At 70.8% G+C, this 57,268-nt stretch carries 50 protein-coding genes and 2 pseudogenes (2 of these 52 cut by a window edge); 15 read left to right on the top strand and 37 right to left on the bottom strand.

Annotated elements, in window-relative coordinates; translation table 11 throughout:
* From ER308_RS15500 to ER308_RS15490, 3 genes are all read left to right on the top strand, one after another.
* Nucleotides 1–145, top strand: partial view of a hypothetical protein gene (locus ER308_RS15500; RefSeq protein WP_131155829.1) — the final stretch only. 191 nt of this gene lie to the left of the window's left edge; only the last 145 of its 336 coding nucleotides appear in the window; the start codon falls outside the window, past its left edge; its stop codon occupies nucleotides 143–145.
* Nucleotides 142–411 carry a hypothetical protein gene (locus tag ER308_RS15495; RefSeq protein WP_131155828.1) on the top strand — a complete coding sequence of 90 codons (270 nt, stop codon included), beginning with the start codon at nucleotides 142–144 and terminating at the stop codon, nucleotides 409–411. Before ER308_RS15500 ends, ER308_RS15495 begins: the two co-directional genes overlap by 4 nt.
* Nucleotides 412–488: 77 nt before the next feature.
* Nucleotides 489–1,106: an FkbM family methyltransferase gene (locus tag ER308_RS15490; protein ID WP_165492146.1), complete on the top strand. Its 618-nt coding sequence runs from the start codon at nucleotides 489–491 to the stop codon at nucleotides 1,104–1,106.
* On the opposite strand, the gene ER308_RS15485 is transcribed toward ER308_RS15490, so the two are convergent.
* The 6 genes from ER308_RS15485 to ER308_RS15460 form a co-directional block, all read right to left on the bottom strand.
* The gene (locus ER308_RS15485) at nucleotides 1,084–1,932 is read right to left on the bottom strand and encodes a glycosyltransferase (RefSeq protein ID WP_131155826.1); all 849 of its coding nucleotides are present in this window, start codon (nucleotides 1,930–1,932) and stop codon (nucleotides 1,084–1,086) included. The genes ER308_RS15490 and ER308_RS15485 overlap by 23 nt on opposite strands.
* Before the next feature lie 541 nt (nucleotides 1,933–2,473).
* Nucleotides 2,474–3,325, bottom strand: a complete 852-nt coding sequence (locus tag ER308_RS15480; protein ID WP_131155825.1) for a glycosyltransferase — start codon at nucleotides 3,323–3,325, stop codon at nucleotides 2,474–2,476.
* A gap of 226 nt (nucleotides 3,326–3,551) precedes the next feature.
* On the bottom strand, nucleotides 3,552–4,205 hold the full coding sequence (locus tag ER308_RS15475) for a class I SAM-dependent methyltransferase (protein ID WP_165492145.1): 654 nt from the start codon (nucleotides 4,203–4,205) through the stop codon (nucleotides 3,552–3,554).
* A gap of 297 nt (nucleotides 4,206–4,502) precedes the next feature.
* Nucleotides 4,503–4,844 carry a hypothetical protein gene (locus tag ER308_RS15470; protein WP_131155823.1) on the bottom strand — a complete coding sequence of 114 codons (342 nt, stop codon included), beginning with the start codon at nucleotides 4,842–4,844 and terminating at the stop codon, nucleotides 4,503–4,505.
* A 260-nt stretch (nucleotides 4,845–5,104) separates the two neighbouring features.
* Nucleotides 5,105–7,315, bottom strand: coding sequence for a glycosyltransferase (locus tag ER308_RS15465; RefSeq protein ID WP_131155822.1), 2,211 nt, complete (start codon nucleotides 7,313–7,315; stop codon nucleotides 5,105–5,107).
* A gap of 151 nt (nucleotides 7,316–7,466) precedes the next feature.
* On the bottom strand, nucleotides 7,467–8,441 hold the full coding sequence (locus ER308_RS15460) for a glycosyltransferase (RefSeq protein WP_165492144.1): 975 nt from the start codon (nucleotides 8,439–8,441) through the stop codon (nucleotides 7,467–7,469).
* A 420-nt stretch (nucleotides 8,442–8,861) separates the two neighbouring features.
* On the opposite strand from ER308_RS15460, the gene ER308_RS15455 reads away from it, so the two are divergent.
* The 3 genes from ER308_RS15455 (at nucleotide 8,862) to ER308_RS15445 (ending at nucleotide 12,705) form a co-directional block, all read left to right on the top strand.
* Nucleotides 8,862–9,821, top strand: coding sequence for an NAD-dependent epimerase/dehydratase family protein (locus ER308_RS15455; protein ID WP_131155820.1), 960 nt, complete (start codon nucleotides 8,862–8,864; stop codon nucleotides 9,819–9,821).
* Nucleotides 9,821–10,903, top strand: coding sequence for an MraY family glycosyltransferase (locus ER308_RS15450; RefSeq protein WP_131155819.1), 1,083 nt, complete (start codon nucleotides 9,821–9,823; stop codon nucleotides 10,901–10,903). The genes ER308_RS15455 and ER308_RS15450 overlap by 1 nt, the downstream gene beginning before the upstream one ends.
* Before the next feature lie 113 nt (nucleotides 10,904–11,016).
* The gene (locus tag ER308_RS15445; RefSeq protein ID WP_131155818.1) at nucleotides 11,017–12,705 is read left to right on the top strand and encodes a cell wall-binding repeat-containing protein; all 1,689 of its coding nucleotides are present in this window, start codon (nucleotides 11,017–11,019) and stop codon (nucleotides 12,703–12,705) included.
* Between the two features lie 465 nt (nucleotides 12,706–13,170).
* Here the strand turns inward: ER308_RS15445 and ER308_RS15440 are convergent, their stop codons facing one another.
* The 10 genes from ER308_RS15440 to ER308_RS15400 all read right to left on the bottom strand — a co-directional run bounded on the left by ER308_RS15440 (nucleotide 13,171) and on the right by ER308_RS15400 (nucleotide 26,771).
* Nucleotides 13,171–15,048, bottom strand: a complete 1,878-nt coding sequence (locus ER308_RS15440; protein ID WP_131155817.1) for a cell wall-binding repeat-containing protein — start codon at nucleotides 15,046–15,048, stop codon at nucleotides 13,171–13,173.
* A gap of 133 nt (nucleotides 15,049–15,181) precedes the next feature.
* Nucleotides 15,182–16,900: an O-antigen ligase family protein gene (locus tag ER308_RS15435; protein ID WP_131155816.1), complete on the bottom strand. Its 1,719-nt coding sequence runs from the start codon at nucleotides 16,898–16,900 to the stop codon at nucleotides 15,182–15,184.
* A 342-nt stretch (nucleotides 16,901–17,242) separates the two neighbouring features.
* The gene (locus tag ER308_RS15430) at nucleotides 17,243–17,881 is read right to left on the bottom strand and encodes a TetR/AcrR family transcriptional regulator (RefSeq protein WP_131155815.1); all 639 of its coding nucleotides are present in this window, start codon (nucleotides 17,879–17,881) and stop codon (nucleotides 17,243–17,245) included.
* 27 nt (nucleotides 17,882–17,908) lie between these two features.
* Nucleotides 17,909–21,400 (bottom strand): carboxypeptidase regulatory-like domain-containing protein, encoded by a 3,492-nt coding sequence (locus ER308_RS15425; RefSeq protein ID WP_131155814.1) that lies wholly within the window; start codon nucleotides 21,398–21,400, stop codon nucleotides 17,909–17,911.
* A gap of 15 nt (nucleotides 21,401–21,415) precedes the next feature.
* On the bottom strand, nucleotides 21,416–21,583 hold the full coding sequence (locus tag ER308_RS21760) for a hypothetical protein (protein WP_165492143.1): 168 nt from the start codon (nucleotides 21,581–21,583) through the stop codon (nucleotides 21,416–21,418).
* A 602-nt stretch (nucleotides 21,584–22,185) separates the two neighbouring features.
* The gene (locus tag ER308_RS15420; protein ID WP_131155813.1) at nucleotides 22,186–23,313 is read right to left on the bottom strand and encodes an ABC transporter substrate-binding protein; all 1,128 of its coding nucleotides are present in this window, start codon (nucleotides 23,311–23,313) and stop codon (nucleotides 22,186–22,188) included.
* Nucleotides 23,310–24,146, bottom strand: a complete 837-nt coding sequence (locus ER308_RS15415; RefSeq protein WP_131155812.1) for an ABC transporter ATP-binding protein — start codon at nucleotides 24,144–24,146, stop codon at nucleotides 23,310–23,312. The genes ER308_RS15420 and ER308_RS15415 overlap by 4 nt, the downstream gene beginning before the upstream one ends.
* Nucleotides 24,143–24,910, bottom strand: a complete 768-nt coding sequence (locus tag ER308_RS15410; RefSeq protein ID WP_131155811.1) for an ABC transporter permease — start codon at nucleotides 24,908–24,910, stop codon at nucleotides 24,143–24,145. Before ER308_RS15410 ends, ER308_RS15415 begins: the two co-directional genes overlap by 4 nt.
* Nucleotides 24,910–25,755, bottom strand: a complete 846-nt coding sequence (locus ER308_RS15405; protein WP_205745653.1) for an ABC transporter permease — start codon at nucleotides 25,753–25,755, stop codon at nucleotides 24,910–24,912. Before ER308_RS15405 ends, ER308_RS15410 begins: the two co-directional genes overlap by 1 nt.
* Complete coding sequence (locus tag ER308_RS15400; RefSeq protein ID WP_131155809.1) at nucleotides 25,755–26,771, bottom strand: amidohydrolase family protein; 1,017 nt, start codon at nucleotides 26,769–26,771, stop codon at nucleotides 25,755–25,757. The genes ER308_RS15405 and ER308_RS15400 overlap by 1 nt, the downstream gene beginning before the upstream one ends.
* Before the next feature lie 329 nt (nucleotides 26,772–27,100).
* Between ER308_RS15400 and ER308_RS15395 the strand changes: the two genes are divergently transcribed.
* The 4 genes and pseudogenes from ER308_RS15395 (at nucleotide 27,101) to ER308_RS15385 (ending at nucleotide 30,613) form a co-directional block, all read left to right on the top strand.
* Nucleotides 27,101–27,895 carry an IclR family transcriptional regulator gene (locus tag ER308_RS15395; RefSeq protein ID WP_165492142.1) on the top strand — a complete coding sequence of 265 codons (795 nt, stop codon included), beginning with the start codon at nucleotides 27,101–27,103 and terminating at the stop codon, nucleotides 27,893–27,895.
* Nucleotides 27,896–28,130: 235 nt separating this feature from the next.
* Nucleotides 28,131–28,229 (top strand): annotated as a pseudogene (locus tag ER308_RS23285) (hypothetical protein); the annotation flags it as partial.
* A gap of 21 nt (nucleotides 28,230–28,250) precedes the next feature.
* Nucleotides 28,251–28,625 carry a hypothetical protein gene (locus tag ER308_RS15390; protein WP_240731826.1) on the top strand — a complete coding sequence of 125 codons (375 nt, stop codon included), beginning with the start codon at nucleotides 28,251–28,253 and terminating at the stop codon, nucleotides 28,623–28,625.
* 245 nt (nucleotides 28,626–28,870) lie between these two features.
* Nucleotides 28,871–30,613, top strand: coding sequence for an IS1634 family transposase (locus tag ER308_RS15385; RefSeq protein WP_131155807.1), 1,743 nt, complete (start codon nucleotides 28,871–28,873; stop codon nucleotides 30,611–30,613).
* A 241-nt stretch (nucleotides 30,614–30,854) separates the two neighbouring features.
* Here ER308_RS15385 and ER308_RS15380 read toward each other — a convergent pair whose 3' ends face one another.
* The 19 genes from ER308_RS15380 to ER308_RS15290 form a co-directional block, all read right to left on the bottom strand.
* Nucleotides 30,855–31,850: an aldo/keto reductase gene (locus ER308_RS15380; RefSeq protein ID WP_131155806.1), complete on the bottom strand. Its 996-nt coding sequence runs from the start codon at nucleotides 31,848–31,850 to the stop codon at nucleotides 30,855–30,857.
* A 150-nt stretch (nucleotides 31,851–32,000) separates the two neighbouring features.
* Nucleotides 32,001–33,158 carry a class I SAM-dependent methyltransferase gene (locus tag ER308_RS15375; RefSeq protein WP_131155805.1) on the bottom strand — a complete coding sequence of 386 codons (1,158 nt, stop codon included), beginning with the start codon at nucleotides 33,156–33,158 and terminating at the stop codon, nucleotides 32,001–32,003.
* Nucleotides 33,159–33,226: 68 nt separating this feature from the next.
* Complete coding sequence (locus ER308_RS15370) at nucleotides 33,227–34,600, bottom strand: FAD-binding oxidoreductase (RefSeq protein ID WP_131155804.1); 1,374 nt, start codon at nucleotides 34,598–34,600, stop codon at nucleotides 33,227–33,229.
* 206 nt (nucleotides 34,601–34,806) lie between these two features.
* Entirely contained in the window at nucleotides 34,807–35,061 is a 255-nt protein-coding gene (locus ER308_RS15365) for a 4-oxalocrotonate tautomerase (protein WP_131155803.1), read from the bottom strand.
* A gap of 121 nt (nucleotides 35,062–35,182) precedes the next feature.
* Nucleotides 35,183–35,968 (bottom strand): creatininase family protein, encoded by a 786-nt coding sequence (locus ER308_RS15360; RefSeq protein ID WP_131155802.1) that lies wholly within the window; start codon nucleotides 35,966–35,968, stop codon nucleotides 35,183–35,185.
* A gap of 50 nt (nucleotides 35,969–36,018) precedes the next feature.
* A complete protein-coding gene (locus tag ER308_RS15355; protein WP_131155801.1) occupies nucleotides 36,019–36,489 on the bottom strand; it encodes a RidA family protein in 471 nt (156 codons plus the stop codon).
* A 64-nt stretch (nucleotides 36,490–36,553) separates the two neighbouring features.
* Nucleotides 36,554–37,726 (bottom strand): mandelate racemase/muconate lactonizing enzyme family protein, encoded by a 1,173-nt coding sequence (locus ER308_RS15350; protein WP_131155800.1) that lies wholly within the window; start codon nucleotides 37,724–37,726, stop codon nucleotides 36,554–36,556.
* Entirely contained in the window at nucleotides 37,723–39,384 is a 1,662-nt protein-coding gene (locus ER308_RS15345) for a thiamine pyrophosphate-dependent enzyme (protein ID WP_131155799.1), read from the bottom strand. The genes ER308_RS15350 and ER308_RS15345 overlap by 4 nt, the downstream gene beginning before the upstream one ends.
* Nucleotides 39,385–39,427: 43 nt before the next feature.
* Nucleotides 39,428–40,342 carry an NAD-dependent epimerase/dehydratase family protein gene (locus ER308_RS15340; RefSeq protein WP_131155798.1) on the bottom strand — a complete coding sequence of 305 codons (915 nt, stop codon included), beginning with the start codon at nucleotides 40,340–40,342 and terminating at the stop codon, nucleotides 39,428–39,430.
* Between the two features lie 54 nt (nucleotides 40,343–40,396).
* Nucleotides 40,397–41,203, bottom strand: a complete 807-nt coding sequence (locus ER308_RS15335) for an amidohydrolase family protein (RefSeq protein ID WP_205745652.1) — start codon at nucleotides 41,201–41,203, stop codon at nucleotides 40,397–40,399.
* An 11-nt stretch (nucleotides 41,204–41,214) separates the two neighbouring features.
* On the bottom strand, nucleotides 41,215–42,225 hold the full coding sequence (locus ER308_RS15330; protein WP_165492140.1) for an ABC transporter ATP-binding protein: 1,011 nt from the start codon (nucleotides 42,223–42,225) through the stop codon (nucleotides 41,215–41,217).
* Complete coding sequence (locus tag ER308_RS15325) at nucleotides 42,222–43,253, bottom strand: ABC transporter ATP-binding protein (RefSeq protein ID WP_205745651.1); 1,032 nt, start codon at nucleotides 43,251–43,253, stop codon at nucleotides 42,222–42,224. The genes ER308_RS15330 and ER308_RS15325 overlap by 4 nt, the downstream gene beginning before the upstream one ends.
* 46 nt (nucleotides 43,254–43,299) lie before the next feature.
* Nucleotides 43,300–44,187, bottom strand: a complete 888-nt coding sequence (locus tag ER308_RS15320; RefSeq protein WP_131155794.1) for an ABC transporter permease — start codon at nucleotides 44,185–44,187, stop codon at nucleotides 43,300–43,302.
* Complete coding sequence (locus tag ER308_RS15315; protein WP_131155793.1) at nucleotides 44,184–45,134, bottom strand: ABC transporter permease; 951 nt, start codon at nucleotides 45,132–45,134, stop codon at nucleotides 44,184–44,186. Before ER308_RS15315 ends, ER308_RS15320 begins: the two co-directional genes overlap by 4 nt.
* A gap of 51 nt (nucleotides 45,135–45,185) precedes the next feature.
* Entirely contained in the window at nucleotides 45,186–46,928 is a 1,743-nt protein-coding gene (locus ER308_RS15310; protein ID WP_131155792.1) for an ABC transporter substrate-binding protein, read from the bottom strand.
* Between the two features lie 150 nt (nucleotides 46,929–47,078).
* Nucleotides 47,079–47,765 (bottom strand): GntR family transcriptional regulator, encoded by a 687-nt coding sequence (locus ER308_RS15305; RefSeq protein ID WP_165492139.1) that lies wholly within the window; start codon nucleotides 47,763–47,765, stop codon nucleotides 47,079–47,081.
* A 107-nt stretch (nucleotides 47,766–47,872) separates the two neighbouring features.
* Nucleotides 47,873–48,304, bottom strand: coding sequence for a hypothetical protein (locus ER308_RS15300; RefSeq protein WP_131155790.1), 432 nt, complete (start codon nucleotides 48,302–48,304; stop codon nucleotides 47,873–47,875).
* A 65-nt stretch (nucleotides 48,305–48,369) separates the two neighbouring features.
* Nucleotides 48,370–50,037, bottom strand: a complete 1,668-nt coding sequence (locus tag ER308_RS22855) for a helix-turn-helix transcriptional regulator (RefSeq protein WP_131155789.1) — start codon at nucleotides 50,035–50,037, stop codon at nucleotides 48,370–48,372.
* 178 nt (nucleotides 50,038–50,215) lie between these two features.
* Nucleotides 50,216–51,793, bottom strand: a complete 1,578-nt coding sequence (locus tag ER308_RS15290) for a phosphodiester glycosidase family protein (RefSeq protein WP_165492138.1) — start codon at nucleotides 51,791–51,793, stop codon at nucleotides 50,216–50,218.
* A gap of 299 nt (nucleotides 51,794–52,092) precedes the next feature.
* Here ER308_RS15290 and ER308_RS15285 point away from each other — a divergent pair, with 299 nt between their 5' ends.
* Complete coding sequence (locus tag ER308_RS15285; protein ID WP_131155787.1) at nucleotides 52,093–52,590, top strand: hypothetical protein; 498 nt, start codon at nucleotides 52,093–52,095, stop codon at nucleotides 52,588–52,590.
* An 88-nt stretch (nucleotides 52,591–52,678) separates the two neighbouring features.
* Here the strand turns inward: ER308_RS15285 and ER308_RS21755 are convergent, their stop codons facing one another.
* Both ER308_RS21755 and ER308_RS15280 read right to left on the bottom strand, forming a co-directional pair.
* Complete coding sequence (locus tag ER308_RS21755) at nucleotides 52,679–52,831, bottom strand: hypothetical protein (RefSeq protein ID WP_165492137.1); 153 nt, start codon at nucleotides 52,829–52,831, stop codon at nucleotides 52,679–52,681.
* A gap of 716 nt (nucleotides 52,832–53,547) precedes the next feature.
* Nucleotides 53,548–54,375, bottom strand: a complete 828-nt coding sequence (locus ER308_RS15280; protein WP_165492136.1) for an SIMPL domain-containing protein — start codon at nucleotides 54,373–54,375, stop codon at nucleotides 53,548–53,550.
* A gap of 425 nt (nucleotides 54,376–54,800) precedes the next feature.
* Between ER308_RS15280 and ER308_RS15275 the strand changes: the two genes are divergently transcribed.
* The 4 genes and pseudogenes from ER308_RS15275 to ER308_RS15260 all read left to right on the top strand — a co-directional run.
* Entirely contained in the window at nucleotides 54,801–55,589 is a 789-nt protein-coding gene (locus ER308_RS15275; protein ID WP_131155785.1) for a class I SAM-dependent methyltransferase, read from the top strand.
* Nucleotides 55,586–56,179 (top strand): annotated as a pseudogene (locus tag ER308_RS22570) (sugar phosphate isomerase/epimerase family protein); the annotation flags it as partial. The gene ER308_RS15275 and the pseudogene ER308_RS22570, both read left to right, overlap by 4 nt.
* Nucleotides 56,173–56,913, top strand: a complete 741-nt coding sequence (locus tag ER308_RS22565) for an SDR family NAD(P)-dependent oxidoreductase (protein WP_240731825.1) — start codon at nucleotides 56,173–56,175, stop codon at nucleotides 56,911–56,913. The pseudogene ER308_RS22570 and the gene ER308_RS22565, both read left to right, overlap by 7 nt.
* 141 nt (nucleotides 56,914–57,054) lie before the next feature.
* On the top strand, nucleotides 57,055–57,268 hold the start of the coding sequence (locus ER308_RS15260; RefSeq protein WP_165492135.1) for an MFS transporter. It continues 1,103 nt past the right edge of the window; the window shows 214 of its 1,317 coding nt (coding positions 1–214); the start codon lies at nucleotides 57,055–57,057; its stop codon lies beyond the right edge, outside the window.

Raw genomic sequence — 57,268 nt, 5'->3', positions numbered from 1 at the left:
GGACGTGGTGCACGACAAGCTCACCGCGATGGGGTTCGCCGGCACGGATCGGACCACGCGTCGGGCGGTGGCTGCCGCGAAGAAGGCCTGCGGGTCGAGCATCGGACGGACCCCGAGCCCAAGGGCGGATCTGAGGCGACCGTGAAGATCGCCAAGGCCGATCTGGTGCCCACCACCGCCAACCTCCGCAACCGGTACGCCACGTCCGCCAAGCTGATCACGACTGCCGCGGCGTTCTGCGAGAAGGTCAACGCGCGCTCCCATCGCGAGACCGGCCGCTCGCCGGCCGACATGCACGCCGAGGAACGCGCCCGGCTGCACGCCATCCCCCAGGCCCCCTACGCCCTCGCACTCGGCCAGCAGCGGGTGGTGACCCGATCGTCGGTGATCTCGTTGGGCAACGGGCCTTAGCGGATTCCGGGTTACGATGCCCGGCAATGCCATTCAAAGCGATCGCCCGCCACCTCCCCGACCTGCCGATCTCGACGGTGTTCGACATCGGCGCCAACGTTGGCCAATCAGCGAAGGCATACCTGGACGCGTGGCCTACCGCATCTATCTGGTGTTTCGAGCCGGTCTCGTCCAGCTACGAGGCGCTCGTGCAGGGGGTCGGCGGTCACCCGCAAGTTCAAGTGGAGCGTCTCGCACTCGGTGAAGCCGAGAGCGACGCGGTCGCGATCGAGGCGAGACGCCAGGGCGTCCGAAACCGGGTCCTCGACGTGACCGGTGCAGGCAACTACCAGCGCAAGGTGCCGCGCGAACGCGTGGTGATGTGCACTGGTGACGCATACTGCGCAAAGCGCGGCATCCAGCACATCTCCTTCTGCAAGGTCGACACTGAGGGGCTCGACCTCGAGGTGCTGAGAGGGTTGGAACGCATGCTCTCAGCGAATCGCATCGATCTGGTCCAAGTAGAGGCCGGGATGAACGCCTCGAACTCAAGTCACGTCCCGTTCGAGGCGTTCCGACGACACCTGCACCCGCGGGGCTACCGATTGTTCAGCTTGCCCGGTCAAGCCGTGGGCATGTGGGGCGTCCCGGAGATGAGGCGAGCCAATCCCGTCTTCGTCTCCGAAACGGTGGTCAAGGCCCACACGCGATCGTGATGGGGAAGCGCTCGCGGACCTCGCTTGCCGCTATAGGCTCACCGCGGGAGTACTGTCTGCGGTGTTTCTCGAGCCCGCGCGTGTAGCTCTGCTCCTGAGCCCAGTGGATAGATCGGATCCACGCGCATTCACGACCATCGGTCACCAGTGGGATCCGCTCGTCCACGCGCCTGTGCGGACCCAACTGGAAGACGTGGCTGTACGGAGCATTGCCAGCAGCGGCGACGTAGGTGAGCCCGATGGAACTGTAGGGCCAGCGAGCGTGGCGAACCTCTTCGAAGCCGTTGCCGTGCTGGTCGAGCAATCCGGCCGCGCCACTGGGAAACGCCGCTGCGTATCCCGCCCACGCTGGGGTGAGATATGGGGCCAATTGGGCCATGAAGGTTCGGGCGAGCCCGTCATCGTCATCGATCCGCAACGTCGCGTATACGTCCCGGCCAGTCAGGGGCTCGATAGCCTCTGTCACAACCTTGCTGGGGTCCTGTGTGGGTGAGACCTCTCTGAGTTCGGCCCACCCCAGCGGGGCGAGAGCCGCGTGTAGGCGGTCCCGGTGTGACTCCGGCAGCTCGGTGGAGGTGAGCACCGTCAGTCGAAACCAGCTTGCACCTACCTCGACGGTCTGCTCCGCGATCGAGGGTAAGGTCACGTTCTCGAACAGGTGCGCGTGCACGGCGAGCCGTTGAGGATCGAAGAGGCGTTGACGGTAGGTCTCCAGGTCGCCATCCTGCCTAGCCCCGCTCCACCCACCCTCGTTGCGTGCACTCAGAATGCTGTACCGCACAAACGCATGAACGAAAGACGAAGCGGCCGGATTCGTAGTGTCCATAGGGGCGAGGGTGCCAGGTGGACGCCGCGACCGCTACTCGGTGGCGGTCCCCCGCGACCACCATCACTCGTAGATCACGCCCTCGCTGGTAAGCGTTGTTGGCGTCCGGCCAAACCGTGAGCCCTTGGTCGGGCACCACGATGTGGCTGTCTCGGGGGATGCGAACGCCGTCGCCGCTGCCGGTGAGGTCGCCGCCGCGCGCGTTGATGTGGCTGCCGTCCCACGCATCGGCAGCGTGCTCAGTTGCGCCCGTTACCGGTCGCGTCACACGCGTTGATCGTGGCGCCGGAGAAGGCGCGCGGCCCTGGCTGCAGTCGGTCGCGGCGCCACCGTCGAAGTTCACTGTAGCGCCGCGCTCTGCGCGGACAGCTTCGTCGTCGGCGTCGCTGCAAGTCAGCGTCGCGCGCCTCCACTCGTCCGCCGTGCCGCCACGCAACCGGAACCGGAACAAACTCACGAGACTTGTCCCTCCGTCGAGCGTGTCGCGCGTCTCCAACGGACTGCCACCATCAAACTCCCCCTAGCGAACGGCAGTGCCGCTCTAGAGGTCGATCGTGAGCGAGAACAAGTCCCGCACTTCCCCCGCTGACATCGCGTCGCCCTCATCGACCTTACGAACGTTCCTGTCGAGCCGCCCTAGGTGGCTCTGCTCTTGCGCCCAATGAATGGAACGTATCCAAGCGACGATGCGAGGCTCAGTTATAGTGGGCACGCGCTCGTCAACGCGTAGGTGGGGACCCAAGGTCAATACGTGATTGTTGCGTGCGGCCTTAGAGGCTCTGCTGATGTACGCCTGCCCAACCGAACTGTTGAACCACTGGGAATGGTGGCATCGTTCGTAGGTCTGACCGTCTTGGTCGAGAATCCCGCAGACCCCGCTGGGGAAGGACACGGCCATCCCGACGGTATTCTCATCCACGTGTTCGAGCAGGTAACGTGCCCACTGCCGCGCGATGCCGTCGTCGTCATCGACTCGTGCAGTGACGTACACGCCCGTGACACCGTTGGCTTCGACGCAGGCGGCGAGCGTCTTCTTATGTGACTCGTCGGGCGCCACCTCGACGACCTCGACCCAGTCGTAGGGCGTGACCGCTCGCAGGAGCCGGTCCTTGTGAACTGGCGGTAGCTCGGTGGACGTGAGCACGGTCAGCCGGAACCACGAGCTTTCAACGCCGATGTCTTGACCGGCGATCGAGGGGAGTGTGACGTTCTCGAAAAGGTGGCCGTGCTGGTCGAGGCGTTCCGGGTTGAAGAGACGGCGTCGGTAGGTGTCAATGTCGGGGTCGTGGCTCGCCCCTCCCCAGCCTCTCTTCTCATCGTTGAAGACGCTGTAGCGGACGACAACGTTGACGTATGGGTCGGCGTGACCCATGGGGTTCGCGCTCTTGAGCACGGCTGTCTCGGCCTCCCTGGGAGCTTGGTGGGGCTGCGCGTCGCGGGGAGGCTAGCGGATACCCTTCGAGACGAAGAGCCGGACTGGGGGGATCTCGATGCCCTCGCCCTGGCACTACGTCATCGCGACCTAAGTGACGCGGAAGTGGACTTGATCAACGAGGGTGCTTGCGACAACCCGGGCCGGGGGTTCACGCCGTTGGGTCCCGTCGCTCCAGTTCTCTTGCTCACCTCCGCCGCACGACGAGCAACCCCTTCTCGCTGCGAACGTGGTCCATGGCCAAGGGACCGCAGTCCGCCTCCCACAGCTCCCTGATCCTCGTCTCGTCCTCGCGGTCCGCGTCGTCGAGGAGCAACGTGCCGTCCAGCGCCCACTTATCGGCCAACATCGGCAGCGCCGGATACCGGGCAAGCTCACCCGTAGACCTAGGGGGACCGTCAACCAGAATCAGGTCGATGGACTCGATCCCTTCCACAGCTCGGGGGTCGTACCATTCGAAGCTCCGACCGCGGAGCCACTGGGGGGACAGCGGCGCATGGGCGACCTCAGCGACCTCGCCCAGCCCGAGGCGCTCGACTTCCTCACGGGTGCGCGCCGCGAAGGTGGGGTCATGCTCCAAGGCAATCACCCTGCCGTCCGAACCCACTTGGCGGAGCGCAAGCCCAATGAGAATTGTGGACGCGCCACTCCCGCACTCCACGACTATCTTCGGCTCTCCCTGGAGAATCTCGTCGACGAGGACCCACCCTGCATCGGGCGAGAGTGCGTACCTGCGCATTTGGGGTAGCGGGGCAGTGGGCTGCAACAACGTGTACAGCGCCATCAATGCCTCGAGCTGGTGGTAGTTGCGAAGCTCGCCGCGGCGCACGATGTCCCGCACCGAGCCTGCGCGAGCGTCGGATTCTCGGGCCTCAGCGAGAGCTGTCCTCGCGCCTGACGCCGCTGCCCGATTCATTCGCTGCTTCCATTCCCTGCGGTCTTCCGCCATGCTGGTTGCGAGCTCCCGTCGCTCCTTCCGCGCTCGCACATCCCGCTCGTGGGCCGCTCGCTCAGACCACCGCCACAGCAGACCACCGCCCACGATCAATGCCCCGAGCAGCACGATCTGTAGAAGACCAATGGTCACCAACCACGCAGTGCCGCTCATCGTGCAGAGCCTGACATCTGTCTCGCCTCCTCACATGAACACACTCTTTCGAGCAAGACAGATCCCAAGCTCGGCCAGGGCCTCGTCCTCCGGTTCCCCGGCAATCAGGAACGCACCCATCGCATGATCCGTGACGATCTCCTCGCAGCGGGCAGAAAGGTAGGCGTCCCAACCGTTCGCGTGTTTCACGACCGGCGATTCGGGATCGGCGTGGATGTGCTCTATCGCCAGCTGCGTGGCGCGAACCTGGCTCGACAGAGCGCCTAACGTGACGACGACGGGATGACGCACACCTTCCATGTACAGCAGAGTCCGGAGATCGGCGAACCGCCTCATCGATTCTGGCGAGTCTGGTCGCACGATGATCCCCACCGACGGATCCCGATGCTGTGCGCGCCACAGTGGATCGGACTGACGGTCTGCCCCGCCCGCGGACCCCCGTGGTCGCGGGCGAAGGCTTCCGACCTCCCACGTCTCCCGGGTACCGGTCGCATCCGCGAGACGGCGTGCCATCTCCCCGGCCTGACGCGGGATCCTCACACGCCAATGGATTGGGACGAGGTTTCGCACCCGTCGAGCAACCCACACAAGGCACGCGCTCCCCAGCGCCCTCAGCCTTCTCCCCAGGGCCATCACAGGGTCCTCACTGGCGTCTCGACTCGAGCGACGAGGTCTTCTGCGCCGCTTCCCCAGACCAGCTCCTGGCCTTTGGACGCGACCGCCTTTCGGGCTTGCGGATCCCCAACCTGATCCAGCGTGGAATGCACATCGGGATCCCCATACCAGTTCAGATTGAAGGCCGCGCCCACATCCTCGAGCGCCGCTGCACGACCCACTTGGTCATCCAGGTCGGTCCCCGGCACGGGGAGGAACATCGTCGGGAGACCAAAGCGCAGCAACTCGTGAGTCGTGTTGTACCCAGCCGCGGAGACCGCCGCATCGAACGCATTGAAGTAGCGACTGATGGGATACTCGGCCAGCCGAACGGGTTCCTCGACCTCGGCTCCCAAGGAACTTTCGGAACCGAGCGGGGAGGGGGTGGAGAACAATCGAGCACCGAGCCGTTCGCGGACCAGGTGCAGGAAGTCAGCGGACCCGAAGCCGCCCTCCTTCGTCTCCCAGGCACCGACAAGGACCAGGATCGCTAGTTCGTCCCCTTCGATTCCGAGGAGTTCGCGCGCCTCGACGCGACCGACCAACTCGTCGGGCTCCAAATAGGTAAAGGGCGCCAGCAGCTGCTTCCCATCGACTCTCGCAGCTCCACGGTCCGCCCAGTATGCGGCCTCGCCCGGCTGCAGAACGCGAGTGAAATCCCCCGCGTACTGGACCCATCTGCCACCCTCCCCCGGCTTCCACATACCCCGCCGCAGCCACGTGCTCTGGACGTTCGTCTTGCCCATCGCTTCACGCATCCCCCGGTACGGGGCCGTGCCATCGAAAACGAGCTCATCCGGCTCGAACGCATTCAATACACGCTCAACCCGGCGGTGCAGCAAACCGTGCCACTCGTCCACCTTCAGATGCGTAAACGGCTGCGACGGGACATACTCCCAGGGTATTCCGAGCAATTCGGCGAGGTCACAGCGACGAGACAGGCTCAGGAGGTACGGCTCGATCCGATCGATTCCTCGGCGGACCGTAGCGAGCACACGGGTGAGATGGCCCAGGCCGCCGCCGTTGCTCGTGACGAATAGTACTTTCCGGAGCGATTCGCGCCCTCCTCGCGTGGCGTCCGATTCCTCCATGGAATCCGCGGTACGGCTAACCTGCACCTCACTGACGGGCCCAGAGGTATCCGGGCATCCGAAGCCCAGTCGTTCGATGTGAACCCGGTAGTCGAAGCGGGCTCGCACTGCCTGAAATGCCGCCTCGACCTGGGCCGCGTACGCCTCCTCGTCGGAGAACAGTCGGTCCACCGTTGCTGGCACATCTCGGGGTTCAGCGTAGACCGCGGCCTCCCCGAACAACGGCGAGAAGTGGCCCGGAAGGACAGCGGGCACACCCACCGCCAGCGCTTCGAGAACGTTCCGGCCGAAGCTCTCGACCCATCCTGGGTGATGGAAGTAGACGAAGAAGTCGAGCCCGTGCAGGAACCGTCGTGGGTGCTCACCCCCGAATGGGAGCACGGACCAATTGGAGGGCAGCTCGCCGAGGAGCTCACGGGGGGCCTGAGCACCCCCCAGGACCCTCACCGCGTACTCAGAAGAGGACGGGTACGCGGCCAGCAGATCCTCAACACGGTCGGGCCACTTCGCCGAGTCGTTCCGGCTGTGGCGTCCGATGGTGACAGGCGGCGCGAGCTGCCAGCGTGGTCGCATCCACTCGTCGAGGTCGATGATGTTGTGCCAGTCCTCCGGTTCCAGCGTTCGCTGACCACTGACCTTGTTGAATTGTTCCCTTACGAGCGGACCGATTGGATACCAATCGACCGCCCCATAGGCGGACTCCAGCACCCTGTCGAGTTGGGTGGTATGCCAGTAGTATCCACGCAGCGTCTCGTCGCTCGGGGGTTGATTGATGATCATCGAGCTCCGGGAGGATTCGATCCTCGGAAGGTCAGTGACGGCCTTGTCGTAGAACGCACGGGGTTGCCGCAGGACGAGATGATGAGCACTTACCCCCTTCACCGGGGTTGCGATCAGCTCGCCCATCCCGCGCCGCACACAGTCCGCCACTCGGGGATTGAATCGCTTCGTGGAGCGAAGGTGGCTTGCATCCACTTGGACGAGACCGGTGGTGAGGCCGTTCTTCCACTGCGCTCGGAGCTCCTCGGCCAGGCTGGCGCCGGTGCCACCGCCGTAGCGAAAGTCGCTGACCATCACGACGTCGTAGTGCTTTGCCATCAACCACTCCGAAGCTCTGTGGGGCCACGGCGCCGGCTGTCACCCGTCCATCGCACCGTGGGCGGGCAGCCATCCCGACTCGCGACCAGCCCTGCGTAGCGGCGCAGGTTACCGCCGTGAGCCTGTACTGGCCGCCGTGGCCAATTCTGCTTCACCGGGCGTCTCTGGTGCCTGGCCGCCGCAGCAGGGGCTCGATCAGGGCGATCCGGTCAGCCCAGGTGTTGCCCTGCTCGATCCAGGCCCGCCCCGCGCGGCCCATCGCCTGTCGCTCCTCCGAGTCCGACACCAGCCGAGCCACCGCTTCTGCGATCCGGTCCGGGCGCCCCTCCGGGACCACTGCGCCACCGCCAGACTCCTCCACCGGTTCGCGCTGGCCCGGGATGTCGGTCACGACCACTGGCACGCCGGCCGCCAGTGCCTCGTACACCTTGATTGCCGACTGCCCGACGCGCCCGTGCGCGGCATGGGAGGTCTTGGGACTGACCGCGCACAGTGCCCCGGACAAGTGCTGTGGGACCATCGAATGCTCCACTGCTCCGAGGAAGCGAACGGGGCCTCGAGCGGTCGTGTCACGTACCTGATCGGCAAGAGGCCCGGCACCCATCACCAGCAGCTCCACGTTCGGTGGCCATTCCGCCCTTGCTGTGGCCGTGAGCAGATCCTCCACGCCCTGCCAGGGCCACAACGCCCCGGCATAGACGACCCGAAAGGGAGGACCGTCCAGCGGCCGTGGACAGAACGCGCCAGGGTCCGCGGCATTGGGCACCACGCGGGGCTCGGGCGCGCGAGGCTCGAATTGCCGGACCCATTGTGCGAGCTGCGAGGTCACGACCACCAAGGCGTCCAAGCCGGCAAGCACGCGCCGGAACCATCGACGCAGCGGGACCTCGAGCAGTCGCAGCGGAGGGTGGGCCTCGAGGTAGTCCTCCCAGGGTCCGTTCAGCTCGCCGACCACCCGCACCCGGCGCCGCCTCGCGGCGCGCACCGCAGGCAGTACGAGGGGGTGCAGGCGCACATACGCCACGTCGACCTCATCCAGAAGCCGGGCGTACTCGCGCTGGCATGAGAAGGCACCGAACAATCGGCCCACCCGGCTTCGGGTGCGCGCGGGCTGGGTTACGCTCACCGCCCACCCCGTATCACGTAGGCCATCAGCGACCGCACCCACGTGGGTCCGCGACGCCTGACCGGGTTCGGTGCGTTGCAGCGTCAGGATGGCGACACGCCTCGCTGTCCCGAGCCGGCGCTCGGAGGGGGCAGAACTCACTGATTCACTCCGAACCCACCCATCGTTGGCCGTCACGGGCCGAGCGCAGGCACCGCAACTGCGAGTAGCGCAGACAAGTCTACTCAGCCGCTCCCTCAGCCTCGCGCGCGACCTCGTCACGTTGCTGCGGCGCCCGGCGCTCGACCGCAGCGGCCTGATGCTGACACCCCCCTACCCGGGCCGCACCGTCACCGCACGACCACAAAGGACATAAGGGCCGCGTGACCCGGCGGATCAGCCGAGCCGCTGCCACACTTCGACCGCTAGGCTTGCGGGCTGATGCGATCACTCATTACCGGGGGAGCGGGCTTCATCGGCTCCCACCTCGCGGAGGCACTCGTCGCGCGCGGCGAGCAGGTCATCGTGCTCGACGACCTGTCGACCGGGCGCTACGACAACGTCGCACCGCTGCTAGAGCGCGGCGACGTGGAGTTCGCGCTCGGCTCGATCCTCAACGCGGACCTGGTCGACGACCTCGTGCGACGGGCCGACCGGGTGTTCCACCTCGCCGCAGCGGTGGGGGTTCAGCTGATCGTCGAGCAGCCGCTCGAGAGCCTCGCCACCAACCTCCGCGGGTCCGAGAACGTCCTCGAGAAGGCCCACAAGTACGACACGCCGACCCTGGTGACCTCGACCAGCGAGATCTACGGCAAGAACACCAGCGACGTGCTCGGCGAGGACGACGACCGCATCCTCGGCTCGCCGCTGAAGACGCGCTGGTCGTACAGCGAGGCCAAGGCCATCGAGGAGGTCCTCGCGCACACGTACTGGCGCCAGAAGGGCCTGCGGACCGTGGTCACGCGCCTGTTCAACACCGTGGGACCCCGCCAGACCGGCCACTACGGCATGGTGATCCCACGCTTCGTCAACCAGGCGCTGCGCGACGAACCGCTCACCGTGTACGGGGACGGGACGCAGACACGCTGCTTCACTCACGTCGCCGACGTCGTGCGCGCGCTCGTCGACCTCGCCGAGCACCCCGACGCGCCCGGCACGGTCTTCAACGTCGGCAGCCAGGATGAGACCTCGATCGCCGCTCTCGCCGAGCAGGTCATCGAGTTGTCGGACTCGAACAGCACGGTCCGGTACGTGCCCTATGACGAGGCCTACGAAGAGGGCTTCGAGGACATGGCGCGCCGAGTGCCCGACACGACCCGGCTGGAGAAGCTCACGGGCTTCGCGCCCACGATCGACCTCGACGGGATCATCCGCTCGGTCGTGGCCGACCAGCGCAGCTGATGCAACTCGGGGTCTGGGGCTTCGCGGGCGCCTTCCTGGGGGCGTTGGCGCTCTCCGCGGCCTTGACGCCCCTCGCACTGCGCGTCGCGCTGGCCCGCGGGGCGCTCGACGTCCCCGGCGAGCACAAGTCACACACCTCACCGGTCCCGTACTTCGGGGGCCTCGCGATCGCCGCCGCGTTCACGCTCGCGGTCGCGGTCGCGGCGGTCATCCGGCCACCGGTCAACGTCGAGGAGATCCTCGTCATCCTGGGCGTCGCACTCGCCCTGTCGGTGCTCGGCCTGCTCGACGACCTCCGCGGACTCGGACCGCTGGTGCGGCTGCTGGCGCAGACCGGCGCGGGGCTCGCGGTATGGGCCGTCGGGGCCGGGACCGTGTTCGCGCCGTGGCCGTGGCTGAACCTACTCATCACGGTCGTCTGGATCGTCGGCGTCACGAACGCGATCAACCTGCTCGACAACATGGACGGGCTGTCCGCGGGCATCGCCGGGATCGCGGCCGTCGCGTTCTTCGGGATCGCGGCGGTCAACGGGCAGTTCCTCGTGGCGGGGCTGGCCGCAGCGCTCGCCGGCTGCGCCTTCGGCTTCCTGCGCCACAACTTCCATCCGGCCAAGATCTACATGGGCGACGCCGGCAGCATGTTCCTGGGGTTCCTGCTCGCGGTCGTCGGGATCCGCCTGCGCCTGGTAGAGACCCCACAGGTGCTCTCGGTGTTCGTGCCCGTGCTCGTGCTCGGAGTGGCGATCCTCGACACGACCCTGGTGACCGTGGATCGCATCCGGTACGGCCACAACCCGCTGCGGGGAGGCCGTGACCACGTGAGCCACCGACTCATCGCGATCGGGCTGCCCGTGCGAGCCGCCGTGGCGCTGATCTACGCGGCGGGGATCAGCCTCGGCTGGCTCGCCGCCCTGTTGAGCCGCCTCGACCTCACGAGCGGGCTCATGCTCGTGGGTTTCGTGCTCGCAGCCGGGGTGTTCGCCTTCGCGTTGCTCGCCACCGTCCCGGTCTACGAGAACAGCCGGCAACGGCGCCGCATGATGCGGCTGGTCGACGAGAGCGACGACGGCGGAGCCGCCTGACGCGCACAGAGGCCGCAACCCCGGTTGCCGAGGACCGGACGTCCACGTGGAGGCCGGCCAGGGACCAGCATCCCCCCTCACCCACCACGAGTACGTGCCCTCGGTTTGCGATAGTGCCCCTACAGGGCGGTGCGCTGACGGCCCAGTCAACGCTCCGCAGCGAGTACACCTCGTTCGTCGCTTACCGAATCAACCAGGAGCAGGGCGACGGCTCGGGCACGTACTTCCGCGACACCCCGAGCGACGGCGGCCCCGTCACCCGTCGTGTGCTCGGCCAGGCCGAGGGCGGATGGTTCCTGCAAGACCTTGAAGGCGGCGCACTGGTGAGCAGTGCAGAGAGGGTAGCGATGCGTTCCCACCACGCCGGACTCACGGGACGACCCGAGCAGGGCTCGACGCGGGCGGGCCTCCTCGCGCTCGTGGTCGGGGCTCTCACTTTGCTCGGCCTCGCCCCGTCGAGCGTCGAGCTGGCGCGCACCGAGGGAGCTGATCGAGTAGCAACGGCCGTCTCGGTGTCGGAGTCGAACTGGTCGTCGGCCGACACGGTGCTGCTCGCCACGGCCTGGGACTATCCGGACGCGCTCGCGGCGGCAGTGCTGGCAGCAACCGAGGACGCACCCCTGCTGCTCGCCAACCGCGACGGGCTCCCCCAGGAGGTCGTCGCTGAGCTGCAGCGACTCGACAGCGAGGAGGTCCTGCTGCTCGGTGGGGAGGCCACACTGCCCGCGGCGGTGGAGGATGAGCTCGCCGCCCTCGGCCTCACGACCCGGCGGATCGCGGGTGCAGACCGCTTCGCGACCGCGGCGGAAGCTGCCCGGATGGCCGGGGCGCAAACCGGTGAGGCCGCGCTCGCGTCGGGCCGCGACTTCCCCGACGCCGTGTCCGCCGGGGCGCTCGCAGCGACACCAGAGCAGTTGCCCGTCCTGCTCACCGAGGAAGACTCGCTTCCCGCGGTCACCGAGGAGGCGCTGGTCGACCTCCAGGTGGAGCGCATCCACGTCGTTGGAGGCGAAGCCGTGGTCCACGAGGCGGTCGTCCGCGAGCTCGAGGGGCTCGACATCCTGGTCGAACGTCATGCGGGAGCCGGACGCTATGCGACCTCCGTAGCGGTCGCCGACGAGGCGTTGAGTCGCCACGACGACAGCGTGCCGCTCGTGCTCGCGACCGGCGAGGCATTTCCGGATGCGCTCGCAGCGGGGGCTCTGGCCGCCCGACGCGATGGCGTGCTTGTCCTCACCCCCCGGGACGGGAACGACGACGACCTCGAGGGGTTCCTCCGGGATCACGCGGGTCGCTGGGCAGGCGGCGAGGTCCTGGGCGGGGAGGCGGCGATCTCGGCTGGCGGCCTCGAACGACTCGCGGCCGCGGCCGCCGACGCGGAAACTCCGACGCCCGTTGCAGACCTCCTCGACGAGGGCGTGCCTGACGGGCTCAGCGCCGACGATCCCTTCGTTCAGTCGAACTTACCCCTTCCGGTCCCCTCGACGTACGAGGGGCGGGCCCCCTACCCGTACACCCCAGGTCCCGCGAGGCAGATCACGATTACGGCCAACGTGACGCAGCAGCAACTCGTGCAGTGGTGGGTGGCCCGATCCGGCGACGGGGTCGAGGAGTGGCGAATCTGCGACACGTCCGAGCCCAACTGCAACTGGACGTGGCCCGAGGTGTCCGCCCCGGACGACCACGCCAAGATCTCCGCGTTCAACTGTGATGAGACCGGGGAGTTCTGCACGGGCCGGGGCATGATCATCTCTCCCGAGTCTGCCGAGGGCATCCACGTCGCTTTCCGGTCCGCGGGTTAATCACCGCCCCGCACCTGCGTCGTGCGTGTCGTGCAGCTCACCGGCGCGACCGGCCCGAGTGCTGCACTCCCACACCGTCAAAGACGGGTCTGCTCGCCCACTCCCCCGGGTGTGCCCGAGCCGTGTCCCGCGCGTGCACACCTTCCCGCGCCCACGCCCGGCAGCGTCTCGGCCTCGCCCCCGAAGCACAGCTCGCCGGTCTACCGGTGGTGGCCACACCGGTGGGAGGCATGCCCGACCTGGTCCACGAGGCGGACGGCCTGCTGCGCGAGGAGGGTGCGCCGTTCCACGAAGCCGTGGGCACGCTGCTCGACGAGCCGACCGTTGCGCCGCGCTCGGACAAGGCGCCACGACGAACGGCCACCGCTACAGCATCGAGGCGATGGTCGAGTCCCACCGCCGACTGTACGCACCGCTCGCTGGGCCCTGACGGGAGTCGGGTATCGTCGCGCAGCGCGCTGCGGGTCAGCGGACGACGTCGCTGAGGTCGAAGTCGTGGTCGGCGTCACGGAGGATTCGGGCGTTGCCGAACACGACGCTGTCACTGCGATCCGTGTCGTCGATTCCCTCGACCTCGATCCGAAGACGCAGGGCGTCCGTGAGATCCACATCAAGATCGACGGTCTCACCCAGACGCACCCGATCGCGGAATCGCTCGTTGCCATCGGTACTGACGATCACCCGGAACTCGGCGTCGCTCGTGCTGTCGTCCCGCACCCCCAACGTGGCCCGGAACCGCTCGTAGTCGCGAGCCAGGTCGTACTCGGCGAACCCGGGCGACCCTCGAGCAATACGCCACACCGACCGCTCGTACTCCAGCCCGTCGACCTGCGCCGACCCCTCGTCCCAACGACGCCCCCCACCCTGCACCGCCTCGTCATCGTCTAGCCAGAGCCGCTCTGGTCGATCGGTCGCTCGGACGAGCGGGGCGAGATCGACGTCGCGATCGGCGTCGCGGAGGATTCGGGCGTTGCCGAACACGACGCTGTCGCTGCGATCCGTGTCGTCGATTCCCTCGACCTCGATCCGAAGACGCAGGGCGTCCGTGAGATCCACATCAAGATCGACGGTCTCACCCAAACGCACCCGATCGCGGAACCGCTCGTTGCCGTCGGTACTGACGATCACCCGGAACTCGGCGTCGCTGGTGCTGTCGTCCCGCACCCCCAACGTGGCCCGGAACCGCTCGTAGTCGCGAGCCAGGTCGTACTCGGCGAACCCGGGCGACCCTCGAGCAATACGCCACACCGACCGCTCGTACTCCAGCCCGTCGACCTGCGCCGACCCCTCGTCCCACCGGCGCCCACCACCGTCGGTGGCCTCACGGTCCTCGAGGAACACGACGTCCTCGGCACGCAGTTCCGCGCTCTCGTCCAGCACGTCGTCGCCGACCGCCACGGTCCCGCCGAGGGCAAAGATCTCCATCGGCTGGATCGCCTCCACCGCGTCACGCACCGTCTGCGGGATCGCGCCGGTGGAGGGCACCAGCACCACGGGCCCGTCCGACAGAGCGCCAGCGGCGAGCGCATCGGCGAAGTCGTCGGCGCGTGCCAGATAGACCCGCTCGGCGGTGTCCGGGAAGGCCGCGCGCGCGATCAGGGCAGAGGTCTCGTAGCGGTCGGAACCGGCGAGGCGTGAGGTGCTGACCCCGCCCGCGGCCGAGGTCAACACGTCGTTGCCGACGACGGTGCTGCCGCCGAGCGCCACGACCTCGTCGGGGTTCATGTCGTTGATGGCGCCCGTCACGGCCGATGGCGCCGAACCGGAGCCGGGCACGAGCAGGATCGGCCCATCGCTCAACGAGCCGGCCGCCAGCGCGTCAGGGAAGCTGAACGCGTTCGCGAGGTACACCTTCTCGGCGCCGTTCGGATAGGCCGCCGCCGCGATCTCGGCCGCGGTCTCGAACCGGTCGGCTCCGGCGAGCCGGTCGGTCTCGCGCGGGCCAGCCGTCTGGTCGAGCACGGCGTCGCTCACCGCGCCCGTCCCACCGAGCGCCACCACCGAGTCGGGATCGAGCCGCTCGACCTCGTCGAGCACCGCCCCGGGCACCGAGGCGTCGCTGGGCACCAACAGGATCGGCCCGTCGTCGAGCGCACCTGCCGCCAACGCGTCGGCGAACCCGTAGGCCCGCGCGATGTACAGCCGGTCGGCGCCTTCGGGGAAGGCGTGCTGGCTGATCGCGATGGCGGTCTCGAACCGGTCGTCACCCGCCAGCCGATCCGTCCCGTCCGCCGCCTGCGCACTCGATGTCCACAGCAACGCAACGCCCAGCGCCGCGATGGCCGCCAGCACGATCCAAAGCACCCGTTGACGCGCGCTGCCCACTCCCGCCGTCGCTGACATGTCCCGCTCCCCGTCGTGATGATGGTCTCACGGGCAGGATGACGAACGGTCGGGGCGAGGGCGTGGTGGGTAGCCCGGGATATTCGGCGACCGGCTGGGGCTGCGCACGACTCCCGGCCTGCCACCAGGCCGCCTACTCGGCCTCCTCGCGGTACTCGTCGGCCTGGGGCTCGATCGCGCGGGCGTGCTCCCAGAGTTCGTCGGCCTCCGGGGCGTCGAGCCGGTCCGCCGTGCGGCCGGCGTTCGCGGCCGCGGGCCAGTCGCGGGGGTCGGCGCTAATGGCGTCGCGGAAGCGGTCGAGCGCGCCCTGCTCGTTGCCCATCCCCAGCTCGGCCTGCGCCGCGATGATCCAGTAATCGGGTCGGCCCGGCACGACCGAGGTCGCGCCGTTGATGGCCTCCCGCGCACCGGGGACGTCGCCCGCCTCCACGCGCGCGGAGGCCTCTCCCGCCAGGTGATCGGCCCACAAGGGGGCGAGGGCCGCGACGGTCAACACCGCCCCCAGGGCCACACCGAGGAGCTGGCTGACGCCCCGCCGCTGCTGCCACGCGCGCCCCCGCGCCGACGTCGGCTCCCGCGGCACGGCCCAACTCCCGACCGGTCCCGCGACGACGACGATGAGGCCCGCGAGCACCCAGTGCCACAGCGCGAGCGGGGGCACGTCGATCGAGACGACCGACTGGGCCTGGTAGGCGAGCCATGCCCCACCCAGACCGCCGAGCAACAGTCGTCGGTCGCCGCTGGCGCCCAGCACGCCGCGTGCCAGCACGAACGCCACGGCGATCACAAAGGCCGCGTAGGCGAGGCCGAGCAGGATCCCGCCCTGGGCGAGCATCTCCAGCGGCACCGAGTGCGCCGCGTCGTTGGTGAGGTCGAGGCCGTGCTCCTCGGCGGCGCCCTCCGGCCGGTAGGTGCGGTAGTACGACGGGTACATCGCGAAGCCCTGCCCGAGCACGGAAGCGTCGCGCAGCATCCCGAGCGCGGCCTCCCAGTAGAACAGCCGCGGGCCGATGGCCGCCTGCGTCGCGAGGAACGATGCCGGCCCAACGCCGGCCAGACCGGCCACGATCGCCACGACCCCGACGGCACCGAGGGCGATCACGCCGCCCGCGGCCGCACGCGCACGAGCCCCGCCTCGATCGACCAGCCACACCACGAGCAGCAGGCCCAGCCCACCCCCCGCCGCAATGGGCCCCTGCACCGAGCCGGTCCACGCCGCGACCGCGAAGGCCGCGACCGCCAGCACGCCGGCCCCGACCCGGACCCTCGATGCCAGCTCGGCCCGCAGGGCGGTGTAGGCCGCCAGCGGGACCGCGATGCCGAGCAGCGCGGAGACGAAGTTGGGGTTGCCCAGCGTGGCGACCTGCGGGAAGTCGGTGCGCCATCCGAGCGGGTCGACGCCGATGCCTTGCAACGCGGCGTAGGCGGTGACGACCCCGGCCGCCGCCAACATGGCGTGGATCACGCGACGGACCCCGACGACGTCGAGCAGGGGCGGGGTCGCCAAGAGCACGATCAGGAGAGCGAGGTACAGGAGCAGGCCCGAACCCCGGTCGACGGGGCCCCACAGGACCGGCCACGTTCCCTCACTGCGGGTGGCGGTAACCAGCATCACCACGAACAGGAGCACCGCGGTGATGGTCACCGGGCTCGAGGGCACCGCGACCTGGCGCGCCCGCACCATGGCGGCCACCGTCATCCCCAGCAGCACGGCACCACCCACGAGGACCGCGACGACCTTGGGGGTGATGATCGGCTGCAACGCGCCGCGGGCGAACACGAGCGGCACGAGGGCAGTGAACGCGGCGAGCACCCAGGAGGTCGCCGTGCGAAGGGAGGCATCGACGGGCACGGCGCCGCAGCATACCGGGACTGTCCGACGGTCGCTCCTTGCGGACACTTGATAGACCAAGTGTCCGCAACAGGGAGAGGCGCGGACAGATCCGACGCCCGTCTCCGCCGACACACCTCGCTCGACATGCGCAGCCCCGCCCGCTACGAACACGAGGAGGTCAACGACGAACCCACCCTGGCACTGTTCACCCAACCCTGAACGTGTCCACGGGAGCGGGGAAGGTTCACCCCGCCCCGACCCAGGAACCGCCGCGCTTCCCCGGCAGCCCGAACGCGCCGACGCGACGGGCGCGGCAAGCCGTGCGGACCGGCGCGCGACCGCCTCACCCGCGGGGCGCCCTCACCCACCCGGCACGACGAGCCGGTGCACGTGCCGCCGCGTGGTCGCGACCGGGTCGATCGCCTCGGGCTCGACCAGCCAGTGGGCGACCGCGCCCTCGATCACCGCAAACAGGTCGGCGGCCTCGGTGGGCACGTCGAGGTCGGCGCGCAGCTCGCCGTCCGCCACCCCAGCGGCGATCGAGGCCCCCAGCGCTTCACGGATCGCTGTTCGTCGGTCGCGGGCCCAATCGTGGGCGGGGTGCTCGGGCGTGGTGGCCTCCTGGGCGACCCCGATCGACAGGCGCGCCAGCGCCGGCCGCTCGACGTAGCGCTCGACGACCGCGACGACCGCGTCCAGTGCCGCGGTGCCGGTCGGCGCGGCGGCGCCGGTCTCGGCCTCCATCAGCCGCTGTGCCTCCGCGTCGGCGTGCTCCAGCGCGGCCAGCAGCAGCGTCGGCTTGTTGCGGAAGTGGTGCAGCACCGTGGGTGGCTTCGTGCCGGCCCGAACGGCAACGCCCTGCACGCTCGCCGCGTGCCAGCCGCGCTCGGCGAGCTCGTCGATCGCCGCCTCGAGGATCTGCCCGCGGCGACGGTCCCCCGCGGCCCGATCACGGGCGTGGTGGGGGTAGGGCCGCTGCTCCTTCGGCGTGGCGCCCATGCGGCAGGCTCCGATCCGGGTCTCGCGCTACCGGGCGTGGTCAGCGGCGGTGAGCCGCTCGCGGGCCTCGCGCGGGTCGGTCCGGCGAAAGTAGGCCCAGAACGCCAGCGACGCCAACCCGAACAGCAGGTACGCGCTGACCGCGACCCCCAGCGACCGCGCGGCCGACAACGTCCCGAACACCGGGTTGGCCGCGATCGACAGGAACGCGAGCAGCGCCGCCGCGTACAACCCCGCCCACGCGCCGCGGTGCCAGGCGAACAGCCGCTCGCCGAAGGTGTAGGTCAGGGGGATGAACGCGAGCACGAGGCTGGTGAGCATCCCGATCGAGATCGCGGTCAGCGCCTCGGCCAGCAGCGCGGCGGCGAACCCGCCGGCCTGCGCAGCGGTCTGCGCGGGGTCGAGCAGCAGCCACGCGACCACCCCCACGCCGAGCATGAACACCCCCTGGACGAGGGTGATCCGCCCGAGCTGGCGCACCGCGAGCTCGCGGTGGAACACCGCGCTCGCGACGAACCCGTAGAGGAACCCCGGCGACAGGTCGACCGCGCGGGACACCAGCACGATCGCCACGACGAGCGCCAACGAGGCCGGCCGGAACCGCAGCCGCCCGGGCACCCCCGCCCGGCCGGCGAGCAGCAACGCGATCCCGCTCACCGCGTACGTGGTCACCACGAGCCCGATCGCCTGTGCCCCCATGAGCCGCAGCGACCCCGCGCCGACCCCGAACGCGGGGTCCAGCGCGCTCGCCGCGACCGCCACCGCGAGGGTGAACAGCGTCCCGCCCACGAGCCGGGCGTGCGGCACCCGCGTCGCGAGCGCCTCCAACCCGGCCTGCGCTCGCTGCCGCGCCCGCCCGGCCCGCGCGAGGATGCGGTCGTAGTTCTCCCGCAGCGTCGCATTCGCGAGCTCGGCCGGCAGGATCAGCAGCAACGTCAGCAGGCCCGCAAGCAGCGCGTTCGTCGTCGCCCGGTCGGTGCGCAGCGGCCCGTCGCCGAACGTGGGCACGTGCGCGCCGAAGTTGCCGACCGTCCGCCAGTCGAGCCGGTCGACGTCGACCCGCTCGCCGGCGGCGGGCTGCTCCACCGTCGCTGGCGCGTCGGCGGCGCCTGGTACCTCGGACGGGCCGTCGGGGGCGCGGTCGGACGGTGGCTCGGCGCGGGCGACGCTGCGCTCGCGCTCGTCGCGCGGCTGGGTCTCGTCGCCGGCGTCCCCGCCGTCGTCTGCCTCGCCCTCGGACGCCGGGAGGTCGTCGTCCTCGCCAGTGGGTTCGGTCCCGCCAGCGCTGTCCGCACTGCCCTCGCCGCCAGTGGCCCCGGCAGCCGTCGGGGCCGGGTCCGACGCCGCCCCCGCGCCGGTGGCCGGCCCTGCGGGCTCACCGGTGCCGGAGGGCGCCGCGCCGTCCCCCGCCGGCGTCCCCTCGGTGTCGGTGGGCGGCTGCGCGGACGGCGCGTCCGGGGCGTCCGGGGCGTCCTCGTCGCCCGGCTCGTCCCCCGGTGCGTCGTTCTCGTCGCCCGGGGGCTCCTCCTCGGGGGGCTCGTCGGTCTCCAGCGCCACCGCGGGGGCGGCCTCTGCGTCGCCGACCGCGATGGGGAGCGTCTCGCGGTGCGTGGCGAAGTCGTCGGCGGTGACCGCAAGGTCGTAGGCGCCCGGCGCCACCGCGCCGAAGTCCGCGATCCCGTCGGGGTCGGTCGTGCGCTCGGCGGTGTCGGTGACGAGCGGTCGCAGCGCGGCCGGCGCGAGGCCGGCCGGGCGCGCGGTGACCGTCGCGCCCTCCACCGGGTCGCCGTCCGCATCGGCGACCGCGACCTGCAGCGGCACGTCGCTTGGCTCGAGGGCGAGCTCGACGGTGGCCGCCCCGGCCGGCTCGAGCTCCACGGCCTCCTCGGCCGGCGCGTAGCCGTCGGCGGTGACCGCGAGGGTCGCCTCGCCCGCCGCGACCTCGTCGAACGTGGCCTCCCCGGTCGGGTCGGTGTGCGTCTGGGCGGTCTGCTCGCCGTCCGCGTCGCGCAGCGCGATCGCGGCGTCCCTGACCGGATCGCCGCCCGGGTCGACGACGGTCACGGCCACCGATCCCGGCTCGGGCTCCGGCTCCGGCTCGGGCTCCGGCTCCGGCTCCGGCTCCGGCTCCGGCTCGGGCTCCGGATCGGGCTCCGGCTCCGGATCGGGCTCCGGGTCAGGCTCGGGCTCCGGGTCGGACGGGTCGTCCTCGGCCGCCCCAAGCGCAATGGTCAGGGCGTCATCGGTGGTCAGAGGACGAAAGTCGAGCTGGACGGTGCGCTCCTGCTCGGCCGGCTCGTGGTCAGGGTGGTCGGCCGCGACGGTGAGCGCGAGGTCGCCGCTCCCGCCGAGGGGGTGCGCCACACCGCCGAGGGCGAGGCCGTCGGCACCGGTGGGCACCAGGTCGACCTCGACCGCGCCGCCGCTGTCAGGGTCGAGCGTCAGCTCGGCCTCCGCACCGGCCAGTGGAGCGCCCTCGTCGTCGCGGACCTCGACGGCGACGACGGTGAACGGATCGTCGGCGGGAAGGTCGAGCACGCTGGCGTCCCCGTCCCCACTGATGCGCGCGTGGGCGGCCGCGGCGTCGAGCAGCGGCGGAGGCCCGGCGTCGGGGCTGGCGAGCAGCCCGTCGAGCGCGGGGGTCGCGGTCCCGGCGAGGTCGTCGAGGGCCGGCGGCGCCATCCAGTCGAGGGGGTTCGGCGCGACGGTGAGGCCCGCGACGTCGTCGGGCGCGGCGAGGAGCGCGACGTCGATCGCGTCCACGGTGCTCGCGGTGGGCAGCAGCGCCTGCGCCGTCAGCGGGCGGGCGGGGCGGGCGGCAAGTCGGTCCGCGTCGGCGGCGGGCGCCGCCTGCGGGAGCAGCGCGTCGGCGACGAGCGCGACCCGGCCGATCGGTCCGGGTCGGTCGCCGGGATCCTGCGCGGTCCCGTTGAAGCGGTGCAGCGCCCAGCGCCCGTCGCCGTCGACCTCGCCCTCCGCGGCGTGGGACAGGTCGGCGAGGCCGTCGTCGACCTGCTGGGCGGTGGCGTCGTAGCCGCGGACCTCGGCCGCGGCGAGGTCGTCGGGCTCGCCGTCGAGGTCGCCGGCGAGGTCGGGCTGCACCGCGACCTCGATCGGCTCGTCGGACGACAGGCCCCCCACCTCGCGCTGCGCGGTCGCGCCGTCGCCGTGCTGGGTGTGCGCGTGGACGGCAACCGTCTCCGCCGCGACGTCGCTGAGCTCGAGCAAGGCCTCGCCGTCGGTGTCGACGCTTGCTTCGGCGACGACCGCGCCGCCCGCCGCAACGGCCCACACGGTGCCGGCGTTCACGTCGGTCACCGCCGCGTCGGTGACGACCTCGACCGGCACGGGGGAGGCGGGCGCGTCCAACGTGTCGAAGCCGCCCTCGTCGGCCGCAGCGGTCGTGGCAGTGGTGCTCGCCACCCATCCAACCACCGCCGCGACGAGCACGGCGAGCAGCAGCACCCGTGGCCTCCCACCACCCGCGGCGCCCCAATCCCGCCGATCCGCGCCCGCCATCAGGACACCCGCATGCTACGGGACCTCGTCCGCGGGCAAGGCGCGGGCGAGGTCGACCCCGGAGGCGTTCACAGCGTACGTCGCGGCGGTGACCAGGAGCAGCGCTGCGGCACCACACGCAGCGAGCAGGGCAAGGCGCCGCGGCATCGGGGAGGAGGTGGCGACGGAGGGGCGTGTCGGCATGGGCGCAAACCTCCTCTACTGAACTCGCTATACCTAGGTGACCCCGTCGACGCGCCCGGCCTCCGCTGAAGGGCCGGTCTACTAGTAACCAGTTCAGCATACACGCTGAGCGGATCGTCCTCGCCGGTGGGGCGTCCTCGTCCCCGTCGGCGACGAGTCGCACATCGCACGGATGCCGCCGCACCGACTCGCGCGTCGGGTGGCGTCCCCCTGCGAGCGATCCTCGCGCACCGCGTCGCGCACCGACGCGCCCAGCAGCCACAGGCTCAGCGGCACGACGAGCACCAGCACCGCGGGCGCGACCCACCGCCTCGTCCGCTTAGCGAGGCGAGCTGGCGATAGCGACCTCGGAATACCACGATCGAGCAGTGAGACATCGTCGAGCCGTGGTCCCAGCGAGCTGAGCCCTCGAGGTGGCGAAGCTCGCGCGAGCGGCTGCTGCTGCCGCCGGGGCGCGCGGTCGTCTTCGGCCGCTCGCCGGGCTGGTAGATGGTGACCGCATGCCCGCGGTCGACCAGACGGTTGGCCAGCTCGACATAGTCAGTTCGAGTTCGGGTTCTGCCTGGGATCCTCGACTGGTCCCGCGGACACGACGGCGGAGGCTACGGCTGGTAGATCACCTCGTCGGTGGGCGGAGCCTCGTCGAAGAGGTCGAACTCGACCATGTACTCGCTGAGCAGCTCCGCCGACTCGGTGTCGACGGGCCCGCCCCAGGCGGGCAGGTTGGCGCCGTCAGCAACCTCGGGGTCGAGGTCGGCGAGCTCGACGAGCGCGTCACGAAACTCCTCGGGGTTCTCCTCGACGTACTCGCCGCCGGCGCTGACCCCGGCGATGAAGCTGTCGATCACCTCCGGGTTCTCCTCGATGTACTCGTCGGAGGAGAAGTACGACCCGATGGCGAGGCCTGGCTCGGTTTCGGCGTACGGGGCGATGATCTCGCGCATGCCCTGGTCCCAGCCGATCGATTGGAACGGCTCGATGACGTGGACCGCGTCGATCTCGCCGTCGAGGGCCGCCGGCACCATGTCCGGGAATCCCATCTCGACGAACTCGATGTCCGAGTGCTCGACGTCGTTGCGCTCCAGCGCAGCACGGATGGTGACCTCGGCGATGTTCGCGAGCGTGTTGACCGCCACGGAGCGGCCCTCGAGGTCGGTGGGCTCCTCGATGTCGCTGTCCTCGGGGACCAGGATGTGGGAGAAGTCCTCGTCGGGCTCCTCCGTGGCGAAGGTGCCGGCGCTGACCATCTGCATCGGCAGCCCCTCCGCCCGGGCCAGGTACACCGAGATCACGTTGGACCCGGCGATTTCGAACTCGCCGGACTCGACGCCGGGGATGTTCGCCGCTCCCCCGGGATTCGGCTCGACGGTAACGTCGAGCCCTTCGTCCTCCAGGAAGCCCTCGTCGACGGCGAACTGGAGGAACGTCGAGGGGATCCCCTGGATGTCGCCGACCGTGATGCTGGCGAGCTCACCCGAGCCGTCGGGAGCGTCGTCCTCCCCCGGGTCCTCCTCGTCCTCGGGGTCGTCCGCCTCGGGCTCTTCGTCCTCCTCGTCGTCGGGGTCCGCGGGCTCCTCCGCGTCGGGTTCCTCCTCCTCGGGGTCATCGGCCAGGTCGAGCGGTTCCTCTTCGTCCTCGCACGCGGCGACCAGCACGGCGAGCACCGTGGCGAGGGCGAGGATGGACGCGACCTTCCGGGGGCGGCTCGCGAACTTCCGAGAGCGGCTCATGGCTCGTTCCTCCCTGCAGGGGACGTCGGTTCGGCGGGTGGGGGCGCAACGTGCTCGCTCAACGACTTGATGGTGCGGGTGACCTCCGTGCGAAGACGGATGAACTCGGGGTGCTCCTTCGTCGCGATCTGGTCGCGCGGGCGCGGCAGCTCGACTCGCACCTCGCTGCGCACCTGCGTCGGGGGTTTGCCGAGCACGACCACCCGGTCGGCCAGATAGACGGCCTCGTCGATGTCGTGGGTCACGAACAGGGCGGTCATCCCGTACTCGGCGCAAACGCGCAGGACGAGGTCCTCGAGGTCCGCGCGGGTCTGCGCGTCGACCGAGGCGAACGGCTCGTCCATCAACAGCAGCTCGGGCTCGTAGGCGAGGGCGCGGGCCAGCGCCACCCGCTGCTGCATCCCTCCTGAGAGCTGCCAGGGGTAGGCCCGCGCGAAGTCGTCGAGCCCCACGACGCGCAGCGCCTCCTCGGCCAGTTCGGCCTGGCGAGGCTTGGGCACGCCCTTGTGCCGCAACGGGAAGGTCACGTTCTTGTCGACCTTCAGCCACGGCAGCAGGGAACGGCCGTAGTCCTGGAACACGAACCCCATGCCGGGCAGGGGCTTGCGCACGGGCTCGCCGCGGAAACGCACCGCTCCGGAGGTGGGCTCGAGGAGGCCGGCGAGGCACTTGAGCAGCGTCGTCTTGCCACAGCCCGATGGCCCGACGACGCAGAGGAACTCGCCCGGCTCGACCGCGAGCGAGACATCGCGGATCGCCTCCACGACCCGCTCACGGGTGCGGTACGACTTCGCCAGCTGCTCGACGTGCAGGATCGGCTCGTCGGAGGTCATCGTGCGTGCCCCTTCGCTCCTCGATGCCAGTGGAGGAGGCTGCGCTCGCTGCGGACGAACACGAAGTTCCCGACGTAGCCGATGATCCCGAGCAGCAGGATCCCCGCCCACATGTCCGAGATCGAGAACGTCCGCTGGGCTTGCAGGACGAACATACCGAGGCCGTCGCGGCTGGTGTACATCTCGCTGATGACCATCAGCACGATCGCGATGGCGATGCTCGTACGCATCCCGGCGAGCACGCGTGGCAGTGCGGCGGGGACCACGATCCGCCAGGTGCGGGCCCACGGTCCGACGTTGTACGCGCGAGCCATGTCGATCATCGCGCGATCGACACTGCGCACCCCGTCGGTCGTGTTGAGCAGGATCGGCCAGACCGCCCCGAGGACGATGAGGAACACCTTCATCGTGTCGCCGATGCCGAGCAGGATGATCGCGAAGGGGATCAACACCGGCGACGGCAGCGCACGCAAGAACTGCACGATCGGCTGGAACGCCTCTTGGACGAGCTTGAACGATCCGAGCACCAGCCCACCGGCGACGCCGAGGACGACCGACAGCAGGTAGCCGAGCCCGAGGCGGCGCAAGCTGGGAACGACGTCATCGACCATCTGCTCGGACAACGTGAGCTCCGCGAACGATGCGGCGATGTCGCCCAGCGCGGGGAAGTAGAAGGACTCGGCGCCGGCCGCCCAGGCTCCGTAGCCAGCGAGCAGCAGCAGCGGGAAGCCGATCTCGAGACCCAGGTGCAGGGCGCGCCGCATCACGTCCCCTCTCGCTGCGAGGGGTGCCAGTGCAGCAGCCGCGCCTCCACGCGCTCGAACGTGCCGTTCAACAGCCAGCCGAGAATGCCCGTGAGCGCGATCAGCGCGTACATCTGCGGGAACTGCCCGGCGGTGCGGGCGCTGCCGATCGCGTTGCCGAGACCGGTGAGGTTGGTCAGCAGCTCCACGGTCACGGTGAGGATCAGCGCGATGGCCGAGGAGATGCGCAGGCCGGTGGCGATGTACGCGGAGGTGCTCGGGACGATGATCCGCCAGAACCGGGCGACGGGCCCCAGCCCGTAGGCGCGGGCGGTCTCCTTCGTGGCCGGGTCCACGTCCTGCACCCCGTAGATGGCCTGGAACAGGATCGGCCAGAACGCGGCGAAGGCGACCAACGAGACCTTCATGCCGGTCGTGATGCCGAGCAGCAGCAGGGCGGCGGGGAACAGCGCGACCGAGGGGATCGGCCGCATGAACTCGACGATCACGCGGAGCATCCGGCGCACCGCCTCGAACGATCCGATGAGCATCCCGAGCGGCACCGCCAGCACGGCGGCCAGGGCGAGGCCCACGCCCCAGCCCTGGAGGGTGCCGAGGATCTGCTCCCAGAGCTGAGCGGTGGGCAGGAGCTCCAGCAGCGCTGGGGCGATCACGCTGACGGGCGGGAAGAACTCGGGGCGCAGCAGCTCGAGCCGGGAGACCGCCTCGTGCACTCCCAGTACCGCCGCGATCCCCGCCAGACCCAGCCAGAAGGGCCGGGGCGGCCGCCGCACGGCAGCGGACACGCGTTCGTTCTCGTCGCGTGCCTCGGCCGTCGCGTGGTCGGCGGTCATGTCGGCGGTCATCAGAGGTGCAGCCGCATGAGCCGCTTGGCGTTGCCCTCGTAGATCTGCGCCCGAGTGGCCTCGTCGAGGTAGTCGGCCTCGTCGAGTACCCGGATGGTCTCGCGGATGAAGCCGGGCCCCTTCTCGGGATCGAACGGACAGTCGCTGGCGAACAGCACGTGGTCGGCGCCGAAGAACTCGAGGCCGCAGCGAGTCGCGGCATCCGAGCCGAAGACGGCCGTGTCGCCGTAGAAGCGCCGAAAGTACTCGATGGGGCGGTCATCGAGCCGCTCCAGGATGCTCGTGTAGTCCTCGTCGGTCGTGCGGCTGCCGAGCTGGTCCATGCCCGGGCCGACTCGCCCCTCGAAGTACGGCGTCATGCCCCCGAGGTGATGGGTGATGACCTTGAGGTTCGGGAAGCGGTCGAGGTGCCCGCTGAAGATCAGCCGCGCCATCATCGCGCTCGTCTCGTACGGCCAGCCGAACGTCCACCAGATCTCGTACTTGGAGCCGTCCTCGTCGACGTAGTCGGGCATCTCGGCGCCGCGGGCCGGATGGACCCAGATCGGCAGGTCATGGTCGTGCAGCAGCTGGAACAGATCGAGTAGCTCGTCGCGGTCGAGTGGGCTGCCGTTGACGTTGGTGAACATCTGGATCCCGGTGGCGCCCAGCTGGTCGATGGCGCGTTTCGCCTCGGTCACCGCCGCGTCGGGGTTGTTCATCGGCATCGACGCGATGAAGCCGACGAATCGGTCGTGCTCGCTCACGAGGCGTGCCATCTCGTCGTTGGCGACCTCGGCCAGCTCCGGGGAGGCCTCGGGTCCGGCGACCCGTTCGATCGGCGGCGCGGCCACCGACAGCACCTGCCGGTAGTCGTCACCGAACTGCTCGATCATGCGCAGCCGCTGATCCATGTCGACGAGCACCCGGACGTTGCGCACGCGCTTCCCGATGTCCTTCAGCCCCGGGTTGACCTCGTTCATCTTCTCGAAGTAGCGGGGCGGGAGGACGTGGTTGAAGGCATCGATCTTGAGCATGGGCTGGCCCTTCCGGCGCTCGGCTCCTCGGAGCGGCTCGACGTGGCGTGATCGAGGCTACGAACGGCCCCCGCCCGCGCCAAGAGTGATTCTTCTTAGCAGAACAATTCTTTTTCGTGGGAGGAGGTGTCGATGTCGGGCACGTGGCGACCGAGCGCCATGCGTTTGCGCAGTTCATCGGGCCAGTCTCCGGCAGTACGGAGCCTGCTAAGAAGAACGCGTGCCCAGACGACGTTCGAAAGCGCCACGCGTCCCTGCGCAGGACACGACCAGCCGTTGACATGCGCAGCTCTGTGTCCCTAGCGTTCTGTCCAGCAGAACGGAGGAGCATGCAACCGGCGTATCCGCTCCGCTCGGTCGCCAACGCGCTGGATCTGCTCCAGATGTTCCGCACGTGGGACACGGTGCGGGTCACCGACGCGGCAGCGCACCTGGGCGTCGCCCGCTCGACGGCGCATCGGCTGCTCGCCATGCTCGAGAGCGCCGGGTTCGCGACGCAAGACCCGAGGACCCGGACCTATGCGAGTGGTCCGGTGCTGGTCGCACTCGGCCTCGAGGCCGTCCGCAACCTGGACGTGCGCCAACGCGCCAAGCCCCACATGAGCGCCCTCAGCCACGAAGTCGACGAGACGGTGAACCTCATGGGCCTGGAGGGTCCCAACGTCCGCTTCGTGGAGTGCGTGGAGAGCTCGCGCTCCTTGCGGGTCGCGGCCCGCACCGGCCTGCTGCGTCCGGCTCATACGAACTCGGTCGGCAAGGTGCTGCTCGCCGCGATGCCGCCCGACGAGCTCGCGCAGCTGTATCCCGACGAGGTAATCGAGCCGCTCACGCCCCGCACCCTCGATTCCCGGACCCGATTGGTCGACGAGCTGCACCAGGTGCGACTGCAAGGGTTCGGCACGAACTTCGGCGAGAGCGACCCCGACCTCGCGGCGGTGGGGGTCATCATCCCCAGCACCTCCGGGACGCCGCGATGGGGCCTCGGGGTGTCGGCACCGCGGACCCGCATCGCCGACGACGAGACGGTCCGCCGGATCGCCGAGGCCGCGAAGCGGGCGGCCCACGCCACGTGGGCCGACGAGGCAGGCGGCTCGGGACCCGCCGGCCCCCGAGCGAGCTCCTGACGGCGGCACTCGTCTAAGCGAAGAGCGGCGAGACCGTCACCTCCGCACACCTGCGCCGCCTGGAGCGGGTCCGTGCCACGATAGGCGCCCGCGCCGAGAGCGCGAAGCTGCTGCTCTGCGCCCCGACCTTCTTTGACAGCCTGCGCCGCGACGCCCAAGGCCGCGCCGACGTCGAGCTCATCGACCTCGAACGCCTCTACCACGGCCACTAAGAATTCTCGGGCCGTTTGCGGGCTTGCAGCGTGACCTTCGGCCCCTTCGCGGGGGCCGACTCGACCAACTGGTCGAACTTCACCGCAACGGTGCGCTTAGCGACGAAGAATTCGCCGCGGCGAAACGGCGCCTCGAGGAGCGGGTGACCGTGGACCCGCCCCCCGTCGAAGGTGTGGACCAAGCACCGACGGCAACCCAGGAACCGGGTTCGGATAATAGCCAACAGCAACAGGCCCCCGACCCCGCTGCCACCCGAGGGCGAGGACACAAAGCAGCCGCCTACGCGAAGCACACCGATGACCGGTACGCGTGGGCGATGGTGGGAGTGCCGTTCGCTGTTGCCCTGGCACAGATGGTGTCCGGGTTCAACGAAGGGCTCTTCATCGTCCTCGGCCTGCTCGCCGTCGCAGTTAACCTCGCCCTCGCGATCCGAGACATGGACGGGAATCCGACGATTGAGTTTCACTCGCATCGCAGGCCAATGTTGATCGCCGCGGCCCTTCTTTCGCCGCTGTAGTTGTGGTGGCGCGGCAAGATGCCAGGGCAGAAGAACCGAGTGCACTTCTGGGCGATCCTCGGCGTCATATTGGTGTCCCTCGCACTTCAGGCCTGACTTCCGCAGCTCGTAGGCAGATTCGGGGGGTCGGGGGTGTGTTGTTGCTGGTCAGGGTGGCGGGTGGGGTCTGACGCTCGGATTCATGTAGACACACGAGATGTTCGGGTTACTTGGCGGCTGGTTGTGGATGCTCTACGTTCGTAGACATGTATTTGCGGGAGACCAAGCGGCGGAACCGGGACGGGTCGGTGGTGTCGTACCTGGCGCTGGCGCACAACGAGCGCGATCCGGAGTCGGGAACGCCGCGGGCGCGGATCTTGTACAACCTCGGCCGGGCCGATCGGGTCGACCGGGCGGCGCTGGGACGGCTGGTCGACAGCGTCGGACGGTTCCTCGATCCCGAGGCGAGCCGGGCAGGCGAGGTCGAGGCGGCGGGGGTGCCGCCGGTGGTCGACGCGCGGCCGATGGGCACCAGCTGGGTTGCTGATCAGCTGTGGCAGCGGCTGGGGATCGGCGAGGCGATCACCGAAGCGGTCGCCGGCGGCCGCGTGAACGCGGCGGCGGTCGAGCGGGTGATCTTCGCGATGGTGGCCAACCGGCTGTCGGCCGAGCCGCTGTCCAAGCGTGCGGGGACCCGCTGGGTGGCCGAGCGGGTGTTCATCGACGGGCTCGAGGCCATGAGCGACGACGACTGCTACCGGGCGATGGACCGGTTCGGCGACGTGGTCGGCGAGGTGCAGCGGCGGGTGTTCTTCAGCGTCGCCAACCTGCTCAACCTCGAGGTCGACCTGCTGTTCTTCGATTCGACGTCGACGTATTGGGAGACCGAGACCGGCGACGCGCCCGCCGACGGCGACGACCTCGCCGGTCTGGCCGACGACGAGGACGGCGACGGGGATGTGGCGGCCGAGGCGGTCGAGGCCGCGGTGCGCACCTGGGGCCGGTCCAAGGACCACCGCCCGGATCTGCCGCAGGTCGTCATCGGCATGGCGGTCACCCGGGAGGGCATCCCGGTCAGGCTGTGGACCTTCCCCGGCGACACCTCCGATCAGAAGCTCATCCGCCGCGTCAAGGACGATCTGCGCGACTGGCAGCTGGGCCGGGTCATCTGGGTGCTCGACCGCGGGTTCACCAGCGAGCAGAACCGCCGGTATCTCCAGCGCGCCGGCGGCGGCTACATCATGGGCGAGAAGCTGCGCGGCGCCTCGAGCGAGGCCGCCGCCGCGCTTGGCCGCCAGGGCCGGTATCGCACGGTGGCGGGCAACCTGCGCGTCAAGGAAGTCAGAGTCGATGACGGCGCCGGCCGCGACCGGTTCGTCGTCTGCCACAACCCCGAGGCCGCCGAGCGCGACGCCGCCGTCCGCGCGGCGATCGTCGCCCGCCTCGAAGACGCAATCGCCGACAGCGACGGCCTCTCGGCTGCCGAGCGCGCCGAGCTCGCCGGCGCGTTGAAGACCAAGCCCGGCTACAACCGGTTCCTGCGCACTACGCCCAACGGCTACCTGCGCCTCGACCGCGCCGCGGTGCGCCGCGACGCCCACTACGACGGCAAGTACCTGCTACGCACCAGCGACGAGTCGCTGACCGCCGGCGACATCGCCGAGGGCTACAAGGCCCTGTACGCCGCCGAGCGCGGCTGGCGCGACCTCAAGACCGGCATCGACCTGCGCCCGGTCTTCCACCACAAGCCCCAGCGCATCGAAGCACACGTCCAGCTGTGCTGGCTGGCGCTGCTGCTCATCCGCGTCGCCGAGCACGCCACCGGCGACACCTGGCGCAACCTGCGAGCCGAGCTCGACCGGCTGCACCTGGTCACCATGGCCACCAACGACGGCCACATGGCCCAACGCGGCGAGCTCACCCCCGGACAGCGCGACATCCTCACCGCCCTCGAACTGCCCACCCCGCCGCGCATCTTCGACTTCACCCCCGCCGACAGCGCCCCGTAACCAAAGCACCACAGCCGGTGGGACTGTAGTAACACGACCCCATCAGGCCGTCACGCCCAAAACCGCAGGTCAAACCCTTAATCCCGACCTCCTGTATGACCACGAGCTGCGGAAGTCAGGTCAGGGGGCACCGGGGGCACCGGGGGCACCAACTACATTGACGGCCGGAGGGTGAACCCCGCCTCCACCGAACGACGTGGCGGCAGGACCGCTCAACACCCGCGGTTTCGGGCCAAGGAGATCACGCGCGGCTGTCGCGCGCGGCCGGGGCGAGGCCGCTCAGGTCGATCGGTGGGGCCTCGGCGGCGACTCGGCGCAGTTGCTCGGCCTCGTCGGCACTGAGCTCGAGGGCGGTCGCCTGCACACTGCTGTCGACATGCTCGGGGACCTGCGCGCCCATGATGGGCACCACCCCGGCGGGATGTGCGAGCACCCACGCGATCGCCAGCTGGGGCAGCGTGCAATCGCGTTCAGCGGCGAACTCCTTCAGACGGTCGGCGACCGCCACGCGCTGGCGGTACTCCTCGCCCTGGAAGAGCGAGACGTGCGCTCGCCAATCATCTTGAGCGAACTCCTGTTCGGCGCTGAGCGTGCCGGTCAGGAACCCCTGCGCGAGCGCGGCATAGCCCATGGCCCCGAGCCCGTGGCGTTGGCAGTACGGCAGTACGTCGTCCTCAACGTCGCGCCAGAACAGGTTGTAGGGCACTTGGGCGACGGTCAGCGAGCCGCCGGACCGGTAGGCGTCCATCTGCGATGTGTCGAAGTTCGACACGCCCGCGTGACGAATCAGTCCCTCGGCGATCAACTCGTCGAGCGTGCCGGCCACCTCGTCGAACGGCACGAGCGGGTCGGGCCAGTGGATGAAGTACACGTCGACGTAGTCGGTCCCCAGCCGACCCAAGCTCTCCTGAAGCGTCCAGCGCAGGAACTCGGGCTCGGAGTTGCGCACGAACGACAGGCCCTCACCGGTCTGTTCGAGCCCGCCCTTGGTCACGAGCACCACTTCGTCGCGGTGTGTTCGGATCAGATCGCCCAGGCCCTGCGCCAGTGCTGACTCGGCCTGGCCGGCGCCATAGGCGTAGGCGGTGTCGTAGAAGGTGATGCCCTGCTCGAAGGCGCGGCCGACAGCGCGGATCGCAGGCCCGTAGTCCGGTCCCCACGCCCCACTCATCTCCCAGGTACCCAGGCAGATGGACGAGACCTGCAGGTCGGTGGTGCCGAGAGTGCGATACTCCATGGCTGCTTCCTCTCATGAGGTGCACGCCGTCGGTGCACACGAGTTCGATGCAGGCGGAGCAGCCCTCAAGAGGTCCACAGGCTAACCACGTCCACGGGCTCGTCAATGGCCCCGCGATGAAGCGCCACCTGGCCGCGCCCCAAGCAACGATCACGGACGTGCCTCGAGCACCATGAACGACGGCGTCTCGGTGGCGCGGCGCAGCCGGGTGAACCCCGCCTCGGCGACGACGCGTCGCAGCGCGGGCTCGCCCGCCTGCGCGCCCAGCGCGGCCTCGCCGGCGCCCTGCGCGATCGCGCTCGGGGTGCACACCATCGTCGACACCGAGTAGAAGGTCCGGTCGCGCACGTGCTCGATCGGGTGCTCGTGGGCGATGGGCTCGGTGAACATCCACGTCCCATCGGGCGCGAGCGACTCACGGATGCGGCGGGCGGCGCCGACGGGCTCGCCGAGCTCGTGCAGCGCGTTGAACACGCAGACGAGGTCGAAGCCGTCACCGTCGAAGTCGTCCGCGCCCGCGACCTCGAAAGCCAAGCGGTCGGCGACGCCGGCGTCGGCCGCGGCGGCGCGCGCGGCCTCGATCGAGCCGGCGTGGCTGTCGTAGCCGACGAACGTCGACGCGGGGTAGGCGTCGGCGAGCAGTCGCAGCGCCGCGCCGTGCCCGCAGCCGACGTCGGCGACCCGCGCGCCGGCGGCGAGCTTGTCGGCGACCCCGTCGAGCGCGGGGATCCAGCTGTCGAGCAGGTTGCCGCGGTAGACCGGCTCGAAGAACCGCCGCGTCCCCTCGAACAAGTGCGCGTGGTGGCCGTCCCAGCCGACGCCACCGCGCCCGGTGAACGCGGCCTCGACGACCTCGGTGTCCTTGTGCGCCGAGTTGATCACGAGGCCGGCGCCGGCGACGAACGTCGGGCTCGACGGATCGGCGAGGCAGGCGGCCTGCTCGGCGGTCAGCCAGTAGGTCCCCTGCGTCGGGTCGTGCGCGGCGTAGCCGCTGGCGACCTGCGCGCCGAGCCACTCGCGCACCAGCCGCGGGTCGCATTCGGTGGCATCCGCGAGCGCCTCGGCGGTCTGCGGCCCGCCATCGGCGAGCGAGCGGTACAGCCCGAGCCGGTCGCCGATGAGCACCGTCGCGGCGTGCAAGCTGGCGGCCTGGTCGGCGGCGAACCGCTCGAGGAAGGCCTGGAGCCGGTCGGGATCGATGTCCGGGGCCGGCTCCACGTCCGGGCCCGGCTCGGCGTGCGAGGCCGGGTCAACGTCCGCGGCCGGGTCGACGTGTGTCCTCGGCGCGAGGTTGGCGTCGGTGCCCATCGGTGTGTCCTCTCTCGCATCGGTCGGTGTCGCGGAAGCCCGTGCCCGAGCGCGGGCCACTTCGAGCTCTACGGGACGATGTTCTGGTTGCGGCGGAACAGGTTCGTCGGGTCGTAGGCGCGCTTCGCCTCGACGAGCCGCGCGTGGTTCGCGCCGTAGGTCGCACGGACCCGGTCGGCGCCTTCGTCCATCGAGAAGTTGACGTAGCCGCCGTCGGCGGTGTGCGGACGCAGCGCGTGCCAATAGTCGCGCGCCCACGTGGTCAACGCGGGCGAGGACGCCGGGTCGGGGTCGATGCCGGCGATCACCATCGACCACGTCACGTCGCGGGCGGGCCATGCGGTCGCGTCGGGCGCGACACGGCGGACGGCCCCGTCGATCGGGTAAAGGTGCATCAGCGAGAGCTCGCTCGGCGTCTGCGCGGCGTGCTCCAGATGGATGTCGATCGCCGCATCGGGCAGGTCCGCGACGAACGCGCCCTTCCAGTACCACTGCAGGCCCGCCGGCAGCAGGGGGTCGAACATCGTCTGCAGCGCCGGATACGGCATCGTGGTGACGCCGTCGAGGATCGGCGGTGGCAGCTCGGCACGCAGCGGTGCCAGCACTTCCTCGCCCTCTTCGGCCGGCCCGTCGTAGCAGGTCACCAGCACGCAGACCTGCCGTCCCCACAGCTCGGGCGGGAACGGCGGGGTCGACGGCATGGTCTTGAGGCCCAGGAAGGGCGACAGCCGCTCCGGCGCGGTGGGCAGGAAGTCGCGGTAGGCGGCCATCACCTCGCGAGCGTCGGCGGCCTCCCAGAAGATCGGACCCGCGTGGACCGTGTCGACCGGGTGCGCGCGGAACCGGAAGCTCGTGACGATCCCGAAGTTGCCTCCGCCGCCGCGCAGCGCCCAGAACAGGTCGGGGTGCTCGGTCTCGCTCGCGGTGACGAACCGCCCGTCGGCGAGCACGACGTCGGCAGCGAGGAGGCTGTCGATGGTGAGGCCGTGCTGGCGCGACAGGTAGCCGTGCCCGCCGCCGAGCGTCAGCCCCGCGACACCGGTGGTCGACACGATGCCGGCCGGCACCGCGAGCCCGAACGGGTGGGTGGCGTGGTCGAGGTCGCCCTGGGTGCAGCCGGGCTCGACCTGCACGGTGCGGCGCCCGGGATCGACGCGGATGCCCCGCAACGCGGACAGGTCGATCACGAGGCCGTCGTCGCAGCTCGCGAACCCGGCGCCGTTGTGGCCTCCTCCGCGCACGGCGACCATCAGGTCGGCCTCGCGGGCGTAGGTGACCGCGGCGATGACGTCGGCGACGTTCGCGCAGCGGGCGATCAGCGCCGGCCGCGAGTCGATCATCCCGTTGTAGATCGCGCGGGCGTCGTCATAGCGCGGGTCGGCGGGGGTGATGACGTCCCCGCGCAGGCGCTCGGCGATGTCGGGGGTCAGCGTGCCGGTCATGGCGGTCCTCCCGGTCGACGGTCCCGCCGCGGGTGCGGCAGGTGCGAGGACCGTACGAACCGGGGAGTCGCGGCCGCATCGGACAGGCTGTGCAACCTGTGCGAGAGCCGATGGGTCGTTCTGCCCACGCCGGCGTCCCTTCGAGGGCGCGAGGTCGACCGACCTGGCGTGGACCTATGCCAAGCGCAGCTGTTCGTTCGCCGTGCTCATCGCGACTCCCCCGCGTCGTCAGTGCCGAAGTGCTCCGAGGTTGCTGGAGGGTTCGACCCCGCCGACGCGGTGTCAGCCTTCGACGTCCCCGCGACCCCCCAATGGGTCGGGGGCACCTCCGTGACGAGCACACGAACCTGCTCCGGCGCGACGCCAAGGCTCCCGGTGACCGCCCGAGTGACCTCAGCGATCAGCTCCTGGACACGTTCGGGCGGCCTGCCCTCGAGAATCTTCATCTCAACGATCGGCATCGGCGGGACCTCCGATTCGTAGGGGTGCGAAGCTCGTGAACTCGACCGTCACCTGGGGTCTCAGCCAGGGCCTGGGCCGGGTGACTCTGCACGGCGGCTCCGGTCGCGGTCCCGCCATCGCCTAACCCCCATGGCTCGGCGCTATGGCATCAGAGCGCTGCTCCAGGAACGCTGCCGCGAACGCCACCATCCGCTCGACCGCGGTCTCGACAATGTCCTGGCCCGCCTCGCGACTTGCCTGGGTGGCGTCCCCGAACACGCCGTTGCGGGTCCGCTCGGCGAACGACTTGGGAACCTGCATCGGGTGGGGCAGGTAGTTGTCCTCGTGGGGGATGTAGTCCTCGATGAGGTCGCCGGGCTCAAGCGCGCCCTCGTTCACCAACTCGGGCGTGAGGTACATGGCGACGCTGGTCTCGACCTCGCAGGCGTGGCCGTACCGGAACGTGCGCCGGTGTCGCTCGACGGCGTCCTTGGCCTGCGCGAAGTACAGGGAGCTGGCCGCCCGGAGGCCGCGCTCGAAGTGGATGCGGGTGGTGAGCACTCCGAGGACGTTCTGGTTGCCCATGTGCCCGTTGATGAACAGGAAGTGGCCGAAGCCGTGGGCGGCGAGACTGTCGACCACGTCGAGCAGGACGGCCTGGAAGGCCTCCGCGCCGATCGTGATGGTCCCCGGGAACGCCATGTGGTGCGCGGACAGCCCGAACGGCAGGGGCGGCGCGACGTAGGCGCGGCCGTCCATGCGGCCGGCGACGAGGTGGGCGAGCTCCTGGGCGATGCGGTAGTCGACCGCCATGCCGAGGTTCGGCCCGTGCTGCTCGGTGGCTCCCACGGGGATCAGGGCCAGTCGTGGTCCGTCGAACGCGCCGGCGAGCTCGGGGCTCGTGATGGTTCCGAGGTCGTGGGTCATCGCTGGTCCCTTTCAGGGGAGGGCAGGTGGCGGCTCCTGCGAGCGGCCACTCAGCCGCGCGCGTCGTGGGCGACGATGAGCTCGACCTCGACCGGCGCGTCCCGCGGCAGCTCCGCCACGCCCACGGCCGACCGCGCATGTCGGCCCGCCTCGCCGAACACTTCGACGAAGAGGTCGCTGGCGGCATCGAGGACCTTCGGCTGCTGGTGGAAGTCCGGGCCGCTCGCGACATAGCCCGTCACACGGACAATGCGCGTGATGCGGTCGATCCCACCCAGGGCGGCCGCGGTGACTGCGAGGCCCTGCAGCGCGCAGATCCCCGCGGCGCGCCCGGCGGTCTCCACGTCGACGTCCTCGCCGACGCGCCCGGTGATCCTGACGACCCCGTCCTCCTTCGGGAGCTGCCCGCTCACGTAGGCGAGGTCCCCGTGGCGCGCCACCGGGTCGTAATTGAACGCCGGCTCGGCCGGCTCGGGCAGTTCCACTCCCAGCTCTCGAAGCCGGTCCGTGACGGACGTCATGTCGGGCTCCTCTCCCACGTCGACGCTCGGTCGTTCGCGACCATCCCAGCGCGTCTCCCTGCCGTCATTCGGGATCGCGGACCCGGAGTTCAGCAACGACGTCCTCGTCGACGCAGACCCCGAGGCCGGGGCCGCTCGGGATCGCGACGACGCCGTCGCTCGCGATGATCGGGTCCGTGAGCAGCCGCCACCGAAGCTCGTTCGGCGAGCGGTCGAGCTCCAGCCAGAGCGGCTCGCCGGCGATCTCGGTGTGGGGACTGTTCGGGATCGCCGCGAGAAGTTGCAGCGACGCCGCCTGCCCGATCGCACCGCCCCAGACATGGGGGGAGACCCGCAGGTTCCACGCCTGGGCGAGGTCCACGATCGTCCGGGCCTCGCCGATGCCGCCGCACTTGATGAGATCCGGCTGGACGATGTCGACGAGCTGGTCGGCGACCAAGGGTCGGAAGTCGACGCGGGTGTAGGCCGCCTCCCCGGCAGCGATCGGGATGCCGCAGCGACGAACGCGCGCGTAGCCGGCGTGGTCGTGGGGCGGCACCGGCTCCTCCGCCCAGTCGATGTCGAGATCGCGCAATCCGTCGAGCACTCGGCAAGCGGTATCGGCGGTGTAGTTGCTGTTGAAGTCGACCATAAGATGGCCCCGCTCGCCCAGCTTCTCGCGGGCGATCTCCGCGCGGCGCCGGTCTCGGTCGCGTCCCAGCCCGACCTTGATCTTGGCCGCCGAGAAGCCCTCTCCGACGGCTTCCTGCAATGCGGCACTGAACGCGCCCTCGTCGTCCACGAACTCGGTGACGAACCCGGTCGAGGCGTAGGCGGGTACCTCGGAGCGTACGCGCCCGCCGAGCAGCTCGGAGACCGACAGCCCGAGGTACCGGCCCCACGCGTCCCACATCGCGGTCTCGACTCCGCTGAGGGCGCAGACATGCAATCCGCCGTGGCTGCGGTGGTACCCCACCTGGAGCGCGGTGTGCACCACCGGGCTCACGTGGTTGACCGGCGCACCAACGACGAGCGGTGCGAGGTCGTCGACGAGCGCGCATACGGCGGCGGGCGGGCCGAACGCCTCGCCCCACCCGACGACGCCGTCGTCGGTCTCCAGGCGGACGAGCGTGCCCTCGCGGGCCGACACCCTCCCGCGCGCGCTGCCGTAACTCTGCTCGGGCGGTAGCGCGTGTCGCAGGGGGATCGCCTCGACCCGGCCGACCGTCGGTACGGACTGCCCTTCCATGACCGTCATCTGGCACGCTCCGTTCCAAGAAGATCACTCAGCGATGCTGCGGGCGTGAGCACGTCGCTGTCGACGACGACGTCGACGAGCGCCGGCCGGCCGGAGCGTCGGGCCTGCCACAGGGCGTCCTCGAGCTCGGCCCGCTCGTTGACCTGCCACGCGGTCGCGCCGTAGCCGCGAGCGACCGCGGCGAGGTCCACCTGCCCGATGCCCACAGCAGCGGTCCTTCCGAGCTTGCGCCCTTGGTGCAGCGCGATCGTGCCGTAGAGGCCGTTGCGGAACACGACCACGGTGATCGGCAACTCGTAGCGCACCGCGGTCTCGAGCTCCTGACCGGTCATGAGGAAACCGCCGTCCCCGGCCAGCGCGACGACCTCGCCCTCTGGGCGGGCGAGCTGCGCACCGATGGCGGCGGGCACGCCGTAGCCCATCGCGCCGCTCGTCGGCCCCACCTGGGTTCCGGGCTCGGCGAACCGCCAGTAGCGATGGGCGAAGACCGAGAAGTTGCCCGCGTCGTTCGTCACGATCGTCGTTGGGGGGAACACGCGCCCGAGCGCGGCCATCACCTCGGCGGGGTGGATCGGGCCGTCGGACGGCTCCGACGGGGTGCTCGCCGCGAGGAAGGCCTCGTGGCCGCGCTCGAGGGAAGAGGTCCGCGTCCCGCGCGACGCGCTCGATTCGGGAGCGTGCGCGAGCAAGGCACGCAGCGCCGCCTCGGCGTCCGCCACCGCCCCGATCGCGACTGGGCGGACCGCCCCGACGACGGACGGATCGATGTCGATCTGCACGACCGTCTGCCCAGAGGTGGGGAGCGTATAGGCCTGCGTGGTGACCTCGCTCAGCCTCGACCCGACGACGAGCACGACATCGGCCTCGTGGAGGGTCGCCAGGGTCTCCGCGGGCGCGCCCAGGGTCAGATGCCCGAGGTAGTTGGGGTGCTCGTTGGGGAAGACGTCCTGGCGCCGGAAGGCGGCGTACACCCCCACCCCGAACGCCTCGGCGAACGCCACCAGAGCCTCCCGCGCCCCACCCGCCCCGCCACCGGCGATGAGCACCGGCGACGACGCCGGGCCGAGCAGATCGGCGACGGCCCGCGCGGTCGCAGCGTCGAGGGTCGGCCGCGAAGCCTGCTCAACGCCCGGCCGCCAGCCGTCCGCGACCGGAGGGTCGCTGTCGAGGACGTCCTCGGGGAGTGCGAGCATCGTCGGGCCGGGGCGCCCCGAGATCGCCGTGAGCACCGCGCGGGCGATCTGCTCGGGCAGGCGCTCGGATTGCTCGACGGTCCACGCACCCTTGGTGACCTCCCCGTAGTAGGTGGGCAAGTCGATCTCCTGGAAGGCCTCGCGACCGAGCGCCTGAGTGCTCACCTGCCCGAGCAGTACCACCATCGGGGTGGAGTCCTGCCGCGCGGTGTGCACGGCGATCGACAGGTTCGACGCACCCACGCCCCTCGTCGCAAGCACGACCGCGGGCGCCCCGGTCACCTTCGCCTCGGCCTCGGCCATGAACCCGGCGCCCGACTCGTGGCGCGTGGAGAGCACCTGCACCGCGGGGTGAGCGTCCAGGGCGTCCAGCAACGGCAGGAAACTCTCCCCGGGCACCGTATAGGCGCGCCGCACCCCCGCAGCGACCAGCTGCGCCACCGCCGCGTCAATCGCTGCCGTCATGCCAGGCTCCTTCACCACGTCGCACCGGTCGGTCGAGCGGCATTCAGTCGCCCGCGATCAAGCTGGCCGCGGCCGCCTCGACGTCGCTGCGCTTCGGCGCGAACCCCAGACCCTGCCGCGCCCGCGAGTCGTCGATGAGCGGCAGCGCACCTGTCCCGCCGTGCTCCGCGGGGCGCACGGACACCTCTCGCGCCCCGAACCCGTCCGCGACCCGCTGGGCGAGCTCGAGCACGCTGCCGGTGTGCCCGACGACGTGGTAGGCGCCGGCGGGCTCGCCGACGGCCGACACCGCACCGAACGCGGTTGCGGCGTCGTCGACGTGGACCCAATCGGCTTCGTCGGCGGGGAGCTCCACCTCGAACGACTCCCCGGCCCGCGCGGCCTCGACCACGCGCATCAGGTCCGCCAGCGCACCCCCGTACCACCGCTCACCGCCGTACACCAGCGGCAGGCGCACGGCCGTGAACCGCGTCGGCGAGCCGGCGAGCACGGTGCGCGCCAGATGCTCCGCCGAGGCCTTCGTCGCTCCGTAGACGGTCGTCGGCCGCAGGCACGCTGCCTCGGTGACCCGTGCATCGTCGTAGTCCTCAGCGGGCCCGTACACCGTCGTCGAGGACCCGTAGACGAACCGGGCAACCCCCGACTCGCGCGCGGCGTGCGCGAGGTGTGCGGTAGCGGCGACGTTGACGTCCGCGGCCATCACCGGGTCGGTGCGCGCGCTCGCGAGCAACCCCGCCGCGCCGACCGCCGCAGCGGCGAGGTGCACGACGGTGTCGAACCGCTCGGTGCGGAGCAGTTCGGCGACCGCCGCGCGTTCGGTGAGGTCGACCTGCTCGATCCCGGCCTCGCCGTGCGCGTCGATCGCGACGACGTCACGGCCCGCCGCGCGTTCGGCACGCGTGACCGTGCGACCCAAATAGCCGCTCGCGCCGGTCACGAGCACACGCTCCTCGCTCATCGATCCATCCTCACATCGCTTCGGCGGCCCTCGTCCAATTCGACGCCAGGCCCTCTACGCGCCCTCCAGCTCGAACAGACGCAGAAAGTCGCCCACCAGGACCTCGTGCCGCTCCACCGGCGTGAGATCCGAGGCCCTGATCTCCAGCAGGGGCGAGGGCGAGTCGTAGGTGGGCGGGCTCATGTACAGATCCGATCCGTAGATCACCCGATGCGCACCGAGCTCGCGGACGAAGCTGCGGATGAGCCGCCCGACCGGGAACGCGCCCGCCGTCTCGAACAGCACGTTGTCGTACCGGTGACCGAGCGACAACAGGTACCGCGACTGGGTGAACGCCATGAGGCTGTCGAGCGCCACGAAGGTGACGCCGGGGAAGCGCTCCAGCCACTTCTCGAGCGTCCACGGCGCCTCCATCGTCGACTCGGGGAACACGTGCAGGAACACCGGCCACCCGAACGCCTCCGCGGTCCGCAGCAGCGGGTCCATTCGCTCGTCGCTCATGTACACGTTCTGGAAGCGGTGGTGCCACACGACCCCGGCCATGCCGAGCTCGTCACGCATCCGCCGCATCTCGGCCACGCTCTCGTCCTCCCCCATCAAGGGGTCGACGGTACCCAGCGCGATCGGGAACTGTTCGGCCCCGCCGAGGCGCTGGTACTGCGCGACCCGGTCGTTGGCCCGGCTCACCGATCGGGGCCCCTCGCGGCGCTCGAAGTGGAACGCCGGCATCAGCGCCGCGGCGTCCACCGCGTAGCGCTCCATGAGCGCCAGACGCGCCTCGAGGTCGCGCTCCATGGTCCACGGCGCGCCGTCCGCACTCGCGCCCACGTCGAGCGTGCCGACGTGGTGATGGATGTCCACGCACTCCCACATCAGGGGGCCCCCGTGGTGTGCGCGCCCGCGGGATCGTCGACGGTCGCCCCCGCGACGTCCCTGCGCACGCACGCGACGTACTGGTCGGGGCCCACCCGGCGCAACTCAGGCACGGCTTCGGCACACTCAGCGATCGCGTACGGGCAGCGGGTGCGGAACACGCACCCGCTGGGGGGTGACGTGGGCGAGGGGATCTCGCCCTCCATCGACAGCGGCTCGCCCTCGAACGTCGGTGCGGAGGAGAGCAGGCCCCGTGTGTACGGGTGCCGCGGGTCCCGGTAGATCGCGTCGGCGCCGGCGACCTCCATGGGACGCCCGAGGTACATGACCACGACCCGATCGGCGACTACCTCGACGACCGACAGGTCGTGGCTGATGAACAGGGTGGTGAGGTTGCGCTCCTCCTTGATGTCCTCGATGAGGTTGAGGATCTCGGCCTGGATCGAGACGTCGAGCGCCGACACGGCCTCGTCGGCGACCACGAGCGAGGGCTTGACCGAGAGCGCCCGCGCGATGGCCACACGTTGCTTCTGCCCGCCCGACAGCGCGCTCGGGTAGCGCTTCGCGAACGCCGGGTCGAGCCCCACGAGCCGGAACAGCTCCTCGACGTAGTCGTCGACCTGCTCCTCGGGCACGATGCGGTGTACCCGCACCGCCTCCTCGATCGCGGCCCCGAGGGTCATCCGCGGGTTCAGGCTCGAGTGCGGGTCCTGGAAGATCATCTGCAGCTCGGAGCGGTACCGGCGCAACTCCTGGGGACCCAGCGCGGTGAGGTCGGTGCCCTCGTACCACACCGTCCCCTCGGTCGGCTCCAACAGCCGCAGGGCGACGCGCCCGAGCGTCGACTTGCCTGAGCCCGACTCGCCCACGACGCCCAGGCACTCCCCGCGCCGCACGGACAGATCGACGCCCTCCACGGCGTGGACGAACCGGGGCGGGCTCCAGGGCGCGCCCCGGGACACGCGAAACCGTTTGGTCACCCCGTCGAGGCGCAGGACTTCCTCGCTCACGAGATCTCCTCGGCTCGGATGCAGCGCGCCGAGCGCCCCGCCTCGACCGCTCGCAGCGCGACCGGCGCCTCGGAGCACGCGGGCACGGCGTAATCACAGCGGGCCGCGAACCGGCACCCGGCGAACTCCCCGGCGAGGTTCGGCGGCTTCCCCGGGATCGTGTTGAGACGCTCGCCCGACGGCCCGTACGGGATGCACCCCGCGAGCGCGATCGTGTACGGGTGGCGCGGGCGCGCGAATACCTCGGCGGCGGCGCCGGCCTCCACCACCTGGCCGGCATACATGACGCAGACCCGGTCGGCGATGCGGGACACGAGCGCGAGGTCGTGGGTGATGAAGACCACCCCCATGCCGCGCTCGGCGGCGAGGTCCTGCAGCAACCGAACGATCTGCGCCTGGACGGTCACGTCGAGCGCGGTCGTCGGTTCGTCGGCGATCAGCAGCCGGGGACGGCCGGCGAGGGCCATCGCGATCATCGCGCGCTGTCGCATCCCGCCGGACAGCTGGTGGGGGAACACCCGCATGAGCCGCTCGACCTCGCCGAGCCCGACGCTGCGCAGCAGATCCCGGGCGACCTCGCGCGCCTCGTGTCGCGAGGCCGAGCGGTGCTCGCGGATCCCCTCGACGATCTGGTTGCCGATCGTGAACACGGGGTTGAGGCTCGTCATCGGGTCCTGGAAGATCATGCCGATCTCGCCGCCCCGCACGTGCCGGACGACGCGATCGGAGGCAGCGAGCAGGTCGACCTCCTCGCCGGAGCGGGTGCGGAGCGTGACCCGGCCCTCCTGGTGGGCGATGATCCGGCGATTGATGAGCCGCATGAGGCTCATGCCGGTCGCCGTCTTGCCGGATCCGGACTCACCGACGATCGCGACGATCTCACCGGGGTGGACCTCGAGGGAGACGCCGTCCACCGCGCGGACCACCGATTCCCCCTGCTGGAAGTGGGTGCGCAGCCCCTCGGCCCGCAGCACCGGACCGTCGCCCGCCACCTCGCCGGAGGAGCGCTCGCCTCGCACGTCCGTCACGGGGCCTCCCCTCCTCGTGGGCTCGCTCGGGACGTCCACCGGGCCACTACGCATCGTCCACGCTCGCCTGGGCCGCGCGCCCAAGCAGGATCATCCCGAGCGCGGAGACGAGGATCGCCAGCCCGGGGAAGGCGGACATCCACGGGGCCGCGAGCAGGAAGTTCTGGCTCTGCTCGAGGATGTTGCCCCAGTCGGGGGTCGGGGGCTGCACGCCGAGGCCGAGGAAGCTGAGCGCAGCCTGGATCTGCAGCGCGAGCGGGAAGACGACCATGAGTTGAGCGAGCAGCAGCGGGACGACGTTGCGGGCGATGTGGCGGGACAGGATTCGGAAGCGCGAGTACCCGAGCGCGTAGGCCGCCTCCGCGTACACCTTGGTCGACTCGCTCATCGTCCCCGAGCGGCCGATTCGGAAGAACGTCGGGAAGTAGATGACGCTCATCGCGAGCACAAGGTTCTGCGTGCCCGCCCCCAGGATCCCCGTGAGGATCAGCCCGAGGATCAGCGGCGGGAAGCTCAGGATCACGTCGACCCCGCGACCGAACAGCATGTCGGTGGACCGCCCGAGGTAGCCGGCGACGATCCCGCTCGTGCCTCCGAGCACGCCGGCGAACGCCAGGGACGCGAGCAGGATCCCCAGCGTCACCCGCGTGCCGTAGATCACGCGCGCGTAGATGTCGCGGCCAACGTCGTCAGTCCCGAACCAGTGCTCGCCCGACGGCGGCGACAGGCGCTCGGCGGGGTTGACCACGTTCGGGTCGGCGTTGGTGAACAGCCACGGCGCCGCAACGATCGCGAGCAGCAGGGCGAGGATCAGCAAGCCGAGCGCCAGACCCGGCTGACGGCGCAGCCGCTTGCCGAGCCGGCGCCACGACCCGCTCCGCCGGGCATCGCCCGGCCGGGTGCGGTCGTCGACGTGCTGAACGGTGTCGGTCACGACGCAACCGTCCTCAGACGCGGGTCGATGACGCGGTAGAGCAGATCGATGATCAGGTTCACCGTCAGCGTCACAAGCACGACGACCAGAAGCCCGCCCTGCAGCAGCGGGTAGTCGCGCGACGTGATCGCGCCGAGCAGCAGACGGCCGAAGCCGGGCAGCGTGAAGATCGACTCGATCACCACCGCCCCGCCCAGGATCTGCACGACGAGCAGCCCCATGAACGTGATCAGCTGGACCAGGATGTTGCGGAGGATGTGCTTGAACAGGATCTTCCGCTCGGGCAGCCCCTTCGCCCTGGCGGTGATGACGTATTGCTCGCGGGTGGCGGAGACCACGGCCTGGCGCACGAACTGCGCGTACGCCGCCGCCTGCAGGACCCCGAGGCTGAGGACCGGCAGCACCATCATCTGCAGGTTCGCGCCGAGGGAGACCGTCGGCGGCTGGTAGGACAGCGGCGGCGACCAGCCCAGGACCGCCGACACGCCGATCAGCAGCATGATGCCGAGCCAGAAGATCGGCGTCGCGAGCCCCAGAACGGTCAGGCTCTGCAGGATCGAGTCGAGCCGGCCGCCCTCGCGCATCCCGGCGACGAGGCCGACCGGCACCCCGAGCACGACGGCGAGCAGCAGGGTCAGCAGGGTCAGCTGCAGGGTGACGAGCAGGGCGTTGCCGATGAGTTGGCCGACCGGCTGGCCGGAGACCCAGGCAGTGCCGAGGTCCCCCTGAAGCGCGCTGAGCAGCCACTCCCCGTACTGCACGTACAGGGGCTCGTCCAGCCCGAAGAAGGACCGCAATGCGCGCTCCACGTCAGGGTCTGACGTCTGCCCGAGCATCTGCTGCACGACGTCGCCGGGAACCGCGCGCATGAGCACGAACACGACGATCGTCGCGAGCACCGCGGTCACGACGGACGCGACCAGGCGCTTGCCGAGCATTCTCGCCATGGGGACCTCGGCCCTCTCGCCGACTCGACCTCTTGGCTCCGGTTCGGCCGCCTACTCGTCCACGTAGGCGGTCGCGAGCCCGAAGTACCACCCGCTGGGATGGTGGACGTAGTTCGCCAGCCGGTCGTGCGTCGCGATCGCCGCCTGCGGGCTGTACAGCGGGATGGTCGGGGCGGACTCGGCCATGACCGACTGGAACTCGTGATAGATCTCCACGCGCTCCTCCTGGTCGGACGTGGCGATCCCGTCCGCCAGCAGTTGCGAGGCCTCGTCATGGTCCCAGAGCCGGAAGTCGGCGCCCTGGGGCTCCTGGCTGAAGTGACGGAAGTACAAGAGGCTCGGGTCCGGCTGGGTGCCCCAGTCGTTGAGGGTGAAGCCCGCCGCCTGGTTGTTCCAGGCGTCGATCCACGTCCCCAGGTCGACGGTCTCGGTGGAGACGTCGATCCCGACCTCGGCGAGTTGCTGAGTGATAACCACGGCCGCGGCGTCCATCCAGTCGAAGTCCTGGATTGTCCGCAGGTCGATCTCGAAGCCGTCCTCGTAGCCCGCCTCGGCCAGCAGCTCCTCGGCGGTCTCGAGATCCTGCCCCTGGTACGGGACCTCGTCGAGCGGCAGGCCCCATGTCTCCTGCATCCCCCCGACGATCATGCCGATCTCCTGGTGCAGCTCCGGAGCAGCCGCCTGGGCGACCTCCTCCTTGTCGAGCGCAGCGGCGATGGCCTGCCGGACCGGCTCCTCGTCGAGGGGTTCGACGTTGGCGACGAGGTCGATCGCCTTCTGATTGAGCGAGGGGAAGGTCGCGACCTCGAGGCCCGGGGTGCCCTCGAGCTGCTCGATGTCGGTGATCTGCGGCAGCTCGCCGAGGTCGATGCGAGCGTTCTCGAGCGCGACGACCATCGCGCTCGCATCGGGGATGAACTCGAACACGAGCTCGTCGATGTAGGGGCCGTCGCCCCAGTAGCCTTCGTGGCGGCTCAGCGAGATCGATTCGTTCGGGCTGAAGTCCTCGAGCTGGTACGGCCCGGTGCCGACGCTCGCCGTGTTGAAGTCCTGCTCGGCGGTCTCGCTGTCGAAGTAGTCCTCGGGCACGACGGCACCGAACTTGTTGGTCAGCGTCATCAGCAGCGCCGAGTTCGGCTCCGACAACTCCATCACGACGGTGTGCTCGTCGGGCGCCTCGATCGTGTCGATCGCGGCGAAGTCCTGGGCGCCGGGCGACCCGTTGTCGGGGTCGCGAATGTAGTCGTAGCTGTACTGGACGTCCGCGGAGGTCATGGGCGAGCCGTCGTGGAACTCGACCCCCTCGCGCAGTTCGAACGTGTAGGTGAGCTCGTCGTCCGAGATCTCGACGTCCTCGGCCAGCAGCGGCACGGGCACGCCATGGGAACTCTCGTACATCAGCCCCTGGTACATGAGCACCGAGTATTCCGACCGAGCGTCCGCGCCCTCGTGGAAGGGATCGAGCGACGGGGGCTCGTTGAGCGCACCCACCGTTACCGTCCCGCCCTCCTGCGGGTCCTCCGGCGGCGGGCCGTACAGATCGCTCTCGCCCGCCGACGCACCCTCCTCGACGGGGACCTCCTCGTCCCCGTCCGGCTCGGCGTCGTCAGTGTCGGCGTCGTCAGTTTCAGCGTCGTCAGTGTCGGCGTCGTCAGTGTCGGGCCCCTCCCCCGCGGCCTCGTCGGCGTCGGGTTCCCCCTCCGCTGCCGTGTCGGGGTCCTCAACCGGGCTGCACGCCGCGATCGCGAGCAGCACTGCGAGCACGATGGCAAGTCGCGTCGGATACCGTCTCATCCCACATCCTTTGCGCCAGCTGTGCGCGGTCCTTCGTTCGTGTGCCGAAGATCCCGCCTCGATGGGTGCTCCGTCACGCTCCTCGAGCGCGGCCGTGCCCCAGCTCGGGCTGTCGGGAGCAGTGCCGCCGCCTCCTTTCACCTCCGGGAGCTAGGTCTGCGGAGCGGGCTGCCCGGCGCGCGGGCCGGTGGTGGACTCCTCCCCCGCCGCGATCTCGGCCTCCAAGCGGCCGAACACGTCGGCGATATGGGTGTCCACCTCCGCCGCCGCGGCCTCGGCGTCCCCCGACACGAGCGCCTTCAGCAGGCGCTGGTGCTCGACGTTGGCGTGCTGGCCGTGACCGCCGGACTCGCCCTCGTAGAACCGCGCGATCTGCACGTGCACGTGCAGGGAGTCGAAGGCCTGGACGAGGAACGGATTGCCGGACGCTTCGACGACACCCTGGTGGAACGCCTGGTCAGCGGCGTTGAAGGCCATGACGTCCAGGACGGGGGCATCCACGAGCTTCTCCATCCGCGTGACGAGCTCGCCGAGACGCTCCAGCGCCGCCTCGTCGCGCACCTCCGCGGCCCGCGACGCGGCCGCCCGCTCGACCACGAGCCGGGCCTGCAGCAGCTGGACGAGCTCCTGGCGACCCAGCACTGGCGAGACCGAGAAGCCCCGGTACGCGGCCCCGGCGACGAGATGCTCGGCCGCGAGACGGTTGAGAGCCTCGCGCACCGGCGTCGCGCTCACGTCGAACTCCTCGGCGATCTTGCCGACCTGCAGCCGCGTGTCCGGTGGGAGGGTGAGCTCGAGGATGCGCGTCTTCAGGACCTCGTAGACGCGATCGGTCAAAGCGGACCTGTCCGGACGAGCCCCATCCCGCGATTCCATGGATCATATATTATGGATGGATCTAGGGCAGTCAAGGGTCAGATTGAAGGGCGCCTGCCGGGGCGGCCCTACACCAACGTCGCGGTGATGCCGACGCTGGCGGCGATCGCGGCGACGATGCCCAGCGTCATCACCCACGTCTGCCGCGCGACCACCACGTGCAGGGCCCCCACGCTCTCGTGGACCGCGCCGATCCGTTCGATCAACTCGCCGCGCTGCTCAGCGACCGAACCCCGCAACTCGCCGAACTCGCCGCGCTGCTCAGCGACCGAACCCCGCAACTCGCCGAACTCGCCGCGCAACTCGCCGAACTCGCCGCGCAGCTGGACGAACTCGCCGCGCAGCTGGGCGAGCTCGCCGCGTAGCTCAGCGATGTCGGCCTTGGTGGCCAGATCGGGCCACCGATAGGGAGGCAACTGACTCATCAGGGTCTCCGCAGCTTGCTCTCCGAGCTGCTCCACGAGCACCTGCCGAAGGTGCTCGCGTCCGATTTCGTCCATGCTCCCTCCCGATCGCTGGCACCGCAAGGGAGCGAGCGAGGCTCGGAATCCCGCGCCCGCCGGCCTCACGGTGACGGCGGCACGAGGTCGTGGGAGAACGCGTAGGCGGCGGCCTCGGTGCGGGAGGCCACCCCGAGCTTGGTGAAGATGTTCGACAGGTGCCGGGCGACGGTCTTCTCGCTGATGACCAGCTCGGCGGCGACCTCGCGATTGCTGCGTCCGGCGGCCACGCACGCGAGGACCTCGATCTCGCGGGAGGTCAGCCCGTCCGCGCGCGGCTCGTGCGGCTGCGGCGCGCAGCGGGCGAGGTCCGGACCGGCACCGAGCTGCTCGAACGTCGCGGCGGCGACGGCGCGCTCGCGGGCGGCCGCGTCGGCGTCGCCGAGCGCGTCGTAGGCGCTGGCGAGCAGCACCCGCGCGCACGCTTCGGTGTGGGCGGCCCCGAGGTCGCGCCAGCCCTGGCAGGCGTCGCGCAAGAGCGGCAGCGCCTGCTCGTGACCCTGCGCGGCCAGGGTCAGCGTGCCGCGGGCGTGCACCGCCATGACCCGCAGCCCGGTGGTGCCGTAGGCGGTCGCGGTGTCGGCGAGCTCGTCGCAGAGCTCCGCCGCGGCGGGCAGCTCGTCGGCGGCGACGGCGATCTCCACGCCCGCCGCGCACAGCCGCGCGCGGCCGAGCGGATCGCCGGCCCTCGCGATCAGCGCCGCACGGATCGCCGACCACGCCACGCCCGCGCGACCCTGCGCCAGCCGCAGGAGCGCGAGGCCGGGCTGGGGGTCGCGGCCGAGGCGGTGCGCCTGCGCGTACGCGTCCTCGGCGCCGGCGACGTCGCCGCGCAGCCGGCGGATCTCGCCGACCTGGTAGTGCCCCTCGGCGGCACTGGCGGGCTGGATGCCCGCGAGCTCCTCGCCGACGCGGATGGCCTCGCCCTCCGCGCGGTCCCACGCGCCGGTGAGCTGATGCACCTGCGACCGGTGCACCCGGCAGATCCCGGTGAACAGCAAGGCCACCGGCAGCTGCTCGAGCCACCGGGTCGTCGCCTCGGTCCACCGGACCGCGCGGCCGATGTCGGCGATCTCGTACGCGGCCGACATCAGGTGGCAGTAGACGTTGCCGGCCCACTTGGGGTCGAGATGTTCGGTGCGCACGGCGAGCATCGCCTCGTCGAGCAGGCCGAGCCCCTCCTCGACCCGGGCGGCCTTCACCAGCGCCCGGCCCTCCCCCATCGTCGCGACCGCGACGAGGCTGTCGTCGCCGTGGCGATGACCGAGCGCCTGGATGCGCCGCGCGGCCGCCGCGATCGCCTCCGCGTCGGCCTCGCCCCCGGGGCGGATGCCGCCCAGCGGGCCCTCGACCTCGAGCAGGAACGCGACGTACCCGTGCACGGGGCACTCGGGCGCGTCGCGCAGCAGGCGCTGCACGCGGCTGAACCACGCCGAGCCCGCGGCCTCGTCGCCGCGCAGGAAGTGGTTGACCGCGATGTCGAGCGCCGCCGACGCGGCCGCCGCGGTGTCGCCGTCGTCCAGGAACCCCTCGTGCGAGCCCTGGTAGGCCGCGAGCGCCTCGTCGACCCGCCCCATCCACCAGCAGGCGTCCGCGAGCGCGTAGAGGTCCTCGGCCGACAGCACGACGCCGCGCTCGCGGGCCGACTCGAAAGCCTGCCGAGCCGCCGGCCAGTCGCGCGCCGACAGCGACCCGCGCGCCGTATCGAGCAGGCCGTGCGCGTCCGCGCCCATCGCCGAACCGCCTTCTCGCCCCAGCAGGGCCGGCAACGAGGTTGCCGGGAGCCGACCATACTCAACGCGCCGGCAACCTCGCGCCCCCCGCGACCCCAACCGCGCGGCCGGCTGGTCAAAACGGGGTGGGGTTCCGCGGAGAGGCCGAACCAGCTACTCCTGGGAGAGGCCGAACCAGCTACTCCTGGATGATCAGACCGTCGGCCACGGCTCGGAGCGGCTGACCGGTGAGCAGTTCGTCGTCGACCACCATGGTGGTGGAGCCCCCGCCGTCGAGGTTGACGGCGTTCTCGGCGCCGAACGAGCGCGCCACGCGCGCGGCCTCCCAGACGCTCGCGCCGACGCTGTCGCCGGCTTGACGGCCGTCGATCGTGATGAACAGCAGCTCGTCGTCCTCGGTCACGCCGCCGATCGTGCGGGGATGGCGGCTCACGCTCCACGCGTGGAAGAACGAGGCCGAGGACGCGAACCCGTCGGCTCGAGCTCGGATGTCGCTCTGGCCGTCCGTGACCAGGCGTGGGCCGGCGTTGACGACGCCGGTGACGTCGTCGGCCAAGGGCTCGCCGTCGGGGGTGCCGACGTGGTGCTCGACCTCCACCTCGTCGCCCGCGGTGACCTGATCGTCGAGCCACGTCGCGGCCTCGCCGACTCCCACCAGCACGGAGCCGTTCTGCGGGATGGGGCCGCCGCGCTCGCGGACGTCGATGGCCGCACCGTCGACGATCACGACCTCCACCCCGTCGGTCGGTGGGGTCTCGGCCGCGGGTGCGGTGTCATCGCCGAAGGCAGCGGTGAGGTGCACCAGCTCGTCGTCGATGGGCTTGCGGTTGAGACCCGCGATCGCTCGCGTCTCGTCGTCGACCGTGACCGACAGGTCGGTGCCGAGCGCGTCGATCGCAGCTGGGGAGTCCGCGTCGGGTGACAGGAGGAGGCTGCTGCGGTGGTCGACGAACTCCGTGTTCGGGCTCACCTGCTCCTGGCCGGTGACCAGCTCGCCGTCGACCATCGTGATGCCCGCGAGCTGACCATCGACGCCATCGTCGCCAGCGACCCAGAAGAACCCGGCGTTGACCGCCGCCAGCGCGTCATGCTCCTCGGCCATCTCGGGGATCGTGGCCAGCCCGGGGATCTCCCCCTGGGCCAGCACCGGCTCGACCGTCCCGTCGAACTCCTCGGGGTCGATCGTCAGGACGTTGACGCTCCACGGCCCCGTCGTCGCGAACCCGGACTCGCCGGTGTAGACGACCGACCCGCTGTACCCGTCGGCGACGAGCTCGTCGAGCAGTCGCTGCGCGTCCTCGTCTCGATCCGCATTGCCGGTGCGCACCACCCACCCCAGGGGACGGTCGCTGTCAGGATCGTCGGGCACCGACCGATCGATGCTGTCCACCCGCGCGCGGTAGCCGTCGTCGCGGAGATCAGCGCGCAGCTGACGCGCTTGCGCGTGGTCCTCGGTGAAGGCGAGCTGCACGGTGTACACACCGCTGGCCTCCCCACGTTCGATCTGCGTGTGCGTCACGCCCTCGGCAATGGTCTCGACCTCCCGTTCCTCCGGAAGGCGTGGCGAACCGAGGGGGAGCTCGTCGCCGTAGGGCTGGAGCTTGCCCGGGGTGTCCGGCTGCAGCGGCGGGGGCGCCTCGGTGAGCCAAGGGCCTGCCGCGCCACTCTCACCTCTGTCAGCACCGAGCGCGGGCAGTGAGGCCAGGGTCAAGCACAGCACGAGAATCAACACGGTCGTCGACTGCCGCAGTCCCATGAGAGCTCCCTCCGACGGTGGCGGCATCAGAGTTGATGCAGGTGGCCTAGACCACGGTGGCGCAACGTAGTCTCAAGACTCCTCTGGGTCAATTGCCGAAGCGGAGCGCGCTTCGAGCCGAATGCGAGCACCGCTCGAGGACGAGCCGTCGATCCTCACGCGGGCGTGGTCGTCGGTCGAGCACACACCTTCGGCCCCCGACCACCCTCGCGGCGGCCCTCCCTACCAGTAAGATGGCGGTTACGTTAGGTAGTGGATCCCCTCAGCCCTTTGGGGATCGTCGAGAAGAAGGAGTACGCATGAGGCGCACGCTCACACTGGCCCTGGCCGCTGCGATGACCTTGGGCATGATGGCCGCGCCGGCCCTGGCCCAAGGCAACGGCAACGGCAACGGGAATCAAGGCGGCGGCCAGCCCGACATCACCGAGCGCGGCAACAGCCTCGCCTCGCAGGCGGAGCCGGTCGAGCTGGAGCCGGGCGACATCAGCGCTGGAACGCTGGAGGACGGCACCGAGTTCATCACGGTCGACCACCAGATCGTGGCCGACCATGGCGAGTACGACACGCTGGTGCAGCGCGAGCCCACTCGTTACAAGGGCAACGAGGTCGACCACGACCCCGGGCAGTTCAACGCGGCATGGGTGGGCATCGCTGGCCCCCAGGGACCGGAGATCGCCCACAAGGGTCAGATGACCTGGTACTACGACACCGAGGACAACGGCTGGGTCTCGCTCACCTTCCAGTTCAACGGCAAGGGCGAACTCCTCCACGTCAACGGGGTCTCTCCCCAGGAGTAGGGTCCAGGAGCCGCGGAAGGGGACGTGGGTTGCGGGTCGTCGACGTCGATGCCGCGCTGTGGTGCCGTCGACGAGGCCGCCCCCGCGCTCACGTCCACACCGCGGTGACGGTGTCGCGCAGGTCGCCACCGACAGATCCCACCTGGACGGCTACCTGCCCGGTGCGCCCGCGCGGCGCCGCTGCGTCATCGTCGAGGTCGACGGCGTCGCGACGCAGGGTACGCAGCTCGCCGGACCGCATGCCGGTGAACCGCAGTCCGACACGATCGCATGCATCCCCAGGGAGGCCAGGCCGCAACCCGAACGACACCAATGTGGTGGCAGATTCCGCTGGTCAGGCGGCGGTCACGCTGCCTCCGCGAGCCCAGTGGCCCGAGGTCTCCCCTCGAAACCCATGGGCGCAACTCAGACTCCATGTCCTCACGTCGAGTAGTGCTCACGTGGCGAGGATCCATACTCGAGACACACCGAAAACGGTCTCAAGCACTCTCCGTAGACCCGGCGCGTCGTCCCCACGGCCCCCGGCGCGGGTTTCTGCACCAGCGACCGCGTCCCGCTTCGGTCGTAGCAACAGTCACCGTGCAGTTGCCCGCGCATCCGCGGGTCTCCGTACCGCGACTCGGGACGCCTCAATCGCCACACCCGCCACCGCGAACGCGCACCCGCGCATCCGCGGGTCTCCGTACCGCGACTCCAGACGCCTCATCGCCACACCCGCCGCCGCGAACGCGCACCCGCGCATCCGCGCATCCGCGGGTCTCCGTACCGCGTCGACCGCAGCGGGGGCCGTGGTCGATCGCCGCAGCGGGCGCCCGCCGTCGGCGTCGACCGCGGACGGGGGCCGTGGACGATCGCCGCAGCGGGCGCCCGCCGTCGTGGCGACCGCAGCGGGGCCGTGGTCGATCGCCGCCGCGGGCGGGCCCGCGCGGGCCCGCCGGACCCGGTGCGGAACGCGGCCTACTCGTCGACGAGCTCCCAGCGCGTCCGGATGGTGACGCCGACCTCCTCTTCGCCGGGCTCGACCGGGACCCCGGCGGCCTCGGCGTCGTCGGCCTCCACATCGGCGGGGGACGCGTCGGCCGGCGCGGGACGGGCGGCACCGACCTCGGTGAGCTCGACGAGCGCGCCGAGCTCGGCGCCCGCCGCCTGTGCGTACTGGTCGGCGCGGTCGCGGGCGTCGGCGACCGCGGCCTCGCGGGCCTGCGCGACGAGCTCGGCGTTGTCCTCCAGGTCGAACGCGACGTTGCGCACGCGCGCCGCGTCGCCCGCCGCCGCGACGCCCGCGTCGAGCACCTCGCCGGCGGTGTCCATGTCACGCACCCGCACCTCGAGCAGGTTGCGGACCTGGTAGACCTCGGCGGGCTCGGCGCCGTCCTCCCTCTCCTCCGGTGGGACCTCCTCGCGGGTCTGCGACACGTCTACGTCCGCGGTGGCGAGGTCGTCGGGATCCACGCCGGCGTCGACGAGCGCCTCCCGCACCGCCTCGAGGTCAGCGTTGGCCGCGTCGAGCGCGGGCTGGACCGCGTGCGCGGTGTGCTCGACCCCGATCGTCGCCGACAGCACGTCGGGTTCGCCCTGCACCCGGCCCTCCCCGGCCACGCGCAGCCCCTCGTCGTGCTCGGCCACGCCAGCGTCGGTCGCGATCGCCACGTCGGCGCCGCCGCCGCCCACCCCCGCCGCGTCACTCGCCTCGTCGCCAACGGGCTCATCCGTGGGGTCGTCGTCGCAGCCGGCGAGCAGAAGCGCGCCCGCCACGACCGTCGCCATTCGCTGCCTCGCGCGCATCTGCGCCCCCTCGGCTCGGCGTCCTGTTCCCGTGTTCGACGTCCCGCGTTCGACGTCGAGCGCTGCGGCCGGGTTCCGCCGCCGGGCGATTCCATCCGGCGGACGCTGCGGCCGGGTTCCGCTCCGGGCGATTCCATCCGGCGGACGCTGCGGCCGGGTTCCGCCGCCGGGCGATGCCATCCGGCGAGGGGCATGACCACGGCGGGGCGGGCGCGCTACTCCTCGTCGGCGCGGACCGCGTGGTGGCCGACGAGCTGCTGGCGACGCGCGGAGGTTGGTACCTGCTGTGCGCGCCACCGGGATCCCGGTGCGACGGGCCGGCCCGCGGCCGCGACGGGCCCGGGCGGACGAGGCCGCGGGCCGCCCGTGCCCCGACCTGCGGGTAACCTCCGGACGCTCCTGCGAACCCTGCGGCAACGAGACGAATGAGCGCTGACTACGGCTACGCCTTCGGCGACGACGAGGCCGCCCGCCGGCGGCTGGAGCTCGTGGACGCGGTGTTCTCCCCCACGAGCCGCACCTTCCTCGCGCAGCTCGGCGAGCGCTACGGGGCGCCGCAGCTCGCGGTCGACCTCGGCTGCGGCATCGGCCGTACGACCCGGATGCTGCACGAGGCCACCGGAGCCGAGCGCACGGTGGGGCTCGACGCCTCGGGCGACGCGATCCACGAGGCCTCTCGGCACACGACCGGCAGCCTCGAGTTCCTCACCCACGACCTGAGTGAGGACCCGCTACCGATCGCCCACGTCGACGTCCTGTACGGGCGACTGGTGCTCACCCACCTCGCCGAACCCGCCGCGCGGCTGCAGGCGTGGAGCGAGCACCTCGCCGCCGGTGGGGTGCTCGCGGTCGAGGAGATCGCGGCCACCGACGCCGATCACCCGGCGCTCGCCGACCACCTCGGGGTCGTCGCCGACCTGCTCGCGGCGAGCGGACGCGACCTCCACGCCGGGGCGCGGCTCCCGAGCGAGGTCCCGCCGCTGCGCGTCGCGGTGGACACGACGGCGGAGGTCCGGGCTGACGCGCCGACGGCGGCGCGGATGTTCCGGATGAACCTCCCGGGTCTCGCCCGCAGCGCCGGCACGCTCGACGACGGCGGTGCGCTGCTCGCCCGCGTGCAGGCATTGGACGCGCCGCTCGGCGCGGTCGTCGAGCGCGACGAGGCCGGGACGGTGACGTGGACGCTGCGCCACCTCGCCCTTGAGCGGGCGTGAGCGCCGACGCGACCGCAGCGCGGCCGATCGCGCTCGGACACCTGACGCTCCTCGATCTCGCGCCGCCGGACCTCGTCGAGGTGGCCGCGCATGCCGGCTACACGGGGATCGGCGTGCGGGTCGCGACCGCCGGGACCGCCGAGGCGCCCTGGCCGATGACCGGCGCGAACCCGCCGATGCGCGCGGAGACGCGCCGGCGGGCCGACGCGCTCGGCCTCGAGATCGTCGACGTCGAGGTGGTCCGCCTCACGCCCGAGACGCGGCGCGGCGACCACGCGGCCGTGCTGGAGGCCGGCGCGGCGCTGGGCGCGCGGGTGATCAACGTGATCGGTGACGACCCGGACGAGGCCCGCTGCGCCGAGTCGTTCGCGGCGCTCGCCGAGGACGCGCGTGCCCACGGACTGCGGCCGCTGCTCGAGCCGATGGCCTACCGGGCGGTCGACCGGGTCGAGACCGCCGCGCGGATCGCCGCCGCGTCCGCCGGCGGCGGCGTCCTCGTCGACTGCTTGCACGCGTACCGCTGCGAGGCGTCGGCCCGGACGCTCGCGACGCTGCCGGCGGACCGCGTGCCGCTCGTACAGCTTTGCGACGCGCCGGCCTCCACGCCTCCGCTGCCCGCGGAGCCGCCCCTCCTGCCGCGTGGGCAGCACGGCTCGCGCGCGACGGTGGCCACGTCGTCTGCCATCACTTCGCCGAGCCGGACGCGGTGGCCGGGACCGCCGAGCGCGTCCGGCGCGCCGGCGCGACCCCCCACGTCATCGAGGCGGAGCTCCGCGACCCGGAGGCCGCCGCCACCCTCGTGGACCGCGCGGTGGGCGCCGGCGGAGGCTTGGACGTGCTGGTCAACGCCGCGGGCGTCATGCGGGAACACGCGCCGGCCGAGCAGCCCCGCGACGACTGGGACACGACGATCGCCGTCAACCTCACGGCCACGTACCTGACCTGCTATCAGGCGGTCCCCCACCTCCGCGACCGGGGCGGGGCGATCGTGAACCTGGCCTCGCAGCTCGCCCTGAAGGGGGCGGCAGGGCTCGCCGCCTACACCGCCTCCAAGGGCGGGATCATCGCGATGACCCGCACCCTCGCTCGAGAGGTCGGCCCGCGAGTACGGGTCTACGCGCTCGCGCCCGGGCCCACCGAGACGGGGATGATCGCCCCTTACGCGGACGAGGACTGGCGCCGCGAACGCACCGCCTCGCTGATCAACGCCCGCGTCGCGGAACCCGAAGAGGTGGCCGAGGTCGCCGCGTTCGCGGTCGCCGAGGAGGGCGGGCTCCTGCAGGGACAGACCCTCCACTGCAACGGCGGCGGCGTGCTCCAGTAGGCCGGGTCCGTCCCGTGCCGCCCGTCGCGAGTGTTGCGGCGCCTCCGCCTGAGCCCTCCGCCAGGGCCCTCCGCCCGGGCCCGCCCAGACGGGAAGGGCCCCGAAGTGCAGGGTCCCGAACGAACGTCGAGGATGGCCCGGGTGAGCGAGCCACCGAAAGAACGCGAGCAACCCGAGGAGGGCGAACAACCCGAGAAGGGCGAACAACCCGAGAAGGGCGAGCAACCCGAGGAGGAGCTTGCGCTGCGCGGGCCGGTGCGCCTGCTCGCCGATCGGCGCTTCGGGCCGTTCTTCTTCGGCAAGCTCGCGTCGTCGGTCGGCGTCTGGATCTACAACGTCGTCGCCTCGGTGGTCG

The organism is Egibacter rhizosphaerae (assembly GCF_004322855.1).
Classification (GTDB): Bacteria; Actinomycetota; Nitriliruptoria; order Euzebyales; family Egibacteraceae; genus Egibacter; species Egibacter rhizosphaerae.
This window is presented reverse-complemented; position numbering and strand designations above follow the sequence as displayed.

Bases quoted from the DNA above. Each gene is read 5' to 3' on its own strand.
- ER308_RS15300 (WP_131155790.1), bottom strand. From the start codon at position 48,304: ATGGACGAAATCGGACGCGAGCACCTTCGGCAGGTGCTCGTGGAGCAG.
- ER308_RS15425 (WP_131155814.1), bottom strand. From the start codon at position 21,400: ATGGCGGGCGCGGATCGGCGGGATTGGGGCGCCGCGGGTGGTGGGAGG.
- ER308_RS15370 (WP_131155804.1), bottom strand. From the start codon at position 34,600: ATGACCGGCACGCTGACCCCCGACATCGCCGAGCGCCTGCGCGGGGAC.
- ER308_RS15380 (WP_131155806.1), bottom strand. From the start codon at position 31,850: ATGGAGTATCGCACTCTCGGCACCACCGACCTGCAGGTCTCGTCCATC.
- ER308_RS15355 (WP_131155801.1), bottom strand. From the start codon at position 36,489: ATGACGTCCGTCACGGACCGGCTTCGAGAGCTGGGAGTGGAACTGCCC.
- ER308_RS15455 (WP_131155820.1), top strand. From the start codon at position 8,862: ATGCGATCACTCATTACCGGGGGAGCGGGCTTCATCGGCTCCCACCTC.
- ER308_RS15365 (WP_131155803.1), bottom strand. From the start codon at position 35,061: ATGCCGATCGTTGAGATGAAGATTCTCGAGGGCAGGCCGCCCGAACGT.
- ER308_RS15340 (WP_131155798.1), bottom strand. From the start codon at position 40,342: ATGAGCGAGGAGCGTGTGCTCGTGACCGGCGCGAGCGGCTATTTGGGT.
- ER308_RS15440 (WP_131155817.1), bottom strand. From the start codon at position 15,048: ATGTCAGCGACGGCGGGAGTGGGCAGCGCGCGTCAACGGGTGCTTTGG.
- ER308_RS15350 (WP_131155800.1), bottom strand. From the start codon at position 37,726: ATGACGGTCATGGAAGGGCAGTCCGTACCGACGGTCGGCCGGGTCGAG.
- ER308_RS15485 (WP_131155826.1), bottom strand. From the start codon at position 1,932: ATGGACACTACGAATCCGGCCGCTTCGTCTTTCGTTCATGCGTTTGTG.
- ER308_RS15415 (WP_131155812.1), bottom strand. From the start codon at position 24,146: ATGACCTCCGACGAGCCGATCCTGCACGTCGAGCAGCTGGCGAAGTCG.
- ER308_RS15385 (WP_131155807.1), top strand. From the start codon at position 28,871: ATGTATTTGCGGGAGACCAAGCGGCGGAACCGGGACGGGTCGGTGGTG.
- ER308_RS15285 (WP_131155787.1), top strand. From the start codon at position 52,093: ATGAGGCGCACGCTCACACTGGCCCTGGCCGCTGCGATGACCTTGGGC.
- ER308_RS15315 (WP_131155793.1), bottom strand. From the start codon at position 45,134: ATGGCGAGAATGCTCGGCAAGCGCCTGGTCGCGTCCGTCGTGACCGCG.
- ER308_RS22855 (WP_131155789.1), bottom strand. From the start codon at position 50,037: ATGGGCGCGGACGCGCACGGCCTGCTCGATACGGCGCGCGGGTCGCTG.
- ER308_RS15430 (WP_131155815.1), bottom strand. From the start codon at position 17,881: ATGGGCGCCACGCCGAAGGAGCAGCGGCCCTACCCCCACCACGCCCGT.
- ER308_RS15420 (WP_131155813.1), bottom strand. From the start codon at position 23,313: ATGAGCCGCTCTCGGAAGTTCGCGAGCCGCCCCCGGAAGGTCGCGTCC.
- ER308_RS15280 (WP_165492136.1), bottom strand. From the start codon at position 54,375: ATGCGCGCGAGGCAGCGAATGGCGACGGTCGTGGCGGGCGCGCTTCTG.
- ER308_RS15465 (WP_131155822.1), bottom strand. From the start codon at position 7,315: ATGGCAAAGCACTACGACGTCGTGATGGTCAGCGACTTTCGCTACGGC.
- ER308_RS15375 (WP_131155805.1), bottom strand. From the start codon at position 33,158: ATGGGCACCGACGCCAACCTCGCGCCGAGGACACACGTCGACCCGGCC.
- ER308_RS15450 (WP_131155819.1), top strand. From the start codon at position 9,821: ATGCAACTCGGGGTCTGGGGCTTCGCGGGCGCCTTCCTGGGGGCGTTG.
- ER308_RS15345 (WP_131155799.1), bottom strand. From the start codon at position 39,384: ATGACGGCAGCGATTGACGCGGCGGTGGCGCAGCTGGTCGCTGCGGGG.
- ER308_RS21755 (WP_165492137.1), bottom strand. From the start codon at position 52,831: ATGCGGTCCGGCGAGCTGCGTACCCTGCGTCGCGACGCCGTCGACCTC.
- ER308_RS15410 (WP_131155811.1), bottom strand. From the start codon at position 24,910: ATGCGGCGCGCCCTGCACCTGGGTCTCGAGATCGGCTTCCCGCTGCTG.
- ER308_RS15310 (WP_131155792.1), bottom strand. From the start codon at position 46,928: ATGAGACGGTATCCGACGCGACTTGCCATCGTGCTCGCAGTGCTGCTC.
- ER308_RS15360 (WP_131155802.1), bottom strand. From the start codon at position 35,968: ATGACCCACGACCTCGGAACCATCACGAGCCCCGAGCTCGCCGGCGCG.
- ER308_RS15275 (WP_131155785.1), top strand. From the start codon at position 54,801: ATGAGCGCTGACTACGGCTACGCCTTCGGCGACGACGAGGCCGCCCGC.
- ER308_RS15400 (WP_131155809.1), bottom strand. From the start codon at position 26,771: ATGCTCAAGATCGATGCCTTCAACCACGTCCTCCCGCCCCGCTACTTC.
- ER308_RS15395 (WP_165492142.1), top strand. From the start codon at position 27,101: ATGCAACCGGCGTATCCGCTCCGCTCGGTCGCCAACGCGCTGGATCTG.
- ER308_RS21760 (WP_165492143.1), bottom strand. From the start codon at position 21,583: ATGCCGACACGCCCCTCCGTCGCCACCTCCTCCCCGATGCCGCGGCGC.
- ER308_RS15290 (WP_165492138.1), bottom strand. From the start codon at position 51,793: ATGGGACTGCGGCAGTCGACGACCGTGTTGATTCTCGTGCTGTGCTTG.
- ER308_RS15405 (WP_205745653.1), bottom strand. From the start codon at position 25,755: ATGACCGCCGACATGACCGCCGACCACGCGACGGCCGAGGCACGCGAC.